Origin of the sequence: Mycobacterium sp., from assembly GCF_035499775.1 — a bacterium.
Classification (GTDB): Bacteria; Actinomycetota; Actinomycetes; order Mycobacteriales; family Mycobacteriaceae; genus Mycobacterium.
This window is the reverse complement of sequence record NZ_DATJYB010000097.1, coordinates 1-40,494: the sequence shown is the minus strand read 5'-3', so window position 1 is coordinate 40,494 and position 40,494 is coordinate 1. Positions and strand designations below refer to the sequence as shown.

The 40,494-nt window shown below is 65.5% G+C and carries 35 protein-coding genes and 2 pseudogenes; 20 read left to right on the top strand and 17 right to left on the bottom strand.

All coding sequences use genetic code 11. From position 1 onward, the window contains the following. Together VML93_RS06890 and VML93_RS06885 are read left to right on the top strand one after the other, a co-directional pair. Positions 1–253, top strand: a pseudogene (locus VML93_RS06890) (serine/threonine protein kinase); the annotation flags it as partial. 152 nt (positions 254–405) lie between these two features. Next, positions 406–1,554, top strand: a complete 1,149-nt coding sequence (locus tag VML93_RS06885) for a glycoside hydrolase family 3 N-terminal domain-containing protein (RefSeq protein ID WP_414686295.1) — start codon at positions 406–408, stop codon at positions 1,552–1,554. Positions 1,555–1,706: 152 nt separating this feature from the next. On the opposite strand, the gene VML93_RS06880 is transcribed toward VML93_RS06885, so the two are convergent. The 12 genes from VML93_RS06880 to VML93_RS06825 all read right to left on the bottom strand — a co-directional run bounded on the left by VML93_RS06880 (position 1,707) and on the right by VML93_RS06825 (position 13,721). Beyond that, entirely contained in the window at positions 1,707–2,210 is a 504-nt protein-coding gene (locus tag VML93_RS06880; protein ID WP_325609001.1) for a MarR family winged helix-turn-helix transcriptional regulator, read from the bottom strand. Positions 2,211–2,290: 80 nt separating this feature from the next. Then, positions 2,291–3,040, bottom strand: coding sequence for an amino acid ABC transporter ATP-binding protein (locus VML93_RS06875; RefSeq protein ID WP_325608999.1), 750 nt, complete (start codon positions 3,038–3,040; stop codon positions 2,291–2,293). Between the two features lie 5 nt (positions 3,041–3,045). Further along, positions 3,046–4,860: an ABC transporter substrate-binding protein/permease gene (locus VML93_RS06870; RefSeq protein WP_325608997.1), complete on the bottom strand. Its 1,815-nt coding sequence runs from the start codon at positions 4,858–4,860 to the stop codon at positions 3,046–3,048. Positions 4,861–4,899: 39 nt separating this feature from the next. Beyond that, positions 4,900–5,640, bottom strand: coding sequence for a GntR family transcriptional regulator (locus VML93_RS06865; RefSeq protein ID WP_325608995.1), 741 nt, complete (start codon positions 5,638–5,640; stop codon positions 4,900–4,902). Between the two features lie 204 nt (positions 5,641–5,844). Continuing rightward, the gene (locus VML93_RS06860) at positions 5,845–6,654 is read right to left on the bottom strand and encodes an LLM class F420-dependent oxidoreductase (protein WP_325608994.1); all 810 of its coding nucleotides are present in this window, start codon (positions 6,652–6,654) and stop codon (positions 5,845–5,847) included. A gap of 16 nt (positions 6,655–6,670) precedes the next feature. Continuing rightward, a complete protein-coding gene (locus VML93_RS06855; protein ID WP_325608993.1) occupies positions 6,671–7,594 on the bottom strand; it encodes an alpha/beta hydrolase in 924 nt (307 codons plus the stop codon). Further along, on the bottom strand, positions 7,594–8,811 hold the full coding sequence (locus VML93_RS06850; protein ID WP_325608992.1) for a DUF1214 domain-containing protein: 1,218 nt from the start codon (positions 8,809–8,811) through the stop codon (positions 7,594–7,596). Before VML93_RS06850 ends, VML93_RS06855 begins: the two co-directional genes overlap by 1 nt. Position 8,812: 1 nt before the next feature. Further along, on the bottom strand, positions 8,813–9,610 hold the full coding sequence (locus VML93_RS06845) for a sugar phosphate isomerase/epimerase family protein (protein WP_325608990.1): 798 nt from the start codon (positions 9,608–9,610) through the stop codon (positions 8,813–8,815). After that, positions 9,607–10,803: a sulfotransferase gene (locus VML93_RS06840; protein WP_325608989.1), complete on the bottom strand. Its 1,197-nt coding sequence runs from the start codon at positions 10,801–10,803 to the stop codon at positions 9,607–9,609. Before VML93_RS06840 ends, VML93_RS06845 begins: the two co-directional genes overlap by 4 nt. Continuing rightward, a complete protein-coding gene (locus VML93_RS06835; protein WP_325608988.1) occupies positions 10,800–11,927 on the bottom strand; it encodes an LLM class flavin-dependent oxidoreductase in 1,128 nt (375 codons plus the stop codon). The genes VML93_RS06840 and VML93_RS06835 overlap by 4 nt, the downstream gene beginning before the upstream one ends. Positions 11,928–12,019: 92 nt before the next feature. Continuing rightward, entirely contained in the window at positions 12,020–13,117 is a 1,098-nt protein-coding gene (locus VML93_RS06830) for an inositol-3-phosphate synthase (protein ID WP_325608986.1), read from the bottom strand. Between the two features lie 61 nt (positions 13,118–13,178). After that, the gene (locus tag VML93_RS06825) at positions 13,179–13,721 is read right to left on the bottom strand and encodes a PadR family transcriptional regulator (protein ID WP_325608984.1); all 543 of its coding nucleotides are present in this window, start codon (positions 13,719–13,721) and stop codon (positions 13,179–13,181) included. Positions 13,722–14,072: 351 nt separating this feature from the next. On the opposite strand from VML93_RS06825, the gene VML93_RS06820 reads away from it, so the two are divergent. The 13 genes and pseudogenes from VML93_RS06820 to VML93_RS06760 all read left to right on the top strand — a co-directional run bounded on the left by VML93_RS06820 (position 14,073) and on the right by VML93_RS06760 (position 28,374). Continuing rightward, positions 14,073–14,507, top strand: a complete 435-nt coding sequence (locus VML93_RS06820) for a DUF5318 family protein (protein ID WP_325608982.1) — start codon at positions 14,073–14,075, stop codon at positions 14,505–14,507. Further along, positions 14,500–17,115: a transglycosylase domain-containing protein gene (locus VML93_RS06815; RefSeq protein ID WP_414686294.1), complete on the top strand. Its 2,616-nt coding sequence runs from the start codon at positions 14,500–14,502 to the stop codon at positions 17,113–17,115. Before VML93_RS06820 ends, VML93_RS06815 begins: the two co-directional genes overlap by 8 nt. Further along, the gene (locus tag VML93_RS06810; RefSeq protein ID WP_325608980.1) at positions 17,112–18,797 is read left to right on the top strand and encodes a glycosyltransferase family 87 protein; all 1,686 of its coding nucleotides are present in this window, start codon (positions 17,112–17,114) and stop codon (positions 18,795–18,797) included. The genes VML93_RS06815 and VML93_RS06810 overlap by 4 nt, the downstream gene beginning before the upstream one ends. Beyond that, positions 18,797–19,435 carry a DJ-1/PfpI family protein gene (locus tag VML93_RS06805; protein ID WP_325608978.1) on the top strand — a complete coding sequence of 213 codons (639 nt, stop codon included), beginning with the start codon at positions 18,797–18,799 and terminating at the stop codon, positions 19,433–19,435. The genes VML93_RS06810 and VML93_RS06805 overlap by 1 nt, the downstream gene beginning before the upstream one ends. A 125-nt stretch (positions 19,436–19,560) precedes the next feature. Further along, a complete protein-coding gene (gene rpsF / locus VML93_RS06800) occupies positions 19,561–19,851 on the top strand; it encodes a 30S ribosomal protein S6 (RefSeq protein ID WP_325608975.1) in 291 nt (96 codons plus the stop codon). A gap of 93 nt (positions 19,852–19,944) precedes the next feature. Next, positions 19,945–20,466, top strand: a complete 522-nt coding sequence (locus tag VML93_RS06795; RefSeq protein WP_325608973.1) for a single-stranded DNA-binding protein — start codon at positions 19,945–19,947, stop codon at positions 20,464–20,466. A 66-nt stretch (positions 20,467–20,532) separates the two neighbouring features. Then, on the top strand, positions 20,533–20,787 hold the full coding sequence (gene rpsR / locus VML93_RS06790; protein ID WP_325608971.1) for a 30S ribosomal protein S18: 255 nt from the start codon (positions 20,533–20,535) through the stop codon (positions 20,785–20,787). Between the two features lie 33 nt (positions 20,788–20,820). Then, positions 20,821–21,279 (top strand): 50S ribosomal protein L9, encoded by a 459-nt coding sequence (gene rplI, locus VML93_RS06785; RefSeq protein ID WP_325608969.1) that lies wholly within the window; start codon positions 20,821–20,823, stop codon positions 21,277–21,279. Between the two features lie 10 nt (positions 21,280–21,289). After that, positions 21,290–21,867, top strand: a pseudogene (locus tag VML93_RS06780) (hypothetical protein); the annotation flags it as partial. Beyond that, positions 21,849–24,935, top strand: coding sequence for a replicative DNA helicase (locus tag VML93_RS06775; RefSeq protein WP_325608967.1), 3,087 nt, complete (start codon positions 21,849–21,851; stop codon positions 24,933–24,935). The pseudogene VML93_RS06780 and the gene VML93_RS06775, both read left to right, overlap by 19 nt. A 183-nt stretch (positions 24,936–25,118) precedes the next feature. Further along, the gene (locus tag VML93_RS06770; protein WP_325608965.1) at positions 25,119–25,568 is read left to right on the top strand and encodes a hypothetical protein; all 450 of its coding nucleotides are present in this window, start codon (positions 25,119–25,121) and stop codon (positions 25,566–25,568) included. Positions 25,569–26,070: 502 nt separating this feature from the next. Further along, positions 26,071–26,460: a hypothetical protein gene (locus VML93_RS06765; protein WP_325608963.1), complete on the top strand. Its 390-nt coding sequence runs from the start codon at positions 26,071–26,073 to the stop codon at positions 26,458–26,460. 534 nt (positions 26,461–26,994) lie between these two features. After that, a complete protein-coding gene (locus tag VML93_RS06760; RefSeq protein WP_325608961.1) occupies positions 26,995–28,374 on the top strand; it encodes a 2-polyprenyl-6-methoxyphenol hydroxylase-like oxidoreductase in 1,380 nt (459 codons plus the stop codon). 101 nt (positions 28,375–28,475) lie between these two features. On the opposite strand, the gene VML93_RS06755 is transcribed toward VML93_RS06760, so the two are convergent. From VML93_RS06755 to VML93_RS06735, 5 genes are all read right to left on the bottom strand, one after another. After that, on the bottom strand, positions 28,476–29,357 hold the full coding sequence (locus VML93_RS06755; RefSeq protein WP_325608959.1) for a hypothetical protein: 882 nt from the start codon (positions 29,355–29,357) through the stop codon (positions 28,476–28,478). Positions 29,358–29,426: 69 nt separating this feature from the next. Continuing rightward, positions 29,427–30,758: a PE family protein gene (locus VML93_RS06750; protein ID WP_325608957.1), complete on the bottom strand. Its 1,332-nt coding sequence runs from the start codon at positions 30,756–30,758 to the stop codon at positions 29,427–29,429. 219 nt (positions 30,759–30,977) lie between these two features. Then, positions 30,978–31,649: a class I SAM-dependent methyltransferase gene (locus VML93_RS06745; RefSeq protein ID WP_325608955.1), complete on the bottom strand. Its 672-nt coding sequence runs from the start codon at positions 31,647–31,649 to the stop codon at positions 30,978–30,980. Between the two features lie 75 nt (positions 31,650–31,724). After that, entirely contained in the window at positions 31,725–32,765 is a 1,041-nt protein-coding gene (locus VML93_RS06740) for an alpha/beta fold hydrolase (RefSeq protein WP_325608953.1), read from the bottom strand. A 34-nt stretch (positions 32,766–32,799) separates the two neighbouring features. Then, positions 32,800–33,831, bottom strand: coding sequence for a fused (3R)-hydroxyacyl-ACP dehydratase subunits HadA/HadB (locus VML93_RS06735; protein WP_325608951.1), 1,032 nt, complete (start codon positions 33,829–33,831; stop codon positions 32,800–32,802). A gap of 216 nt (positions 33,832–34,047) precedes the next feature. Between VML93_RS06735 and VML93_RS06730 the strand changes: the two genes are divergently transcribed. The 5 genes from VML93_RS06730 (at position 34,048) to VML93_RS06710 (ending at position 40,318) form a co-directional block, all read left to right on the top strand. Then, positions 34,048–34,485: a hypothetical protein gene (locus tag VML93_RS06730; RefSeq protein ID WP_325608950.1), complete on the top strand. Its 438-nt coding sequence runs from the start codon at positions 34,048–34,050 to the stop codon at positions 34,483–34,485. Between the two features lie 87 nt (positions 34,486–34,572). Beyond that, positions 34,573–37,728 carry a bifunctional cytochrome P450/NADPH--P450 reductase gene (locus VML93_RS06725; RefSeq protein ID WP_325608948.1) on the top strand — a complete coding sequence of 1,052 codons (3,156 nt, stop codon included), beginning with the start codon at positions 34,573–34,575 and terminating at the stop codon, positions 37,726–37,728. A gap of 424 nt (positions 37,729–38,152) precedes the next feature. Further along, on the top strand, positions 38,153–38,449 hold the full coding sequence (locus tag VML93_RS06720; protein WP_325608946.1) for a hypothetical protein: 297 nt from the start codon (positions 38,153–38,155) through the stop codon (positions 38,447–38,449). A gap of 246 nt (positions 38,450–38,695) precedes the next feature. After that, entirely contained in the window at positions 38,696–38,932 is a 237-nt protein-coding gene (locus tag VML93_RS06715; RefSeq protein WP_325608944.1) for an ESX-1 secretion-associated protein, read from the top strand. A 9-nt stretch (positions 38,933–38,941) separates the two neighbouring features. Then, positions 38,942–40,318 carry a hypothetical protein gene (locus VML93_RS06710; protein ID WP_325608942.1) on the top strand — a complete coding sequence of 459 codons (1,377 nt, stop codon included), beginning with the start codon at positions 38,942–38,944 and terminating at the stop codon, positions 40,316–40,318. Positions 40,319–40,494 lie beyond the last annotated feature (176 nt).

Here is a 40,494-nt window from a genome sequence, read left to right as displayed (position 1 = left end):
CAACAAGCTGTATCCGCCCCAACAGATCCTGGAGGAACATGAGCAACTCCGCCGGCAGTTTGGCGCCAGACTTCTCTGGTCCGGCGACTGGACGGTATGGGACAAACCGATCTATTGGGTCACCGTTGTGCCGATAACATTCTCCGACGCCGCCAGCGTGCATAGCTGGTGCACCAGCCACGGTCGGGATAAGTTTCACTGCAGCGCCCAAATTGTCAGCAAGACGCTGGGTCGCGATGGAACCCACGGATGACAAACAACGGATCCGACGAAGGATTCAAGCGGCCGTCGCCAAGCCCGAGGCCGCCGCGGCAACGCTCAAAGACCAGGGCTCGGCCAAGCCAATCGCCGCCGCTTGCAGTAAGAATCGCCGGCGTTGTGCTCGCCTTGGCCGTGATCGTCGGCGTGGTATTCGCCGCCATTCACCTGATTCGCACCCGCCAATCCGCCCCGGTGCCGGCCGGAGCCCAACCGACGACGGGATCCACCAGCCACGGGCCGACTCCGGCAGCCGCCCCGACGGTTTGCGGTGACCCAGGGTCGTTGCTGACGACGATGTCGGTACGCGACAAACTTGCGCAGCTGTTGATGGTCGGGGTGATCGGCGCGGCCGACGCGCGTGCGGTGGTCGACAACCAGCATGTCGGGGGGATCTTCATCACGAGCTGGACCGACATGTCGATGCTGACCGACGGGTCGTTGACGGCCCTCGCCAGCGCACCGCGGCCGCTGCCACTCGCTGTCAGTGTCGACGAGGAAGGCGGTCGGGTAGAGCGGCTGTCAGCGCCATCGCTGCTTGGTAAGGCGCCTTCGGCCCGTGCGCTGGTGCAGACAAAGACCCCGCCCGAGCAGGTCTACCAACTGGCCCTGAAGCGTGGCCAAGGGATGCGGAAACTGGGCATCACGATCGATTTCGCCCCGGTCGTCGACGTCACCGACGCACCCGACGACACGGTGATCGGTGACCGGTCGTTCTCCAACGACCCCGCCGTGGTCACAACCTACGCCGGCGAATATGCCCGCGGGCTGCGTGACGCGGGCGTGTTGCCGGTGCTCAAGCACTTCCCCGGACATGGCCGCGCGTCCGGGGATTCGCACACCGGTGGGGTCACCACCCCGTCGCTGGACGCGCTGAAAAGCTTCGACCTCGTCCCCTACAGAACACTGGCGACCCAGGCGCCGGTGGGCGTGATGGTCGGCCATATGCAGGTGCCGGGTTTGACGGGCAATGACCCCGCCAGCCTGAGCCGAGCAGCGGTCGACCTGTTGCGCTCCGGGACCGGCTACGGCGGGCAGCCTTTTAGCGGCCCGGTGTTCACCGACGACCTGTCGAGCATGAAGGCGATCACCGACCGTTACAGCGTGAGTGAGGCGGTGTTGAAGGCGCTGCAGGCCGGTGCCGACACCGCGCTGTGGATCACCACCGCGGAGGTTCCGAACGTGCTCGACCACTTGGAGGCAGCGGTGGCCAACAAAGAGTTGAGCATCGATAACATCAATGCCTCGGTGCGGCGGATGGCGGTGGCCAAGGCCCTCACTCGCTGCGCTCACTGACCGCCGAATCCCGCGGGCCCGTGCAATGCGTTACCCCGCCGGCACTTTCAGCACGGGTTCCCGCGCCAGAAGCTGGGTGCAGGTGGGATCGTCTGAGCACCAACGACTTTCGCGCGGGTGTATCTGCGAAACTAACTGAGAGCCGGATACTTTCATGCCTGCTTGCGGGCGGGGGAGTCTCCCGCGGCGTTGGCCGCCGCTTCCCCGGTGGCCAGGCGCTCCAGTGGTTTGAGCGCCTTCATCAGCGTGTCCAAGTCCGATGCGGGGAGCTGACCGAGCATCGCGGCCAACGCGGCACGCCGGTTGGCCAGCGATTCGCAGTGAACCGCCCGCCCGCGCGGAGTGATGTCGACCAGCACGGCCCGCAGGTCCGACGGGTCACGCGAGCGCTTCACCAGCCCGATCTTTTCCAGTCGGCGGATCGCGACGGTGGTGGTGGGGGTCCGCACCCGTTCATGCGCGGCCAGGTCCGTCATCCGGATGGGCCCCTGATCGAGCAGGGTGACCAGGATTGAAAGTTGCGCGAGGGTCAATTCACCCGCCGCGGCTCCGTTGGGATCTCCGCGCCGCAAGATCGAAAACAGTTTGGACAGCGCTCTATGCAGCCCTTCCGCCAGCTCCGCCAACTCCGGTTCGCTGGATTCGCTGTCCGCCATAAGTCGGCAGTCTAACTCTAACGTGCCCTACCGGGCTTGGAGGGCTTAGAAGGTACCTACCGGCAGCCAGTTTTAGATTGTCAAAGCACCTGGGACAGGAACCGCTGCAAGCGTTCGGTTTGCGCGGCCTCGAATATCTGCTCAGGCGGCCCGGATTCCACGACCTTGCCCTGATCCATGAAAACGACCGTGTCCGATGCTGACCGGGCAAAGCCCATTTCGTGGGTGACGACGATCATCGTCATGCCGTCGGCGCCGAGGTCGGTGATCAGCTGCAGAATCCCCTTGACCAACTCGGGATCCAGCGCCGAGGTCGCCTCGTCGAAGAACATCACCTGCGGGGCCATCGCCAGAGCGCGGGCGATCGCGACCCGCTGTTGTTGTCCACCCGAGAGCATGCCGGGGCGGGCACTGGCCTTGTGTTTCAGGCCAACTCGGTCCAGCTGCGTCAGTGCCAGCGCGCGGGCCTGGTCGGCGGACAGCCGGCGCAACTTGCGTGGCGCCATGGCGACGTTGTCCAGCACGGTGAGGTGCGGGAACAGGTTGAAATGCTGAAAAACCATCCCGATGCGCTGCCGCAGCTCGTCGGGATTGTCGCGCAACACCGAGCGGCCGTCGAGCAGGATGTCGCCGCTGTCGGGTTCGTGCAAGCGGTTCAGTGTGCGCAGCAGCGTTGACTTCCCCGAACCGGACGGTCCGACGATGGCCACCGTGCTACCCGCCGGGGCTTCGATATCGACGCCGCGCAGCACTGCCGTGCCGCCGAGGGTTTGGTGAATATCTTTGGCCGCCAAGGATACTGACGTGGTGCGGGGGCTGTCGGCAGTCATGGCTGTCACGTTATCTCCGGGCCGAAGGTCGAGGTGAGCAGGTCGGGAGCGTCTTCTGGTTCAGCCGCGGAACGTCCGCGGCGCAGCCGGACGTCGATGTAGTTCACCAAATGCGTTAACGGAACAGTCAATATCAGGTAGAACGCGCCGGCGGCCACCAGCGGCGACAAGTTGCCGGTCTGCGCGTTCAGGTCGCGGCCCACCTGAAACAGCTCGCGCTGCTGGGCGATCAGGCCCAGGAAGTACACCAGCGCCGAGGCCTTCAACAGCGCGATGAACTGATTGACCAGCGCCGGCAGCACCCGCCGGACACCCTGCGGCACGACCACCAGCCGCATCGCGGCCGAGTAGCCGAACCCGAGCGCACGGGAGGCTTCCAATTGGCCGGGATCGACGCTTTGGATTCCCGAACGCAGAATTTCGCCCACATAGGCGGCGGCCATCAACCCCAGCGCGGCGATGCCGAGGGGATAGGGATTGTTGTTCGTCAGCCCGCCCACCAACGGGCCGACGCCCAGCCCGATGATCAGGATGATGACCACTTCGGGAAGGCCGCGGAAGATATCGGTGTAGACCCGCGCCGGCCAACGCAGCCAGCGTGAATGCGAGATCCCGGCCATCGCCAGGACCATGCCGAGAACCAGCCCGATCACGCTCGCACTGGCGGTCAGGATCAACGTGTTGGGCAGCCCCGTATTGAACAGCGTGGGGATGGCCTGCCGGTACAAGTCCCAGTCGAAAAAGGAATCGCGCAACTGCGCCCACGCGGACCTCGGCGCCGCAGGACCCACCGGCTTGCGTTGGTGGCCGGCGGCGATCGCGGCGAAGTCCGGCAGCGTCGGGGCGGCGACGGCCTTGGACCCGGGTTTCCAACCCGGCGGCAGCGTGCGTGGCACCCACTGGGTGTACAGGTTCGCCCAGGTGCCGTCGGCGATCACGGCATCCAACCCCGCATTCAGCGCATCCACCAGCGGCTGGTTGTCCTTGGCCACCGCAAACGCCACGAACGTGCCGGGGCTGAACGTATAGGCGACGGCCTGGGCGGGGTCGCCCGGCCGCATCGCATTGGATGCCTGCCCGGAAGGCGCCACCCACGCGTCGATCTGGCGGGTTTTGAGGCTGGCGTACACGGTGGCGAAGTCGGGATACTTCACCGGCTCCAGGTGCAGGGTGTCGACGACGTAGGACTCCTCGACAGTGCCCTGCACCACGCCGATGCGCTGTCCGGCGCCCAGATCGCCGAACTTTTTGATCGCCGAACCGGGGGGCACGACGAGCGCGAAGTAGCCGAAGTCGTAGCCATTGGTGAAGGCGACCGTGCGCCGGCGCGCCTCGGTGGCTTTGACCGAGGCCGAGCCGACGTCGAAGCGCCGCGCCGCCACCTGGGCGAGCAGCCCGGAGAAGTCCGTGCCGACGAAGCGGACCTGCAGACCGAGTTTGCCCGCGATCGCGCGCAGCAGCTGGTTGTCGAAGCCGGTGAATTGTCCGGTGGGACTGATGCATACGTTCGGTGGGGCGTCGGACAGCGTGGCCGCGGTCAGCACGCCCGGCGTGCCGAGCCCCAGCGTCTCCACGTTCACCGAGCTGAGCGGCTCGACGGCGGCGGTGGTGTGCTCGTCGTCGGCGCCGACGGTCGATGCCCCATGTGCCGAGAGGTCGTCGGGCAGGGCCCGCGCGCTCTCCAGGCCGGCCGGTGCGCACTGATTGCGATCTGCTGCTGCGGGTGCGGCAGAGGCCAGGCCGCAGACCATCAGGATTGTCGCGACCACTGCGATCAGCTTGGCACCGCGGCGGCCAGGCGCGCCCACGCACAAAATCATCACCGCCACCGTATCGATCGACGGCGGATTTCGACTCGTTCAGAGCGCGATAGATGGTTCTGGGCGCGCCGATTGGGCTCGGGTGAGCACTCCAAGATGTGCGGAGACCTCCAGGTCGGCAATCTCGGGCGCGATGAACACCCGGCGGCGACACAGCTCGGTCAGCATCGTCTGGGCCAGCAGACAGGAGCGCCCGACGCACGCGACCCGCGCGGCTTCCGGGTCATGCCGGTGGATCGCGGCGTTCTCGTCCTCGTAGAACGGCAACATTTCATCCCTGCCGACCTGGTAAGTCATCCAGAAGACGCGGGGGATGAGGTTCTGCGAGGCCCGGATGGTGGCGTGCAGCCGTGGTCCGGCGTATTCGTCGTTGATGGTGTGCCGGTACTCCCGGGCGATTTCGGCGAACGCCCGCGACTCCTTCGCCAAACGCAGCGACCGCATGAGCGCATCGAGTTGCCCCAGGATCCGGGGCGTGGGGTTGGTGGCTGCGCGCGCGGAGGCGATGCTGTTCAGCAGGCCGTCGAGTTCGTGGTGCTCGAGGACGGTGGCTTCGTCGAACCGCTCGACGAACGCGCCGCGGTGATAGCGGGTCGACACGATGCCGTCGTGTTCGAGTTGGACCAGCGCCTCTTGAATCGGGACGCGACTGACACCCAAGCCGTGCGCGATCTCGTTGCGGTCGACGCGGTCGCCGCTGCGCAACTTGCCGGTGAGCACCAGGTTGAGGATGTGCGAAACAACCTGGTCCTTTTCTTTCACCCCGTATTTTTTCGGCATCAGTCTTTGGTGGCCCTTATTGCTCTTAAACCCGTAGTTGCTCTTAAACCCGTAGTTGCTCTTAAACCCGTAGTTGCTCTGAAACCCGTAGTTGCTCTGAAACCCGTAGTGGCTCTAATCCCGTTGATCAGCGCGGCAAGTTTCTCATGACTCGGCTCGTACATTCAGGTGTTTGAGAGATGACGCCAAACCAAATTCAGCCGATCAGCGTCTGTCGCGCCAGCGGCACAGCGCCTCGGCGGCGGTCAGGTCGTAGTCGGGCCCGTTGCAGCCGACGGTCAGCAGCGTGACGCCGAGCGCGGTGAGGCCCTCGGCGTTGGCGATCAGCGCGTCGGTGCCTTCGCCGCGCCGGACGCCGGTGTTGTTCTCCACACCGGCCGACCGTTCGACGGCGGCCGGGTCTCGCCCGACGGCGGCGCAATGGTCATCCAGCACGGCCGCCGCCGCCGGGTAGGTCTCGACAGTGGTGAAGCCGTGCCAGATGTCGCCGTATTCGGCGACCAGACGCAGCGTCTTGCGTGGGCCCTTGCCGCCGATCAGGACCGGGATGTCGCGGGTGGGCGCCGGGTTGAGCTTGGCCAGCCGCGACTTGATTCGGGGGAGTGCGGCCGCCAGGTCGTCCAGGCGGCTGCCGGCCGTGCCGAACTTGTAGCCGTACTCGGCGTAATCCCTGTCTTTCCAGCCCGATCCGATCCCCAGGATCAGCCGTCCGCCGGAAATGTGGTCGACGGTGCGGGCCATGTCGGCCAGCAGCTCGGGGTTGCGGTAGGAGTTGCACGTCACCAGGGCGCCGATCTCGATGCGCGACGTCTGCTCGGCCCAGGCACCCAGCACCGTCCAGCACTCGAAGTGCGGACCGTCGGGGTCCCCATACAGCGGGAAGAAGTGATCCCAGGTGAACGCGATGTCGACACCCATGTCCTCGCAGCGGCGGACGGCGTCACGGATGTTGCGGTAATGCGGGGCGTGCTGCGGCTGCAGTTGCACACCGATACGAACCGGGCGATCAGTCATGGCACCACCGTATGCCTCAGCGCGCGTCGAGCACCCCGCGCAACAGGTCGATCAACGCGCGCGGCTGGTCGCTTTGCACCGAGTGACCCGAATTCTCGACGACGTGCGCGCCGCGGAAATCCGTTGCGCGCCTGTCGAGTTCGTCGGCATCCTGGTCGGTGACGAAGCCCGACGAGCCACCGCGGATCAGGGTGATGGGTGCGGACAACCGGTCCACGTCATCCCACAAACCGGCGAAATCCGGGAAGACCCGAATGGCGTCATAGCGCCACGTCCAGTTGCCGTTGTCGAGCCGACGGGAGTTGTGGAACACGCCGCGGCGCAACGCTTTGACCTCGCGGTGCGGCGCCGCCGCGGTCGTCAGGTCCAGCATGGCCTGGAAGCTGGGGAACTCCCGCTCGCCGTGCATCAGCGCGACGGTGCCTTGCTGTTCCTTGGTCAGCTCGGAGTGTCGCTGCAACGCCGACGGCGTGACGTCGATCAGGACCAGCTCGTTCACCAGGTCGGGCGCTTCGGCGGCCAGCCGTATCGCGGTCAGCCCGCCCAGCGACATGCCCACGACCAGGTCGGCGCCGGCCGCGTGGTCGCGCAGCACCGGGATCAACGCGGCGGCGTTGTGCTGGGGCGAGTAGTCGCCGTCCTCGCGCCAGGCGGAGTGGCCGTGACCGGGCAGGTCCACCGCCAGGGCCGGCTCACCCAGCCCGACGATCACGGTGTCCCAGGTGTGCGCGTTCTGGCCGCCGCCGTGCAGAAACACGACCCGCGGGGCGTCACCCCAGCGCAGCGCGCTCACTCTGGCCTCGGCGGCGCCCGCATCGACCCGCTCCACGTCAGGCAGCGGACCCGTCACGCCGGCCTGTTCGGCATTCTCGGACAGCAGCGAGAACTCGGAGAGTCCGGTCAGTTCGTCTTCGGGTATCTCGGTCACAAGCTTCGACATTAAAGCACGTAGCGACGCCGAATCCCGTGGAACCGTTCCCACATCGCGGCCGTGCGTTCTGCGGCGCTCACCGTCGCAGTGTCGGGCGGCAGCGCTTGCGCCAGCTCGTCGTGGGGGACCACGCGGGTGTCCAGTACGACAGGCTGTCCCTCGAGCATGTGGCGGTAGGTCAGGTTGCCCCGTTCGAAGCCCTGGGTGTCCAGCCAGTTGTGCACGCCGGGATCGCGATGCGCCAGCACCAGACGGACGCGGCCGTCGCCGTCGACGTTGGTTCGGCTCGGCGTGTAGCTCACCGGCCGGTAGAGGTAGTCCATGCTGGTGAAGAAGACACCCATGTTCGTGAGCATCCACAACCCGTCGTGAGCGTCGAATTCGACAACGAGCGCCTCGTCGGCCCGAAGTTCCCAGTACATGTTGGCGGCCGCCCGGCCACGCTTGCGGTCTGCCTCGGCCGCGCTGCCGCCCGAAGACGCCGGAAACGTGTTCGGGTGCGTGGCGTCGACGCCGCCGTAGGTGAACGGAAACTCGGGCCAGTCCGACATCAGACCGGTGACGAACTCACCCGCCCAGCCCATCGCCTCGGCCATGGCCGCGGGTGTGGGCAGCGGCTTGGGGGAGTCCATGTCGATCCGCTCGATGCGGATGCGTGCGGGAATCTCGTCCCAACGGTCGAAACCCTGGCGGATGAACAGTTTGCGTGAACCCGCGGTGGTGGGCAGCCAGTTCGGCCCGCGCTCGGGCCCGCCGATGTACAGCTCGAATTCGCCGTCGTCGGCAATGCTGAGTTGGTGGCCGAACACGTTGGCCTCCGGGGTGTCGCCGAACGGCTCGTGCAGCACGCCCGGCCCGGCTGGGCGCGGGCCCTGGACGGTGACGTTGAAGAATCGCGAGGTGCCGCGGTTGCCGGTCAGCCGGTAGGTGGACCGGCCGTCGATCCACGCTTGCTGGTAAGTGAAGTCAGCGCAGTCGCCGCCGAGCTTGCGGGTCGGGCCGCAGAACGTGTGCAGCGCCGGGTAGCGGGTGTCGCGGGTCTCCAGTGCCAGATCGAAAGCCTGGCCCAGGTTTTGGGTGAGGAAGCGGAAGGCGTCGACCCGTTGCGCACCCGAAGTGGCGTTGGCGTCTTTGAAGACCTGGTCGCCCGCCCGCTCTAGCCGCGCGCAGAATTCGCTCCACGCCGAGCGCAACGCCGCGTCGTCGGCACCGTCACCGAAAGCCATGTCACGCGCCCAATCTGTCCAGCATCGCCCCGACGACGTCGCAGGCCCGCCGGGCGGATTCCAGCCGGCCCTCCTGATCGATGCGGGGACCGATGAGTTCCAGGTCGAATCCGTGCGGGTAGCCGCCGGCGAGTGCCTGGGCGACGAATGCCTCCAGCCCGATGGTGCCGTCCCCGGGAACGGCCCGGCCCGGCAGCGCGCGGTCACCCAGGACGTAGTCGCTCAACTGGATGAGCTCGGTTCGCGGCAGGGCGCGCTGTACCAGCGCCTCGAAATCGCGCTCCGCCCAACAGTGGAACACGTCGATGCAGATGCCCAGCCCGGCCATCTGGGACAGCGCGATGGTGTCCCGCAGCGTATGGGCGATGTGGATATCGGCGTAGAGGCTGGAGGCATTCTCGATCGCCAGCGCCACACCGGCCCGGTGCGCGTGCTCGACGCAGGGCGCGACCATGGTGCAGAACCGCTCGGCGGCCTGTTCCCAGCTGAGGGCGCCGCGGCCGCCGGTGAGCAGGTAGACGGTCCGTGCTTGCGCGCCGGCTGCGGCGTCGATGACCGTGGAGAGCGCGTGCCGCGCCGCTTGCGGGTCCGTGGTCAGTTGGCCGCCCGCGAACAGGTGGTAGACAGCGTCCACGGCGTAGTCGTTGCGCTGCAACAGCTTTGATAATTCGGGGTCGAGCAGTTGGTTGTCCAGGATGCTCAACCGGGTCACGCCGAGCGCTGCCCAGTGTGCCTCGAGGTCAGCCGGCGTCGCGCCGTAGAAGGTGACGTTGTGTACGGACAGGCGTTTGTGGGTCACGCTCGGTTCTCGATCTCGACGCCGAATCGTTCACGGAATGGCCGGAATTCGGCATGCAGTGCTTCGAGGTTCTCGCCGATGTCGATCAGTAGCCGGGTGGAGTACCTGAACTTGCCGTAGCGATCGGGCCGATTGTCGAGCAGGTAAGCGCGCATTGCCGATTCGGCATCCGGTGCCAGGTCGCGACCACAGAACGTGTAGTACCGCCGGACCGTGCCGACGGGATCGGCTACGAAGTCGGTGTAGCGAACATGCAGGATGCGCCGATCGTCGACCAGCGGGTTGCTCATCGTGTTGGCGATGCTGGCCCGCGTCATCTCGAGGTGCTTCTTGGCCTCGGCGTGCAGGTCGACCGGGCCGACGATGCCGTCCATGATGTCGGCCATCATCATCGTGCGCGACGCGGCGACCTGCACCGGGTCGCGGTGCAGCCACACCATCGTGGCGTCGGGGTACGTGTCGAACATCTCCTTCAAACGGAAGCCGTGAAAGCCCTTCAGAACCCAGTACTTTCGTGGCCGGAGGTATTGCAGCTGCTGCAGCATCGCCTTGTGCAGCCGGTACTGTGCCGTCGCGTCGGTGGCCAGGCCGCCAACCAGCGACTGCATCGGCACCCGCCACCACGCGGTGGGGGTCATGACGCGGAAGTCGAACGCCCAGGTGCGTTCGTCCTCGGGCAGGCCGTCGCCGAGCATGTCGTTGTAGGGATGGCTGTGCAGCCATTTGGGCAGCTTCGCGTTGATCTCGCGCCAGTCCGCGTCGGCCTGCTCGCGTCGGCGGTCGTCTACAGTGGCGAGGCCCGGCGGCGGCGACGGATACATCACTTCCCAGAAGCGCAGTGCGCGGGCGTGCGGGTCGACGGACATCAGTGCGTGCATCAGCGTTGTGCCCGAACGTGGTTCGCCGGTGACGAACATCGGCGACACGATCACTTCGTCGCCGATCGGGTATCGATTGCGGTCTTCGATGAACTCCAGGCGGGAGGTGAGCAGCCACCGACACACTTGCGCCGCTTGGGAATTGCCGGCGCCGTCCATCCCGATGCCGTTGAGGTGGTCGACGGCGATTACGAACCGTTCCGGCAACGTGGGGTCGCCGTAGTCGCGCAGTCCCGTTTCGGCCTCCGCGGCACTCAGCAGCGCTGCGGCGTCTAAAGCGCCTGAGGCGTTTAAGGCGTCCTGCTGTGCGCTCACCGGGCGGCCCCGCATAGTCGCAGCAATTCGTCCTCGGTGGCGCGGACGTTCGCTGTCGAGGAGTCGGCGTACCGCAGACCGGCCATGGCGCCGTAGTCGAGGATCTTGGGCACTCGCAAACCCGCGTCGACGTATGTCTTGACGATCTTCGCGACTTGCGCTGGGGTCCCGTGCGGGACGACGGCGAGGATCATCTCGGGCTGCACCTGGTCCAGGAATGCGATGATCCGGTCGCGGGTCAGCGTGGCCGGGTCGATGTCCTGGAATCCGCGCCAATCGTCGCCCATGGGGTGTGCAAACCCGAAGCCGCGCAACGTCTCTGCCGAGACCTGCAGCAGAAAGGCTTTGACCAGAGGGGCGCGCAGAATGTCGGTGAGCGCGTCGTCGTCCTGCCCGATCAGGCACACCTGGATGAAGCACGGCGTGATCGCTGTCGGATCGCGGCCGGCGCGGTCGGCGGAGGCCCTTACAGCGCACAGCATTTCGGCATACTGCTCTGGAGTCCAGGCGCCGGCCGGCCACCATCCGTCGGCGTGGCGGCCGGCGATGTCGAGCATCCGCGGGCCGCTGCCCCCGATCCAGATCTGCGGGACCCGGCCGTCGTAGGGTTCGGTGTCCAGTCGCGCGTGCCGCAATGAGTAGAACCGTCCGTCGAAGTCGACCGGGCCGTCGGTCTGCCAAAGCAGCCGGATCACCGTCAGTGCCTCCTCGAAACGGCTGACCGGCCGGGAGAAGTCGAAGCCGTACGGCACGGTGTTCTCACTCTCGCCGCTGCCCAGCCCGAGGATGAAGCGGCCCTTGGCGAGGTGGTCGATGGTCAGCGCCGTCTGGGCCAGCATGCAGGGGTGGCGGCGCACGGTGTCGACGACGGCGCTGACCAGGGGAACCCGCTCGGTCAGCACCGCGGCCGCGGCCGCTATCGCCAGCCCGTCCAGGTGACGGTGCGGCGATGGCGAGACCGTGGCGAGGTCGGTGAATTCGGGAGTCCAGATCGAGTCGGGCCAGAAGCTGACCATGTGGTCGGGCAGCCAGATCGAGTGGTAGCGCCCGCTGTCCAGCTCTTGGAGCCGAGACAGGTCAACGGGAAGGGTGGTTCGCAGGAACGCGGCGGGCTGAACTTCCATCAGGTGGCAATGCTAAGCGACTGCACAGGACGTCCGCTTCGCATGCCCACACTGTTGGCCCGCCGTGTTGACGGGCGCGAGCTCGAGGCGCTCTAGGCGTCGATGATGAACTCTTCGAGCTGGGCGCGCGCCACGTCGTCGGGCAGTTGCTGCGGCGGGCTCTTCATCAGGTAGGCCGACGCCGGGATGACCGGCCCGCCGATGCCGCGGTCCTTGGCGATCTTGGCCGCCCGTACCGCGTCGATGATGACGCCCGCCGAGTTCGGCGAGTCCCACACCTCGAGCTTGTACTCCAGGTTCAGCGGCACGTCGCCGAAGGCGCGGCCCTCCAGCCGCACGTAGGCCCACTTGCGGTCGTCGAGCCAGCCGACGTGGTCGGACGGGCCGATGTGGACGTCCTTGGTCTTGAACTCGCGCTGCAGGTTGCTGGTGACGGCCTGGGTCTTGGAGATCTTCTTGGACTCCAGCCGCTCGCGCTCGAGCATGTTGAGGAAGTCCATGTTGCCGCCCACGTTGAGCTGCATGGTGCGGTCCAGCTGGACGCCGCGGTCCTCGAACAGCTTGGCCATCACGCGGTGGGTGATGGTGGCACCGACCTGACTCTTGATGTCGTCACCGACGATCGGGACGCCGGCGTCGGCGAACTTCTTGGCCCACACCGGGTCGGAGGCGATGAACACGGGCAGCGCGTTCACGAACGCCACGCCGGCGTCGATCGCGCACTGGGCGTAGAACTTGTCGGCCTCTTCGGAGCCGACCGGCAGGTAGGAGACCAGCACGTCGGCGTTGGCCTCACGAAGGGCGCGGACGACGTCGACGGGCTCGGCGTCGGACACCTCAATGGTGTCGGCGTAGTACTTGCCGATGCCGTCGAGCGTCGGGCCGCGTTGCACCAACACGTTGGTGGGCGGCACGTCGGCGATCTTGATCGTGTTGTTCTCCGACGCGAAGATCGCCTCTGACAGGTCGAAGCCGACCTTCTTGGCGTCCACGTCGAACGCGGCCACGAACTTCACGTCGCGGACGTGGTACTGACCGAACTTCACGTGCATCAGGCCGGGCACGGTGCTGTTCTCGTCGGCGTCGAGGTAGTACTGGACGCCCTGGACCAGTGAGGACGCGCAGTTACCGACGCCGACAATGGCGACTCGTACGTCTTCCGGCGCCCCTAACGGCTTGTGCTCACTCATCGGGCGTTCTCCTAACTCCATAACCTGCTGGCTCGGGTGTTTTAACGGGCTTGTTGGGGGTTTACGTCTGCTCGGACAGGCCGGGCGCGGCCCGTTCCGCAGCGATGAGCTCGTTGAGCCACTTGACCTCACGCTCGCTGGACTCGAGTCCGAGTTGATGCAATTGGCGGGTGTACCGGTCGAACGAACTGCTGGCCCGGGCTACCGCTTCGCGCAGACCTTCCCGGCGTTCCTCGACCTGACGACGGCGGCCCTCCAGGATGCGCATCCGCGCCTCGGCGGGGGTGCGGTTGAAGAATGCCAGGTGCACCCCGAAGCCGTCGTCGGTGTAGTTGTGCGGGCCGGTGTCGGCCACCAGCTCGCCGAAGCGCCGCCGGCCCTCGTCGGTTAGCTGGTAGACCCGGCGCGCGCGCCGGACCGGGGTGCCGGCCGGCGCGGCATTCTCGGCGATCAGGCCGTCGGCCTGCATGCGCCGCAGGGCGGGGTAAAGCGAACCGTAGGAAAACGCCCGGAATGCACCGAGTAAACCGGTGAGCCGTTTGCGCAATTCGTAGCCATGCATCGGCGATTCGATCAGGAGACCCAGGATGGCGAGCTCCAGCATCGATCCACCTCCTTTGCATGGCTAGTTACGACGGTACGACGCCTCGGGCCATAGTATCGTTTCGATATATTTGCCACAACACCACCTGGTGTTAGTGCGTTATTCGTCACAGCGACGCGTTGCCGCCGCCGGCCGGCCGCTCACGGCCACTAAAACGGCAAACTCAGCCGTCGTCGACCCGCCACCCAGTGGTCCCCCGGGCCATTTCGCCACGCGGTAGATCGTAAAAGTACCGACCCGAGACCGGCGCGGAATGTGATCAGCGAATACGGCCGGTCAGGCCGCGGAACGGGAGCGACAACCGCATTGGTTGCCTAACGTCGCCGCGGTCGGGGACGTACTCTGGTCAGCGTGCGACTGCAGCGACAGGTGGTGGACTACACGCTCCGGCGGCGCTCACTGCTGGCCGAGGTGTACTCCGGGCGCACCGGGGTATCCGAGGTGTGCGACGCCAACCCCTATCTGCTGCGCGCCGCAAAGTTTCACGGGAAACCAAGCCAGGTGATGTGCCCGATATGCCGGAAGGAGCAGCTCACGTTGGTGTCGTGGGTATTCGGCGACCACTTGGGCGCGGTATCGGGCTCGGCGCGCACCGCCGAAGAATTGGTGCTGCTGGCAACCCGGTTTTCGGAGTTCGCGGTCCACGTGGTGGAGGTATGCCGAACCTGCAGTTGGAATCACCTGGTCAAGTCTTATGTGCTCGGCGCGGCACGCCCGGCACCTCCGCCCAGGGGCACGCGCGGCACGCGGACGGCGCGCGACGGCGCCCGTACGGCCAGTGAATAGCGAAGGGCGCCACGATCAGTCGTCCGGCGACGACCCCAACGGGCCACCGACTGAGCGTGCGGGCAAGCATGCACAACCCGCTGAGGAAGCGCACGGGGCAGGTCAGCGCCCGCGCGCTGGCCGACGCGGCGAGGTTCCGCCCGACGACCGGCTGACCTCGGTCATCCCGGCGGTCAGCGACGACCGCTCACCCGGCCGGGTCGACCCCCTCGAGGCGGTCAAGGCCGCGCTGGACCGTCCCGTGTCGAAAGGCCGGCAGTCGGCACCGCCGCAGCGCGACCAGCCTGCGCGGCCCGACCCGATCGACGAGGTCAAGGCCGCGTTGGACGCGCCGACGCCCGCGCGCCGCCGCCGGACGACCACCGGCGACCGTCCGCCCGGCGACCGTCCACCCGGTGGACCGCCACCCCCGCCCGGGCCGCCCCGAGGCCCCGGTGGAAGGGGCCGTGGGCCTGGTGGACCCGGGTCGAACCTGCCCTGGCTCCAACAGCTGCGCCGGCAGATCAACTGGCGATGGGTGCGACGCGCGGTCGTCCTCAGCGCGGTGATGATGTTCCTATTGCCGATCATCACCTTCGCCATGGCGTACTTCATCGTCGACATTCCCAAGCCGGGCGACATCCGGACCAACCAGGTCTCGACGATCCTGGCCAGTGACGGCTCAGAGATCGCCAAAATCGTTCCGCCCGAAGGTAACCGGGTCGATGTCAACATCAGCCAAGTGCCGGTGCATGTGCGCCAGGCGGTCATCGCCGCAGAAGACCGCAACTTCTATTCGAACCCGGGGTTCGACTTCGGCGGCTTCGCCCGGGCGGTGGGCAACAACCTTTTCGGCAACGGCGATCTGCAGGGTGGATCGACGATCACCCAGCAGTACGTGAAGAACGCGCTGGTCGGTTCCGCGCAGCACGGGGTCAGTGGCCTGATGCGCAAGGCCAAGGAACTGGTCATCGCCACCAAGATGTCGGGGGAGTGGTCCAAAGATGAAGTGCTGCAGGCCTACCTGAACATCATCTACTTCGGCCGGGGCGCCTACGGAATTTCGGCGGCTGCCAAGGCCTATTTCAACAAGCCCGTCGAGCAGCTCACCGTCTCCGAAGGGGCGCTGCTGGCGGCGCTGATTCGACGGCCGTCCGCGCTGGACCCGGCTATCGATCCCAAGGGTGCCGACGCGCGCTGGAACTGGGTGCTTGACGGCATGGTGGACACCAAGGCCTTGTCACCGAATGACCGGGCGGCCCAGGTGTTTCCCGCGACTGTGCCGCCCGATCAGGCCCGCGCGCAGTACCAGACCACCGGTCCCAACGGGCTCATCGAGCGTCAGGTGACCCGGGAATTGATGGAGCTGTTCAACATCGACGAGCAGACGTTGAACACCCAGGGACTGCGGGTCACGACCACGATTGAACCGCAAGCGCAGCAGGCCGCGGAGAAGGCGGTGTCGAAGTACCTGGAGGGCCAGGATCCCCAGATGCGGGCCGCCGTGGTGTCGATCGACCCGCACAACGGTGCGATCCGCGCCTACTACGGCGGTTCTGACGCCAACGGGTTCGACTTCGCTCAAGCCGGGCTGCAGACCGGATCGTCGTTCAAGGTGTTCGCTCTGGTGGCCGCACTCGAGCAGGGGATCGGCCTGGGAACCCAGATCGACAGTTCCCCGCTGACGGTCGACGGCGTCAAGATCACCAACGTCGACGGCGAAAGTTGCGGCACCTGCAACATCGCCGAGGCGCTCAAGCAATCGTTGAACACCTCCTATTACCGGTTGATGCTGAAGCTCAAGAACGGGCCGCAGGCCGTCGCGGACGCTGCGCATCAGGCCGGTATCGCGACCAGCTTCCCCGGTGTCGCGCACACCCTGTCCGAGGACGGCAAAGGCGGACCACCCAATAACGGAATTGTGCTGGGCCAGTACCAAACCCGGGTGTTGGACATGGCCTCGGCGTACGCCACGCTGGCCGCATCGGGCAACTATCACCGGCCGCATCTGGTGCAGAAGGTCGTCAACGCGGAAGGCCAGGTGCTGTTCGACGCCGGCAGCTCGGACAACAGCGGCGAGCAGCGCATCCCCAAGGCGGTGGCAGACAACGTCACCGCGGCGATGCAGCCGATCGCCGGGTATTCGCGGGGCCACAACCTGGCCGGCGGACGGGTGTCGGCGGCCAAGACCGGCACCACGCAGTTGGGTGACACCACCTCAAACAAGGACGCCTGGATGGTCGGGTACACGCCGTCGCTGTCGACGGCGGTGTGGGTGGGCACCGTCAAGGGTGACCAACCGCTGGTATCCGCTTCCGGCGGAGCGGTTTACGGCTCGGGCCTGCCATCGGACGTCTGGAAGGCGACCATGGACGGGGCTCTGAAGGGCACCAACAACGAGACCTTCCCCAAGCCCACCGAAATCGGTGGCTACGCGGGGCCGCCGGCGCCGCCGCCCCCGCCCGTGGCACCACCGTCGCAGACCGTCATCCAGCCCTCAATCGAGGTGGCGCCGGGGATCACCATCCCCGTCGGTCCGCCCCAGACGGTCCCCGTGGGTCCGCCTCCGCCGCCGCAGCCGCCGGGGGTTCCCCCGGGCGGCCCGCAAGCCCCGCCTCCGCCGCCGTGACGGGCGCACAGCAGCCCGGCGCCACCATCTCTCCAGGTCCGCTAGCCGCGGACCTGCGTAGTGTCGCCAACCGCGATTGCCCCAGCCGCACCGACTCTTTGGGGGCCTCGCTGGCCGAGGTCATCGGCGGACCGGTCGGCCGGCACGCGCTGATCGGCCGCACCTGGCTGATGACCCCGCTGCGGGTGATGTTCGTGATCGCGCTGGTGTTCATGGCGCTCGGCTGGTCGACGAAGGCGGCCTGCCTGCAGAGCACCGGCACCGGGCCGGGTGATCAGCGGGTCGCCGTCTGGGACAATCAACGCGCCTATTACGAGCTGTGCTACTCCGACACGGTGCCGCTGTATGGCGCGGAGTTGCTGAACCAGGGCAAGTTTCCGTACAAATCCAGCTGGGTCGAGACCGACGCCAACGGTGCGCCCCAGACTCGCTACGACGGCAAGCCCGCGGTGCGCTACATGGAGTATCCGGTGCTGACCGGGGTCTACCAGTACGTGTCGATGGCGATGGCCAAGACCTACACCGCGCTGAGCAAGATCTTCCCCATCCCGGTGATCGCCGAAGTCGTGGTGTTCTTCAATGTCGCCGCATTCGGACTGGCATTGGCCTGGCTGGCAACGGTGTGGGCGACCGCGGGTCTGGCCGGTCGCCGGATCTGGGACGCAGCCCTGGTCGCGGCTTCTCCGCTGGTGATCTTCCACATTTTCACCAACTTCGACGCGCTGGCAACGGCATTCGCGATGGGCGGACTGCTGGCATGGGCGCGGCGAAAACCGGTGCTGGCCGGCGTGCTGATCGGGTTGGGTGCTGCGGCCAAGCTGTATCCGCTGTTGTTCCTGGGTCCGCTGCTGGTGCTGGGTATCCGCACCGGGCGGCTGCGTGATGTGGGCCGCACGGCGGCGTTGGCGGCGGTCACCTGGTTGTTGGTGAATCTGCCCGTGCTGGTGCTGTTTCCGCGGGGCTGGTCGGAGTTCTTCCGGCTCAACACCCGGCGCGGCGACGACATGGATTCGCTGTACAACGTGGTGAAGTCGTTCACCGGCTGGCCTGGTTTCGATCCGAAGCTGGGCTTCTGGGAGCCTCCTGGCGTGCTGAACACCGTGGTCACGGTGTTGTTCGTGTTGTCTTGTGCGGCAATCGCTTATATCGCGCTCACGGCGCCGCAGCGGCCGCGCCTGGCGCAGCTGGCGTTCCTGACGTTGGCCGCCTTCCTGCTGACCAACAAGGTATGGAGTCCGCAGTTCTCGCTGTGGTTGGTGCCGCTGGCGGTGCTGGCGTTGCCGCACCGCCGAATACTGCTGGCGTGGATGACGATTGACGCGCTGGTGTGGGTACCACGGATGTATTACCTGTACGGCAATCCAAACCGCTCGCTGCCGGAGCAGTTTTTCACTGCGACGGTATTACTCCGCGACATCGCGGTTATGGTGCTGTGTGCGTTGATAATCCGGCAGATCTACCGGCCCGACGAGGACCTGGTCCGGTGGGGCGGGCGGGTGGACGATCCCGGGGGCGGGCCGTTCGACCGCGCGCCCGACGCTCCGCCCGGCTGGCTGCCGCAGTGGCTGCGTCCCGCCGGATCGCGGCCGTCGGTCGCGCCGCCGGAACACGCCGAGACCCCCACTGCCGCAGCGACGGAAGACACCGAAGATGGGGCGCCAATTAGCGCGAGGAGCACCTGATGCTGGTCGCAATCCCGCTGTTCCCGCGGTTTACCGCGCTCGACGCTGTCGGGCCTTACGAAGTGCTGCAACGCATTCCGTCGTTGGAGGTAGTGTTTATCGGGCACCAGCGCGGTGAGGTGCGCACCGAGAACTCGATGCTCGGCCTTAGCTGCGATGCCACGTTCGAAGAAATCGGCGCACCCGATGTCGTGGTCTTCCCTGGCGGCATCGGAACCCGACAGCTGATTCACGACGAGACGATCCGGGCCTGGCTGCAATCGGTGCATCCACACACCACGTTCACCACCTCGGTGTGCACCGGCGCGCTGCTGCTGGCGTCGGCGGGCTTGCTTGATGGGCTCACCGCGACGACGCATTGGAGGTCTGCGGACCTGCTCAACGAGTTGGGTGCGCGGTATGTGCCCGACCGTGTCGTCGAGCACCTGCCGCAGCGGATCATCACCGCCGCGGGCGTGTCCAGCGGCATCGACATGGCCCTGCGACTGGTTGAGCTGCTGGTCGATCGCGAAGCCGCGCAGGCTGCTCAGCTGCTCATCGAATACGACCCGCAGCCGCCGTTCGATTCCGGTTCACTCGCCAAAGCCGACGAGGCGACCAGGGTCAGGGCCGACGAATTCCTGCAAGCCCGGAAGTGACGCGGGTCCCCGGATTTTTCGCGGTGACCTGCCGTCCGGTAACCTAGCGGGGTTGCCGACGCAGGCGACCCTCCTGCCACGGACAGACCGTGGCCGCGCAGACCAGAGGAGGTGGTGAGGTTTCCATGCGTCCATACGAAATCATGGTCATTCTTGACCCCACGCTCGACGAACGCACCGTGTCCCCGTCCTTGGAGGCGTTCCTCAACGTCGTCCGCAAGGATGGCGGAACCGTCGAAAAGATCGACATCTGGGGCCGGCGCCGGCTGGCCTACGAGATCGCCAAGCACGCCGAGGGCATCTATGCCGTCATAGACCTCAAGGCCGAGCCGGCGACGGTGTCCGAGCTGGACCGCCAGCTCAGCCTCAACGAGTCGGTGTTGCGCACCAAGGTGATGCGCACCGACAAGCACTGACTGCCCGCTGTCGGCGCTGTTGCCTAGGCTGGTTCAAAAGCTGACCATCCACCGCCGTGCAGGCGAGGCACCTGCGGAACCAGGAGGAAAATTGTGGCTGGTGACACCACCATCACCGTCGTCGGGAACCTGACCGCTGACCCGGAACTGCGGTTCACTCCGTCAGGTGCTGCCGTGGCGAACTTCACCGTGGCATCCACGCCCAGGATCTATGACCGCCAGAGCGGGGAATGGAAAGACGGCGAGGCGCTGTTCCTGCGGTGCAATATCTGGCGTGAGGCCGCTGAGAACGTGGCCGAGAGCCTGACCCGGGGTGCCCGGGTGATCGTCACCGGCCGGCTCAAGCAGCGTTCCTTCGAAACCCGCGAAGGCGAGAAGCGGACCGTCGTCGAGGTCGAGGTCGACGAGATCGGGCCCTCGCTTCGGTATGCCACCGCCAAGGTGAACAAGGCCAGCCGCAGCGGCGGCGGAGGCGGCGGTTTCGGCAGCGGCGGCGGTGGCGGCGGATCCCGTCAGGCGCCGGCGCAGCAGAGCAGCGCACCGGCTGACGACCCGTGGGGCAGCGCCCCGGCATCGGGCTCCTTCGGCGGCGGCGACGACGAACCGCCCTTCTGATTCCGAGACATTTCAAGACATTGCAAGACACTTCAGGACAACTGAGCAACTGAAAGAAAGACAGACATGGCCAAGTCCAGCAAGCGCCGCCCGGCTCCGGAGAAGCCGATCAAGGCGCGCAAGTGCGTTTTCTGTGCGAAGAAGGAACACGAGATCGACTACAAGGACACCGCGCTGCTGCGGACCTACATCAGTGAGCGCGGCAAGATCCGGGCGCGCCGGGTCACCGGCAACTGCGTGCAGCACCAGCGCGACATCGCGCTCGCGGTGAAGAATGCCCGCGAGGTCGCCCTGCTGCCCTTCACCTCGTCGGCGCGCTAGCCGCCGAACGACCAACGGAAAGTACGCAACACGATGAAGCTGATTCTGACGGCGGACGTCGACCACCTCGGCACCGTCGGCGACACGGTCGAAGTCAAGGACGGGTATGGCCGCAACTTCCTGCTGCCGCGGGGGCTGGCGATCGTCGCCTCCCGTGGTGCCCAGCAGCAGGCCGATGACATCCGCCGTGCCCGCGAAACCAAGACGGTGCGCGACCTGGAGCACGCCAACGAGCTCAAGGCGGCTATCGAGGCGCTGGGCCCGGTTTCGCTGCCAGTGCGGACCGCGGCCGATTCGGGCAAGTTGTTCGGCTCGGTGACTTCCGGCGACGTGGTGGCTGCCATCAAGAAGGCCGGTGGACCCAATCTCGACAAGCGGATCGTCCGACTGCCCAAGTCGCACATCAAGGCCGTCGGCACGCACCCGGTGGCGGTGCATCTGCACCCCGAGATCGACGTCGAGGTTGCACTCGAAGTCGTCGCCGAGAGCTAACTCGAAGCGTTTGCTCGTCCCGGCGGTAACCCTCGATCCGGTTGCCGCCGGGTTAACGCGCGGTTGGCCGGCACGCGCGGGGTTTGCGCCTGGCGAACTATTTTGCGGGCCCGTCTGGGGCACCGCCGTTACCAACCCTTAACGCAGCGAAAATCTGACTGAAAACCAACACGCCCGACGCGGTAACCTGGCCCGACACGCCGAAGAGATTGTTGTCCACACGATGGACGACGCGTTGTACGGTCCTAATCAGCAGTGATGTCGTAACCCTCCGCATTGATCCACAGGTTTTCCACACCCCCCTCAACACAGGTGTCGACGGATATGCACACGCGATGCACAGCTTCATAAACAGGGCCCCCTTGGAGTACTCGCCAGCAACGTTTAGCGTCGTCCCGGCGCGAGACGATGGCAGGGGCTTCAAGACGGCGACGACAGGGGCCGCACGGCGGCCAACCGAGGAGCCGGCCAATGAAGCGAGGGGTGGGGTGTCGGTGCCGTGGCTTACGCTCTCGATGTCGGCCATCGAATGTATGTTCGGGTCGTTATGTGGGAGGAGGTGAGAGCCAGTGGCGGTCGTTGACGATCTGCCGCACCCGGGCATGGATGCTCCGCCGCCCAGTGAAGACTTCGGCCGTCAGCCACCGCAGGATTTAGCCGCCGAGCAGTCGGTGCTGGGCGGGATGCTCCTGAGCAAGGACGCGATCGCCGACGTGCTGGAACGGCTGCGGCCCGGCGACTTCTACCGCCCGGCGCACCAGAACGTCTACGACGCCATTCTCGACCTGTACGGGCGGGGGGAGCCGGCCGATGCGGTAACGGTGGCCGCCGAGCTGGACCGGCGTGGGATGCTGCGCCGCATCGGCGGCGCGCCCTATCTGCACACGCTGATCTCGACGGTGCCGACGGCCGCCAATGCGGGCTACTACGCGGGCATCGTCGCCGAGAAAGCGCTGCTGCGTCGGCTGGTGGAGGCCGGAACGCGGGTGGTGCAGTACGGCTACGCGGGCGCCGAGGGCGCCGATGTGGCCGAGGTGGTCGACCGCGCGCAGGCCGAAATCTATGACGTCGCCGACCGCCGGCTTTCCGAGGACTTCATTGCGCTCGAGGATCTGCTGCAGCCGACGATGGACGAGATCGACGCCATCGCCTCCAACGGCGGCCTGGCGCGCGGGGTTCCGACGGGCTTCACCGAACTCGACGAGGTGACCAACGGTCTGCATCCGGGGCAGATGATTATCGTTGCGGCGCGGCCCGGTGTTGGTAAGGCACTTGCGCTAGACACGCCGCTGCCGACGCCTGCGGGCTGGGCGACGATGGGCGACGTCAGCGTCGGTGATGAGTTGCTGAGCACAGACGGGCTGCCGACGCGGGTGGTGGCTGCCACCGACGTGATGTTGAGCCGCCCGTGCTACGAGATCGAATTCTCCGACGGCACAGTCATCGTTGCCGACGCCGGGCACCAGTGGCCGACGGGTGACGGCATCCGAACGTCGGCCCAGTTGCGTCGTGGGCTGGACACCATCGTGGTAGCAGGTTCCGCCGCTCGGTACACCGAGCGGCGGACCGCCGCCGCCGTGCTGACCCCGGTGTTGCAGATCGAGGCTGTGCGTCGGGTAAACACTGTTCCGGTGCGCTGCGTCCAGGTGGACAACGCTGAACACCTGTATCTGGCCGGCCGTGGCATGGTGCCGACACACAACTCGACCCTCGGGTTGGACTTCCTGCGGTCGTGCTCGATCAAGCACCGGATGGCCAGCGTCATCTTCTCGTTGGAGATGAGCAAGTCCGAGATCGTGATGCGGCTGCTGTCGGCGGAGGCGAAAATCAAGCTCGCCGACATGCGTTCGGGCCGGATGAACGACGACGACTGGACCCGACTGGCACGGCGGATGAGCGAAATCAGCGAAGCCCCACTGTTTATCGACGATTCGCCGAACCTGACCATGATGGAGATCCGGGCCAAGGCGCGCCGGCTGCGGCAGAAGGCCAACCTGAAACTCGTCGTCGTCGATTACCTGCAGCTGATGAGTTCGGGCAAGAAGCACGAGTCGCGTCAGGTGGAAGTATCCGAATTCTCCAGGCATCTCAAGCTTTTGGCTAAGGAGCTTGAGGTTCCTGTTGTTGCGATCAGCCAGCTGAACCGTGGGCCTGAACAGCGGACGGACAAGAAGCCCATGCTGTCCGACCTTCGCGAATCGGGATGTCTGACCGCCGCCACCCGAATCCTGCGCGCCGACAACGGTGCCGAGGTCACGCTCGGTGAGCTGATGCGCTCCGGCGAGCGGCCGCTGGTGTGGTCGCTGGACGAGCGGCTGCGCATGGTTGCCCGTCCGATGACCAATGTGTTCCCCAGCGGCCGCAAGGAGGTCTTCCGGCTCCGGCTGGCCTCGGGGCGTGAGGTCGAAGCCACCGGCAACCACCCCTTCATGAAGCTCGAGGGCTGGACTCCGTTGGAGCAGCTGAAGATTGGCGACCGCATCGCCGCACCCCGGCGGGTGCCCGAACCGGTGGACACGCAGCGGCTGCACGAGTCCGAGGTCGTGCTGCTTGCGCACATGATCGGCGACGGGTCGTGCGTCAAGAAGCAGCCGATCCGGTATGCGTCAGTGGACGAGGCCAACCTCGTCGCGGTGACCGTGGCCGCGGCGCATTTCGGCGTGACCGCCGTTCGTGACGAGTACCCGGCGGCGCGCGTGACAACGCTGCGGATGCCGGCGCCGGAGCGGCTGACGCACGGCAAGCGCAACCCGATCGCGGCCTGGCTGGATGGGCTTGGGTTGTTCGGCAAGCGCAGCTACGAAAAGTTCGTGCCGGCGGCCATATTTCGCGCACCCAACGACCAGGTGGCGTTGTTCCTGCGGCATTTATGGGCGACGGACGGTTCGGTGCGGTGGGAACATGTCGCTAACCAGGGGAAGATCTATTACGCCTCGACTAGTCGACGTTTAGTCGATGATGTCACGCAATTGCTGCTGCGGCTTGGTGTGCAGAGCCGGATCGCGCGCGTCCGGAAGGCGGGTTACCGGGACTGCTGGCATTTGTGGATTGACAGGGCCGAGAATCAGACTGCTTTCTTGACGAAAGTCGGTGTCCACGGTGAGCGCGGCAGATCCGCCGAATCCCTCCTCGAACAACTGCGAACCCGCACACGACGTCCCGGCGCGGATACGGTTCCTGTAGAAGTTTGGGGCAGGGTGCGAGAAGCGCTGGCCCGTAGCTCTGTCTCGCGCACCAAATTCAGAACGGTTGCAAGAGTGGAAGTTTGCGAATCAAGAATGGGCCATGCCCCGGGCAGGCCATTGTTGCACAGAATCGCGTCAGCGCTCGAAGATTCTGAGATTCACTCGCTGGCAACTAGCGATGCTTACTGGGATACAATTGTCGAAATCACCAGCATTGGCGAACAAGATGTCTACGACGGAACCGTAAGCGGCACACACAATTTCGTTGTAAATGGCATTACGGCACATAATAGTCTCGAACAAGATAGCGACGTCGTGATCCTGCTGAACCGGCCGGACGCGTTCGACCGCGACGATCCGCGCGGGGGAGAGGCGGATTTGATTCTGGCCAAACACCGCAACGGCCCGACCAAGACCGTCACCGTCGCGCATCAACTGCACTTGTCGCGATTCGCCAACATGGCGCGGTGAGGACCGGTTGGCTTGTAGGTTCTCATTTACCGTTTCTGTTGACGAGCATCCAAATATCTTATGTGACAATGAATTTAGCTGATCCGGCCGGTGTCGCTGGTTTGGACGGGAGAGGATGCGGTTCGGGCGAACCTCTCGGTGGTCGATCCAGCTACTGACCGCCAGCATCAGGAAGGACTTGGCGTGAGCGACGACATCTCTTTCGAACCAGTGACCAGCGCCGAATCGGCTGAAATTGGTGAGCGTCACGAATCGCTGAACGCCTGTCGTGCTGCGGCCTTGGGCCTGCCATTTGGGGCGACAGTCGCCATGCAAGGAATGGAAGTTGCCTTCAGCTCGATGGGGTTCAATGATCGAATTACCGATCAGACCTGGAATTGGCGCGATGCCGGAATGCGTTTGGACCTGGGAGGCCTGGGAGGCGATCAAAGTCGCGCGCAGCTTTTCGCATCTCTGGCCGAGGCCCCGGACTCAGTCGACGCCGTCCGATTCCTAGCGGAAGTACTCGCGAGCCCACTCGAGCGCGAATCGGCTGCCGCAGCCGCCTCGATCATCGGAGCTTCGGGTCGTTCGATCTTTCACGGGGATTGGCGTCAGCGCTGGTGGCGAGGCGTAGACATGTTCCCGACATAGAGACATTTCTGCACTACTTGTTCGGCCCGGCCGCGCCTCAGGTGGAAACGGTCGTTGCCGACCCGACCCCGACCTCGATATCCCTCCGGAGACCGCGTGGGCCTGGTTTGGGGCGCGGTGGCAGGATCTGGCGAGGGAGGCGCTCTGGGCAAGACGCATCTTCAACGGAGACATGGAAAGCCGGCTCCGACTCGTAGCCGAGTGGAGGTTGGCCCTAGCCATGCGCTCGGCGGATCCGATCGTCCGGCAGTTCGCCATGGCCTCATTGACCGGGCCATGGGACGACGGTAGCGACGTCGCCACAGGCCAGCAGGGACCAGGCCCGACCACCGGAATCCTCGCCGTGTCTGCCCTCATCCATGGAACTTGGGGGTGGAAAGGCGACTGGTGGCGTCCGGCAGCCCACTTCCATGAGTTCATACGAAGCGGGGTCAGGCCGAATTTCTACTCACGGGGTGCGCCCTTCAGCTGGAGCGGCGCCTATAGCAGTCGTCAGAGAGCAATGGCTGCCGAGGATTTCGTTCGCTGGGCCGGCGAGATGAGCCCCCGAGGGATCCACACCTTGTTCGGGCACAGCTATGGCGGGGAGGTGGCGGTGCATTCCTGGGCGCTCGGCACCAGAGTCCAGGAGGTTGTGCTCCTCAGTGCTCCCGCGAATCGTCGCGTCAAGACGGCAGTCGACCAAGGTCTGCGGGTTATGGACATCCGCCTTTCCTTCGACCCCGTGCTCGCATTGGCCAGACAACCTCAACGGATCCGACGGAAGGGCCCCAACCTCGAACAAGTGATCCTCTCGCGCTGGCAGCTGTCGCACGGAGCCACTCATGACGCCGACGTCTGGCTGACAGACGACCTGGTGAACCGAGCCAAACTGTGCGCTAATTGCGAATAAAATTGGCTGCCGACACACAAAGACGGGGGTTCGATGAGACGGTTCCAAACCGCCAAAAGAATTCGCGGATTCTCAAAGTCGGTTGCGGAGTCGTTGCGGACCCGCAGTGAATATGAGACGGGTGCATGTAGCGCTGGTCGGCGCGCGAGACTTGCGGCGCCAGGCTAGGACCGGCGTCGCGTCGGGAATCTGGCTCTTCAGTTTCGTGCGCATGGCGAAATTATCGGTGACCCGCGAGTGCCGCCTTGCCGGTGGATGTCGCCTCGTGCGCTCTGATGCTGCTGGTACCTGCTCAGCGTGAAAGTTCAAAGTCCGGTACCACGATCGAGATCTTCCCGAAAGGCTCTGTCATACGCAGACCTAACAAGGTTACGAGGGATCTAAGTCTAAGTCACGGAAAAGGCCGTCGACATCAAGCCCTCATTTGGCCCTGAGGCAAGTTGACCGTTCAACATCGGCGAAAAACGAGTAGTCGAGTACTCAACCCCCGTGCGCAAAACCATGTATATGGTGACGTACGTCGAGAGGTTGCTAATGGCGAAGCTCGGTGAGCATGCGGTGGTTCTGGGCGCCAGCATGGCGGGGTTGGTGGCTGCCAGAGCACTGGCCGACTTTTTTGAAACGGTCACCGTTGTGGAGCGGGATGCGTTGAGCGACACGGCCGATAACCGTCGCGGTGTGCCGCAGGGGCGGCAGATCCACGGCCTGCTACTGCGAGGCGCTCGGGCGCTCGAAGAACTCTTCCCGGGGATCCTCGACGAACTCGTCGGAGCTGGCGCACCCTCGCTTGATTATCGGGATCTATCGAAGGTCCACTTCGATATGGGCGGCCACCTGGCCCTGCAATCCGGTTCGGCCGAAGGGCTGAGGGCCTATACCCCAAGCAGATCATTTCTGGAGTCCCACGTCCGGCGCCGGGTACGTGCGATTCCCAACATCGAGTTGGTCGACAATCATGACGTCGTCGATGTCACCTCCAACACACGCCGCGATCGCATTACTGGTGCGCGAATTGTCAACCGGCACAGCCGCTCAGAATCAGAACTGTCCGCTGATCTTGTCGTCGATGCGACGGGGCGTGGCGCGCGGACACCGGCAGTACTGGAAAGGCTGGGTTATGCCCGCCCCGCTGAGGACGACGTCGTCATCCATCTGATGTATGTGAGTCAGCTGTTGCGGATGCCACCGGAGTTGTTGCACGAGTGCGGTTGCCTCGTGGCCCCAGTGGCTGGCCGACCCACCGGCATGGCGATGCTCAGATACGAGCACGACACCGTTATGTTTTCGGTATTCGGAATGGCGGGCAATGATCCACCTGTCGGATGCTCCGCGATGTGTGCTTTCGCCGAAAAGTTTGCGCCTGTACACGTTTTGGCGGCCATTCGGGCAGCTGAACCTCTTGGCGAGGCAGCACAGCATCGGTTCCCGTCGAGCCGTTGGCGCCGATACGACAAAGCGCGACTGCTGCCGGAGGGCTTGCTGGTCGTCGGAGACGCGGTGTGCAGTTTCAACCCGATCTATGGGCAGGGCATGACGGTGGCTGCACTGGAAGCTTTGGAGCTGCGAGAGTGTCTGTCCCGGGGCACGACCGACCTCCCTCGCCGGTTCTTCCGAGCTACCGCCAAGCCAATCGGCCGGGCGTGGCAACTGGCCGCCGGCGGGGACCTCTCCCTGCCCGAGATCAAAGGCACACCACCGCTATCGACGAGGTTGCTCAGCGGGTATATTGACCGATTACTGACCGCTGCCGAATATGACGTCGCCGCATTCGAGCAGTTCCTCAGGGTGGCCTGGCTTGTCGACTCACCGATGCGGCTGCTGCATCCTTCGATGATGGTGCGTGCCGCCTCAGCCAAACGACGCCGGCAGAAAAGCCCGCCACTAGGCACCGCGACCAGGCCCCTGAACAGTTAGCTGGCCGCAGGAACCTTTCGCGCGCTCGAGCGCGATATCGACATCGTTGTCGATGATGCCCTGTTGGTAGTTGACGTTGGTGACGCGGCCAGGCGTGGGTGTCAGTTCGTTGTGATAAGACGCGCGCTCTGGGCGGCGAGGAAACTACTGATGAGATCGACCACAATCCAGTGCCGGGTTTGATCGGTGCCGACAATGACGCCAAGGTTCGACGTGCCGCTGTCCAAGTCGACGGTGACCGGAGACCCGAGTACCTCGGGGTAGATCGGGAGGGACGGATCGTCGGTGGCGATGACGACGCGTTGAACGGCGGCGGGGATGTCGCGTAGTTCCAGTGTGGACGCTGGGTCGAGCACGTGTCCGGTGACGACGGCACCAAAACTGTTGGTCCACGTCGCGGGCGCCTTGCGTTGTTCTGCCGTTAGCGCTGTCTGTAGCATCTCAGCGGTCGGCGCCTTGTTATTGACGGTGATGTCGACCGGCATCGGCCAATCAGGTTGCCCGGGGCTGAAGATGGCCACGGGCGATATGGGCATCGCCCACGGTGCACCGGCGGTCCCCGGGTTCTGGTCGCCGGCGGGCAGATAGGTGATCTCGCCGATCTGCGTGCGCTTCGGGTTCTGGCCCGGGGCATCAACTTTCATCACGGCGACCGGAGCGTGAGCGTTGCCTTGAGCGCACCGCGCGGCGGTGAGAAAGGCGGGGAGCCGCTGGCCGGAATGTTTGGGGTCGGGGTAGTCGATGTAGAAGCCTGCGGTGCACACTGTTGTGGCTTTGTCGCCCAACATGATTGGAGCTCCGGGCCGCAGGCGGGACACCGGGCCGGGCATCGGGGCCCCCTCGTTGACCGTGGGCGGAAAGAGGGACGGCACGTTCGACGACGTGGCATGCGCGGTCGGCGCCGACGTCGTTGCCGTGTCGTCCGTGGTCTTCGGCCCGCACCCGACGACGCTGGCCGCGAAAGCCATCACGGCGACTGTCATCGCGGCTGCGTGGACAATTCGCGTCAACCGAATCATCAACCTTCCAGGGCCGCGTATCAACGTCTCTTTTCACCGCCTGCCTTGGTTACCGATATGCCCGGATTCAGTTCGGCGGACGCAATGTGGTTCTGGACCCGTCTGGCCAGAGAATGTCACCGGTCGCGCTTCGTCCTGTTTGGCTCCGCATGTGGTCGCGTCTTTCAAGAGCTCGCCGAAATCGTGTATGAGCTTGCCTCTTGCCCTCTTAAGCTCCTCGCCGCGTTCGTACTCGGCGGCCTGTACCGGATCCCTCATGTCGAATACGTGCCCTGGTGGATACTTACGGTCCCAGGCAGTGATATCCCTTGTCAGCTCATCTCTTTTCGAACACCACTCAGCAAATCTCTTGATCAATTTCGCCTGATCTTCGGGTTTGCACTGTGGAGGTTCAGGTGTAGGGGAGGTAGTGGTTGTCGGATCCAGTGGGAATCCGCCGTGCCTGTCGACGGCTTGGATGCCGCGGTGGGGTCGGGGTGGGTGTTGTGGGGGTTCGCCGGTGAGGTCGAAGGAAAGGTTGGCCGCCCCGTAGTTGTGCAGGCCGTTGATGGCTTGGCTTTGCAGGTCGGCGAGTTGGGCGCGCAGGGCCGGGATGACCGAGGTGCGGTAGTAGGGGGCCCAGCGAGGGTTGGCAGCGGCGGCGGCTTCGGCGTTGGTCAACTGCTGGGTGGCTGTCTTGAGGGCCTCGGGCGTGGGGATGACGGTTTGTGCGGTCTTGAAGTTGTCGGCGGCTGCCCTGGTGGCCGCTGCCGCGGACCGGGCCGCCTCGGCGTGGCCGTCGTACCAGACCCCCAGTTCACGCAGCCGGGCAGCCGCCGCGTCGCCGGCCGCAGAGCTCCACTGCCGCTCCAGCCATGTCGCGTTGCTGCGCAGGTCATCGGCCGCGTTGCTGAGACGGCTGGATTGCCGGGTCAGGTCGGCAGCCGCCGGATCCAGCGGCGCTCGGGCACCGGCATGGATGAGTGTGGAGATGCTCAGAGCATCCTCGGGTGGGGGGCCATACACCGGCGGCGGGACGACGACCGGCGCCACCGGGGGGGCGATCGGCGCGGAAGCGACCCTGAGCAGGGCGGGTGTCGCCGTGCCCAAGCCCAGACCGGCCTGGTTGGCGGCCTCCTGATCGGCGTAGCCGGTGGCGCTGGCCGCCAATTGGGCGGCCCGCATCGCGGCAACCTCGCTGGCAGCAGCGCTGTAGGTGGCGATCAGGGTCGCGCGGGCTGACAACGTATTCGCCGCCGCAACCGAAACCGGATCGGCCGCCGCCGGCGCTATCGAACCAACCACCCCCGGCGATTGGGCACCGACGCCGCCGACCTGCCGGCTGACCGCGGCCATGGCGTCGGGATCCACCACAACGTGCGCCATTCGACAAACCTAGAGCTGCACCGTGAGCTGCGCAGCAGCCATCCGGAGCCAAAACCGCCGTCCATCCAGAGTGAGAATTCTTTAGACCCGCGGCAGGGGCCATAGGGCGCTGCTCAGCGTCTGATCATCGCCGAACGTGCTCTGGGGGAGGGAAATTGGCCATTCTCCCGCCCGGACAACACGTTCGGCGGGCCGTGGCTGGGCAACTTGCCGTGAAGGTCATCGAGTCGCCCGCCCCACGGCGAGCGGACGGACGATCGCCGGCATCCCGCTCCACACGGCAGCGTTGGCGCTGACGGTGAAGCCGCAACGGCGCATCAGCTCGAGGGTCGGACGATTGCATTCGCACCCGCCTGCGAAGCCCCGCCACGGTCGCAGGAATTTGTCCTGGCACGTCGCGAGGAATCGCGAGCTCGCGCGGATGTGTTCGATAAACAGCAACTGGCCCTCCGGGCGCAGTACGCGTGCGATCTCGCGAAGCGCACTTTCAGGGTCGGGGACGGTGCAGAGGACGAGCGTCGCAACGACGGTGTCCACCGACGAATCGGCGAACGGTAGACGTTCGGCGGGCGCGGCCGACACGCGCGCGGCGCGTCCAAGACGTGCGAGGCGCCGGGCGAGTTTCCGGCGCATCCCGGGTTCGGGCTCGGTGAGCACGAGTTCGTCGACAGCGTCGGAATAGTGCGCGATGTTCAGCCCCGTGCCCGCACCAATTTCGACGACGCGCCCATAAGCGTCGGCGACCAGCGCGCGCCGTCGGCGCCGCATACCTGCGAGCTCGCCCAGCCAGACGAACGGGTCATACAGCACGGCCATGATCCGCAACCACGCCGCATAGGCAGGGTCGGCCGGCAGTTCGGTGCGCGATTCGGGAGAGGCGATCTCGGTCATGCCGTGAAACTACGAGTGGACAGGCAATTTGCGCATCGCTCAAACCGGCCATTTTCGGCCAATGGCCGATTTCGGCTAGCTCAAGAGTCCGAGCCGCGTGGCCTCGACGACGGCCGCGGTCCGCGAAGGACTGCCGAGCTTGCGACGGATGTTCGCGACGTGGCGGTGAACGGTGTGCGAGCTCAACTGAAGCTGCTCTGCGATCTCGCGATCGCCGAGACCGCGCGAAACGCAGGCGAGGATTTCGCGTTCGCGACTCGACAGCAGGACCGGCGCAACCTCGCCGACCTCGAAATCTTGCTGTGGTGCCAGTGCGCGGCGGCATGCGCGAGCGACGGAATCGATGTCGCCGTACCACGGGAAGTGCGAACTACCTTGCAGCGGAATGAATGTCGCGCCGTTGATCGCGGCGGCCACCTCACGTCCGAGGTGGTACGGCACGGCCCGGTCGTCGCGACGATGCACGACGGTCGTCGGCACGCGCACGAGCGGAAGACAGCTGCGGACGTCCAGTCGGTAGACGAGTCGCAACAGATCTGCAGCGGTCGCCGCGGTGGCAGACTCGCGTTGCACCCGCGCAAAGCGTTCGTGTTCCGCGGCATCGGCACCGCCGAGGAAGATGTCACTGAGCACGCGTGAACCGAGTCCCCAATGGGCCTGTACAGCGGCCACGATCGCGTCGGCCACGCCCGGCGGCGTCAGCACATCACCGCGGGGGTACGAGCCGTACAGCAACAGGCGCTCGACACGCTCCGGGAACTCCGCCGCGAAGGCGACGGCAGTGCAGCTCCCAGACGAGCCGCCGACCAGTGACACGCGATCGATCCCGAGCTCATCGAGTAGCGTGCGCAGCGTCGTGACCTCGCCGTCGAGAGTCAGATCGGAATCGCGCACGGTGCGGTCGGACATGCCGACGCCGAGTCGGTCGTAGCGGATCAGCGTGTGGTGCTGCGCGACGCCGTCCCAGAATCGTCGAACGCCCGCGTCCTGCCAGTCGAGTTCGAGGTGGCTGACCCACCACGCCGGAGCGACGAGGGGCGGACCGTCACCGCGTACCTCGTACGCCAATCGACGGTCACCGAGGGAAACGAAGCGAATCCCGGACTTGTCGAGCACCGCCTCGAGCCTACGACGGGAACGCTCAAAGGGATCAGCGGAAGCGGACGTTCAATGTCGCCAGGCCGAAGATCTTCCTGCCGCCGGACTTTGCGCCGACGATGACGACACCGGTGCGGGTGGCCGGGTCCAGCGACTTGATCCGGCCGCTGAACTCGATTTCGCAGCCCTCGGCGGCTGACACGATCGCGGGCTGAGACAACCGCGCCGCGTAGCGCGTGACCGCACCGGGGTCGCCCGACCACGCGGAGGCGTATCCGGCGCCAAGACCCATGGTGAGCATTCCGTGGGCGATCACATCGGGCAGTCCGGCCAGCTTGGCGAGGTCTTCGTCCCAGTGAATCGGGTTGGCGTCGCCGGCCACGCCGGCGTAGTTCACCAGGTCGCCGCGCGACAGCCGGGTGTGGTGCGTCGGTAGCTCGTCGCCGACGTTCACGTCATCGAAGTTGGGCGTGCCGGGCGTGCGGGTCGCGCCGTCCTCGGCGATCCGAACCTCGCCCACGGGGCGCACCGTCTTTTGGTAGTCCGCGTCGGCTCCGCCGATATCGGCGAGGTTGAAGTCATGCATCATCGCGTTCACCACGGCCGCCTTGGTCGCCGGACCGATATCCTCGGCGGTGACGCCGACGACGGTGGTGTGCAGGGTATGCACCCGCTCGCCGGCGGTGTCGGTGAAGGTGTTGGTCACGGTGATCAGGTCTCTACCGGCGATCGTGCGCACCGATGTCAGTTCGACGTCGATGGTCAGTTCGTCGCCGGCCACGATCGGGCGGTGCTGCTCGAAGACTTCTTCGGTCTGCACGTAGGTGTCGTAACCGACGACCACCGATTCGAACATGCGGCGATTGCAGGCCATGCCCGGGACCGACGTGAAGGTCAAGGGCGCCACCAGCCCCGAGTAGCCCAGCTCCGCGGCGGCGGCGACGTCCCAATGCGCGGGGTGATAGTCCTGCACTGCGCGGGCGTACTCGCGGACCTTCTCGCGGCCGACCAGGTAGGTGCCGTCCATCTGGTAGTAGTGGCCGACCCGCTCTTCGAGCGCCGACGTTTCTGCTGCTGCGGTCATGAATTCGCCCCATTTTTCTACCGGCTTCTTCGCTGAGGCCAGTCAGAGCACACTAACGCGCGGCTCGCCGCGGGTGACATCCGCGGATTCCAGACGGGGCTGCGGCGGACGTCGACGCGCTTACCTGTCACTTCTTCGACGCCTCGATCGTCTACCAAACGTGATGGCTCAACCACCGACCAACCATCCGGCGCACGTCGAAAGGAGTCTTGAACCATGCCCACACCTGTCACCGCAACCGATCGCTCGCAGCGCACCCGCTCGTTCGCACGTGTGCTCGGACCATTCGTCGCCGTGGTCACTGCGATCGTCGCGATCAGGGCCGGCAGCATCGGGAAACAGTTGTCCAGTTTCTCGACAGACCCGATGTGGCCGTGGGTCCTGGGCGCGTTGCTGCTCTTCTGCGGCATCTTCGTTGTCGCGTTTCACCAATACTGGCGCAGCGTTGCCGCCGTGATCATCTCGCTGTTCGGCTGGTTCCTCCTGCTGCGGGGTCTGGTACTGCTCGCCGCGCCGCAGTTGATCGTCAAGGGAGCCGAAGCCGCGACGGAAACGTCGAGCACTGCCATCGGTGTCGTGCGGGTCGGCTTCCTGGGGCTCGCGTTGTGCGGTCTGTACCTGACTTATGTCGGGTGGCTGAAGAAGTCCGACTGACGATCCAAGAGACCACTAACACTAACGCACCCAAGTCGTTCAGCTGATTCTTTACGAGGCGGCGGCGCGGAAATCTATGCTGCGGGCATGCCTGAGTTCCGTGCATCGCCACCGCCGGATCTTCCCGGCGTCCCTTCGGCCGAGGGGCCCTTGCCCGGCCCGGACCAATTGGTCGGCCGGCCCCGCGCGTTGGGGGTGGACCTACTCGGCGAATTGCATGGTCCGCTGTTCTACTCCGACTTCAACGGCGGCTTCAGGAAGCTGTACGCGTGCTCGCTGGAACTCGTTGCCGAGCTTTGCGACGAAAGCCGGTTCGCCAAGAACCTCACAGCAACCCTTGCCCGAGTCCGGCCGTTGTCCGGTGACGGACTGTTCACCGCCTACCACGGCGAACCGAACTGGCAGCAAGCCCACGATGTGCTGTTGCCCGGTTTCAGCTACGCGGGTCTACGCGCCTATCACGCAGCGATGCTGGACATCAACTGCAAAATGATCGACCGGTGGGACGCCAGCGCCGGCGTCGGGCCGGTGGATGTGTCGAGCGACCTGCAGAAGCTGGCCATGGACACCGTCGCGCTCGCCGGATTCGGTTCGCGGTTCGAGTCTTACGACTACCCAGGCCTGGCGCCGATCCCGCAGAGCTTCACAACTGCACTGGGGGAGCTCGGATCGCCCACGCCGACAACGGTATTCAACGATGAGCTGGCCACCCTCTACACGTTCATCGACGGACTCATCGCCGAGCACCGATCGGGTAACCGCGAGTTCGAAGATCTGTTAGCGCTGATGCTGCAACGGGATCCGAATGGCAAGCCGGCCCTGGAAACGCAGAACATTCGCAATCAGATCCTGACCTTCCTGATCGCCGGGCAGCTCACCACGTCGGAGTTGATGCCCAACGCGCTGTACAACATCGTCAGCGATCCGGCGGTGCTGCATCGGGTGCGCGCCGAGGTGGACAACGTGTTCGGAGCCGACGACGACTACCTGCCGGGGTACGACGACATCGGCAAGCTGACCTATCTGCGGCAGGTTATCGAGGAGACGCTGCGGTTGTCCCCTCCGGTGCTGCATTTCGATCGAATGGCCTTGGAAGACACCGTGATCGGTGGTAAGTATCCGATCAAGCGCGGCGAGGCCGTCACGATCCTCACCGGCGCATTGCACCGCCAGCCGCAATGGGGCGACAATGTCGAATTCTTCGATCCCGACCGCTTCGCTCCTGAACGCTCGACAACCCGTCCGGCTGCGTTGTTCAAACCTTTCGGCACCGGTGCACGATCCTGCATCGGGCGGCAGTTCGCATTGCATGAGGCGGCCATGGCACTGGCCCGGATCGTACATCGCTACCGTCTCATCGACGCCTACCACTATGTCCCGCAATGGGAAACGCCGACCAGCCGCCGGCCGGTCGGATTCCGGCTCGACCTCGTCCGGCGCACGCCGCAGGACCGCCGCGCCGACACAGCTGGGCCTGAGGTCGGGGCCGCGCAACAGGCAGAGCAGCACCCGACGGCGATCACGGCCGGCACCAGGCTGGCCATTTTGCACGGCTCTAACCTCGGCACGTGCCGCGCCCTGGCCCGCCAATTCGTCGACGATGCCACGGCTCTGGGCTGCACGGCGACGGTGGCGCCCCTCGACGATGCTGTTGGCGGTTTCCCCGAAGCCGAGGCCATCGTGATCATCGCGTCCTCCTACAACGGACAGCCGACCGACGATGCGCGCGCCTTCCTCACCTGGCTGCTCGACGCGAATACCACACTGAATCCGACACCCAACGTCGCGGTTCTCGGTGTGGGTGACCACAACTGGGCCGACACCTACCAGGCGGTCCCGCAGCGCATCGATGAGCGCCTCGGCGAGCTGGGAGCCAACCAATTGGTCGCGCGGGCAGCGGCCGACACCTCGGGGGATATGGTCGGCACGATCGAGGAGTTCGCGGCCGCGCTGTGGTCGTCGTTGGCCGAACGCTTCGGAGACCCTGACGCCGCGCCGCTCACGGATGATGCGACCGAACCGCTTTACGAGATGCGCCAGATCGTCGGCCCGGTGACGGCGGCGATGGACGCACGGTCGGCGGTGATCCCGATGACCATCGTCGAGAACACCCAACTGGTCAGCCCCGGGCTGGGTCAAGCCAAAACCAATGTCCGCGTGGACCTTCCGGACGGCGTCGACTACCAAACGGGCGACCATCTCACGGTGATGGCCGACAACCCTCCCGAGGTAGTCGACACGGTTTTGGCCCAACTCAGCCTCGACCCCGGACTGCGGCTGGCGATCAACCCGCGGCGCAGCTCAAGGCGACTCATCGCACTGGACCGAGAAGTCAGCGTCCGAGAATTGCTCACGCACTTCGTCGAATTGCAGAAACCGTTGACCAGCAGTCAATTACGCAGTCTTGCGGCGGCCAACAGCAATCCCGCGGAGCGCCAGCGGCTCACCGAACTGGCTGAGGCCCCAGACGGCTGCCCGCTCAGCGTGTTGGAGTGCCTCCACGAATACCCGGCTTGCGATCTGACCGGTGCCGAACTTCTCGAACTGCTCGACCCGATGGTGCCGAGGCATTATTCGATCGCGTCGTCGTCGCTGCTGTCACCGCGCACGGTGGGGCTGGTCGTCAGTGTGCTGGATGCGCCGGCCCGTTCCGGTCACGGCTCGTTCAAAGGTGTCGCGTCCAACTACCTCGCGACGGTCCAACCCGGACAGGTGATCCGGGCGCGCGTGGACCCGGCCCGCCAGGCGTTCCGGGCCGGCGCCGATCCGGCGAAGAACGTGATCCTGGTCAGCGCCGGTACCGGCGTCGCACCATTCCTCGGCTTCCTAGGTGACCGACTCGCCGCACAACGCGCCGGAACGCCGGTGGAGCCTGCGTTGTGCTTCTTCGGGGTGCGTGACCCGGAGGTCGATTACATCTTCCGAGACCGGTTCGAGCAGGCCGAAATCATCGGCATCGTGCAGATGCGCCCGGCGTTCTCCCGCGCGCCGCAGGACGGGGTCCGCTACGTGCAGGACCGGATCGTCGCGGACGCCGACGACGTGTGGGACCTGTTAGGGGACCCGGCCAAGGACGCTCATGTCTACGTGTGCGGCGACGGCGCGCGGATGGCGCCGGCGGTGCGCGGGTCGTTCCTCGACATTTATCGGGCACGGACGGGCGCCGACGACGATCAGGCTCGCAACTGGCTGAACGGTCTCGTCGAATCCGACCACTACGTCGAGGACGTATGGGCCGGATAAACCCAGCGATCTTGCAGGAGACGGCGCCAGCTCGTTGCCCGCTGAACCCGCCGCGCCCCGAATGCGAGATACCAATAGTTGGTATCACCGGACGTATGTTGCGTCCTGCAAGTTGGACTGGACTAGCGGGTGGAAGTCCCGTCCCGGTAGGCACCGGAGCGCTGGGTAGCAGGCCCCGGTTGGTCGTCGAGAGGCGGCGGGCTGAGCAGGGCGTCAAAAGCATTGTCAGTGGCGACGTGATCAATGTGGTTCCCATACTCCACCAAAGAATGGATGTCGACCGGCACCTCGACTGACTCGTGCGGGGAGAGTCGGCGAAACATGCTGATGCCGAATGATAACGGGCCTCAAAACCCGCGGGCCCAGGACATGACCGTCTGATTCGGTAAGGCAACTGGCGCGAAAGGCGACGTACGATATTTTCGTGAGCTGGAATCCCGGATTGAGGCTGGTAGCGGTTATTAGCGCCGTCGCCGTTGTCTTCGCACCTGCCGCCAGGGCCGATTCCGGGTCGCCCTCTTACGAACAAGGCAAACAAGCCATCGATGACCAGGTCCTCAACCGCCACGTACAGCTGAAGCCCAGCACCGATCTGGAGCAGTACTGCCGATCGCTGCTGGGGAACGTTCTCAAGAGCGGGCTGATTCCCCGGGTCGACTCCCCGCCGGACTTCGTCGCCGGCTGCCAAGACGAGGGCCGCGCTCTCCAAGCGTCACAATGAATTCCGCGGGCTTCACCCGCTACTGAGCCCGATGCCGCGCCGGTGAAATCGAGTCCGGTGGCGCAAACGGGAAGCGGCAATGGGGAATCGCGCAGATGTCGTAGCGAATGACCGTCGCAATGCCGTCGGTGGTGCAGCTAACGTCTGATTGTCTGCATCGTGTCGACGGGGAGGTCGCGGGTGGAGCCGGTGGTGGTCAGGCCCTCGGAGTTGCATGTAGCGGCGCGCCGTATCGATTGTCAGGCAGTGGATTTCGCGGAGGCACATCGCTCGGCGCTGTGGCGGGCGAGTCAGGCGGCGTTGGGTTCCGGCCTCTCCGGTGCGGCGTTGCCGCAGATGGTGGGAGTCTGGCAGACCGATGCCACCGGGTTCGGTGAGCGTTTCACCCAGCACGCGGACGGTCATCGGGCGGCAGCGGGTGCCTACCTGCACACCGAGTCGCTCAGCGCCCGCGAGCTGGGCAATCCGGGCGTCGGCAGCTGAGGGGCGTTCGTGGCGTTGTCGTTGAAGGAGCTGCTGGATTGGGTGGGTGAGATCGCCGATCTGGCCAAGGCGACGCGTGACATGGCAGCCAACCACTCCGACTCGGCGGAGTTCTACCGCGATCTGGTGACGGCCTCCACCTGGCAGGGTCAGGCCGCACAAGAGGCGTCCATCTCCATGTCGGCGACCGCGTTTACCCACGGCGGCAAGGCCGATGATCTGGCTAACGCGGCCACCGCGATGGATCGCGCCCAGCACAATGCCGAGGTCCTGGCCACTGAGGTCAAGCGCATTCTCGCCGACGCTGCGGAGAGTCCGGCGGTGGAAGTCAACGCGTCCACCAATGAGGTGACGCCGCCACCGAACTACGGCAACCTCGACGCCGCCACCCAGAAGAGCATTGCGAACAAGATCAGCGCGCTTGAAGTGCGCATTGGCGACGCCCTCGACGAAGGCGATCGGATCGACCAGAACCTGGCAGCCGCGATCGCCACGGCCTCCGGGCTTCCCGTGCCGCCGCGAACAACGAACGGCGAGGTGCGGCTCGTCGACGACGAACAGCAAATCCCCGCCAACGATCCCACTGTCAGCGGACCGGCCGGCACATCCCAGCACGAGCAGGACGGGTACGACTTGCAAGACCAGTTCCAAGACGGTCAAGGACCCATCTTCGGCGGCGATCCGCGAGATGGCGTGCCCCGCAGCCCGGCTTCCCAGCTGGCGCAGGGCCCGCCGGGCACCCGGCCGCTGCCGACTGGTACCGCGATTGGGCCTGATGGCCACCGGTATGCGTTTTTCAGCAACCCAGATGGCACAGAAACCCCCGGGGTCAGCCCGTACGTGACCAACGGATCGGTGTGGGATTACACCAACCCTGCTCATCCGGTGAAAGTCGGTGACCTGCCGAACATTTTCCAGGCCAGCGGCGTCTACGACCCCACCACCAATCAGATGGTGATCATCGGCAACGCCACCAACCGGACAGGCGATCTGACCCGGGGGCTTTGGATGTCTGGACCCATCGACCGGGCCAAACCCAACAGCTGGATCGGCTCCTTGCAGCGCGTCGGCGACGTCGGCCTAGCCGGTGACCGCGAAAGCCAACTGGTCGCACTCAAAGGTGGCGGGTACATGCTTGTCGGCGCGACCACCGACGGCCCAGTGCAGGCCATAACCGCGGCCACCCCGCAAGGGCTGATCGGCGCCGCCCCACAGACGCTGGTAGACCAAGGCCAGCTTCCAAGTGTCTACGGGCCCACGGTCACAGGCACGTCCATTGATCCCGCGACTGGGCTTGAAACGGTTCAACTGCGAGTGAGCACCTGGCCACCGGGTCCGGTCTACGATCCCCACACGTGGACGACCACGTTCGGCGTCCAGCACTAGCAGAAGGCGGTAGCGTGTGTTGAGCAGGATGACGTCAGCGGCCATTTCGGTTGTGTGGCTGGGCGTTTCGGTGGTCGGGGCCGGCGCTGCGACGGCGGCTCCGCCGGGATTTCCCGATCTCGACGCATTCCAACCGGTGGATCCCGCGCCATACACCATGCATTTCCCCAGGGGTG

Coding starts and splice junctions, on each gene's coding strand:
- VML93_RS06880 (WP_325609001.1), bottom strand. CDS start 2,210: ATGGCGGACAGCGAATCCAGCGAACCGGAGTTGGCGGAGCTGGCGGAA.
- VML93_RS06875 (WP_325608999.1), bottom strand. CDS start 3,040: ATGACTGCCGACAGCCCCCGCACCACGTCAGTATCCTTGGCGGCCAAA.
- VML93_RS06870 (WP_325608997.1), bottom strand. CDS start 4,860: ATGATTTTGTGCGTGGGCGCGCCTGGCCGCCGCGGTGCCAAGCTGATC.
- VML93_RS06865 (WP_325608995.1), bottom strand. CDS start 5,640: ATGCCGAAAAAATACGGGGTGAAAGAAAAGGACCAGGTTGTTTCGCAC.
- VML93_RS06860 (WP_325608994.1), bottom strand. CDS start 6,654: ATGACTGATCGCCCGGTTCGTATCGGTGTGCAACTGCAGCCGCAGCAC.
- VML93_RS06855 (WP_325608993.1), bottom strand. CDS start 7,594: ATGTCGAAGCTTGTGACCGAGATACCCGAAGACGAACTGACCGGACTC.
- VML93_RS06850 (WP_325608992.1), bottom strand. CDS start 8,811: ATGGCTTTCGGTGACGGTGCCGACGACGCGGCGTTGCGCTCGGCGTGG.
- VML93_RS06835 (WP_325608988.1), bottom strand. CDS start 11,927: ATGGAAGTTCAGCCCGCCGCGTTCCTGCGAACCACCCTTCCCGTTGAC.
- VML93_RS06830 (WP_325608986.1), bottom strand. CDS start 13,117: ATGAGTGAGCACAAGCCGTTAGGGGCGCCGGAAGACGTACGAGTCGCC.
- VML93_RS06825 (WP_325608984.1), bottom strand. CDS start 13,721: ATGCTGGAGCTCGCCATCCTGGGTCTCCTGATCGAATCGCCGATGCAT.
- VML93_RS06805 (WP_325608978.1), top strand. CDS start 18,797: ATGCTGGTCGCAATCCCGCTGTTCCCGCGGTTTACCGCGCTCGACGCT.
- rpsF (WP_325608975.1), top strand. CDS start 19,561: ATGCGTCCATACGAAATCATGGTCATTCTTGACCCCACGCTCGACGAA.
- rpsR (WP_325608971.1), top strand. CDS start 20,533: ATGGCCAAGTCCAGCAAGCGCCGCCCGGCTCCGGAGAAGCCGATCAAG.
- rplI (WP_325608969.1), top strand. CDS start 20,821: ATGAAGCTGATTCTGACGGCGGACGTCGACCACCTCGGCACCGTCGGC.
- VML93_RS06765 (WP_325608963.1), top strand. CDS start 26,071: ATGGCTGCCGAGGATTTCGTTCGCTGGGCCGGCGAGATGAGCCCCCGA.
- VML93_RS06760 (WP_325608961.1), top strand. CDS start 26,995: ATGGCGAAGCTCGGTGAGCATGCGGTGGTTCTGGGCGCCAGCATGGCG.
- VML93_RS06755 (WP_325608959.1), bottom strand. CDS start 29,357: ATGACAGTCGCCGTGATGGCTTTCGCGGCCAGCGTCGTCGGGTGCGGG.
- VML93_RS06750 (WP_325608957.1), bottom strand. CDS start 30,758: ATGGCGCACGTTGTGGTGGATCCCGACGCCATGGCCGCGGTCAGCCGG.
- VML93_RS06745 (WP_325608955.1), bottom strand. CDS start 31,649: ATGACCGAGATCGCCTCTCCCGAATCGCGCACCGAACTGCCGGCCGAC.
- VML93_RS06735 (WP_325608951.1), bottom strand. CDS start 33,831: ATGACCGCAGCAGCAGAAACGTCGGCGCTCGAAGAGCGGGTCGGCCAC.
- VML93_RS06730 (WP_325608950.1), top strand. CDS start 34,048: ATGCCCACACCTGTCACCGCAACCGATCGCTCGCAGCGCACCCGCTCG.
- VML93_RS06725 (WP_325608948.1), top strand. CDS start 34,573: ATGCCTGAGTTCCGTGCATCGCCACCGCCGGATCTTCCCGGCGTCCCT.